Source organism: Leptolinea tardivitalis, from assembly GCF_001050275.1.
GTDB classification, from domain to species: domain Bacteria; phylum Chloroflexota; class Anaerolineae; order Anaerolineales; family Anaerolineaceae; genus Leptolinea; species Leptolinea tardivitalis.
Genome location: NZ_BBYA01000012.1, coordinates 173,015 through 216,541, shown reverse-complemented (window position 1 = coordinate 216,541; position 43,527 = coordinate 173,015). Strand labels below are relative to the sequence as shown.

The 43,527-nt window shown below is 44.3% G+C and carries 38 protein-coding genes and 1 tRNA gene; 15 read left to right on the top strand and 24 right to left on the bottom strand.

Annotation, left to right across the window (positions count from 1 at the left end; genetic code table 11):
- Positions 1-313 precede the first annotated feature (313 nt).
- The 10 genes from LTAR_RS15170 to LTAR_RS15125 all read left to right on the top strand — a co-directional run bounded on the left by LTAR_RS15170 (position 314) and on the right by LTAR_RS15125 (position 10,691).
- On the top strand, positions 314-2,002 hold the full coding sequence (locus LTAR_RS15170; protein WP_062423118.1) for an ABC transporter substrate-binding protein: 1,689 nt from the start codon (positions 314-316) through the stop codon (positions 2,000-2,002).
- 105 nt (positions 2,003-2,107) lie between these two features.
- On the top strand, positions 2,108-3,184 hold the full coding sequence (locus LTAR_RS15165; protein ID WP_062423117.1) for an ABC transporter permease: 1,077 nt from the start codon (positions 2,108-2,110) through the stop codon (positions 3,182-3,184).
- A gap of 8 nt (positions 3,185-3,192) precedes the next feature.
- A complete protein-coding gene (locus tag LTAR_RS15160) occupies positions 3,193-4,119 on the top strand; it encodes an ABC transporter permease (protein WP_062423116.1) in 927 nt (308 codons plus the stop codon).
- 8 nt (positions 4,120-4,127) lie between these two features.
- Entirely contained in the window at positions 4,128-4,643 is a 516-nt protein-coding gene (locus tag LTAR_RS15155; protein ID WP_062423115.1) for a peptidylprolyl isomerase, read from the top strand.
- 164 nt (positions 4,644-4,807) lie between these two features.
- A complete protein-coding gene (locus LTAR_RS15150; RefSeq protein WP_062423114.1) occupies positions 4,808-5,788 on the top strand; it encodes a sugar-binding transcriptional regulator in 981 nt (326 codons plus the stop codon).
- A gap of 47 nt (positions 5,789-5,835) precedes the next feature.
- Entirely contained in the window at positions 5,836-6,867 is a 1,032-nt protein-coding gene (locus LTAR_RS15145; protein ID WP_062423113.1) for a thiamine pyrophosphate-dependent dehydrogenase E1 component subunit alpha, read from the top strand.
- Positions 6,864-7,868 (top strand): alpha-ketoacid dehydrogenase subunit beta, encoded by a 1,005-nt coding sequence (locus tag LTAR_RS15140; RefSeq protein WP_062423112.1) that lies wholly within the window; start codon positions 6,864-6,866, stop codon positions 7,866-7,868. Before LTAR_RS15145 ends, LTAR_RS15140 begins: the two co-directional genes overlap by 4 nt.
- Before the next feature lie 3 nt (positions 7,869-7,871).
- The gene (locus tag LTAR_RS15135; protein ID WP_062423111.1) at positions 7,872-9,146 is read left to right on the top strand and encodes a dihydrolipoamide acetyltransferase family protein; all 1,275 of its coding nucleotides are present in this window, start codon (positions 7,872-7,874) and stop codon (positions 9,144-9,146) included.
- A gap of 93 nt (positions 9,147-9,239) precedes the next feature.
- Positions 9,240-9,794: an MOSC domain-containing protein gene (locus LTAR_RS15130; protein WP_062423110.1), complete on the top strand. Its 555-nt coding sequence runs from the start codon at positions 9,240-9,242 to the stop codon at positions 9,792-9,794.
- Positions 9,795-9,800: 6 nt separating this feature from the next.
- Complete coding sequence (locus LTAR_RS15125) at positions 9,801-10,691, top strand: DMT family transporter (RefSeq protein ID WP_062423109.1); 891 nt, start codon at positions 9,801-9,803, stop codon at positions 10,689-10,691.
- 8 nt (positions 10,692-10,699) lie between these two features.
- On the opposite strand, the gene LTAR_RS15120 is transcribed toward LTAR_RS15125, so the two are convergent.
- Together LTAR_RS15120 and LTAR_RS15115 are read right to left on the bottom strand one after the other, a co-directional pair.
- Entirely contained in the window at positions 10,700-11,734 is a 1,035-nt protein-coding gene (locus tag LTAR_RS15120) for a formylglycine-generating enzyme family protein (RefSeq protein ID WP_062423108.1), read from the bottom strand.
- A 32-nt stretch (positions 11,735-11,766) separates the two neighbouring features.
- Positions 11,767-11,839, bottom strand: a tRNA-Arg gene (locus tag LTAR_RS15115).
- 350 nt (positions 11,840-12,189) lie between these two features.
- Between LTAR_RS15115 and LTAR_RS15110 the strand changes: the two genes are divergently transcribed.
- Genes LTAR_RS15110 through LTAR_RS15100 form a run of 3 tightly spaced genes read left to right on the top strand, consistent with a single transcriptional unit; the run spans position 12,190 to position 16,604 of the window.
- On the top strand, positions 12,190-13,623 hold the full coding sequence (locus tag LTAR_RS15110) for a sugar ABC transporter ATP-binding protein (RefSeq protein WP_062531936.1): 1,434 nt from the start codon (positions 12,190-12,192) through the stop codon (positions 13,621-13,623).
- On the top strand, positions 13,620-15,518 hold the full coding sequence (locus LTAR_RS15105; protein WP_062423106.1) for an ABC transporter permease subunit: 1,899 nt from the start codon (positions 13,620-13,622) through the stop codon (positions 15,516-15,518). The genes LTAR_RS15110 and LTAR_RS15105 overlap by 4 nt, the downstream gene beginning before the upstream one ends.
- 45 nt (positions 15,519-15,563) lie before the next feature.
- On the top strand, positions 15,564-16,604 hold the full coding sequence (locus tag LTAR_RS15100; protein WP_062423105.1) for a sugar ABC transporter substrate-binding protein: 1,041 nt from the start codon (positions 15,564-15,566) through the stop codon (positions 16,602-16,604).
- Between the two features lie 62 nt (positions 16,605-16,666).
- Here the strand turns inward: LTAR_RS15100 and LTAR_RS15095 are convergent, their stop codons facing one another.
- From LTAR_RS15095 to LTAR_RS14990, 22 genes are all read right to left on the bottom strand, one after another.
- Complete coding sequence (locus LTAR_RS15095; RefSeq protein ID WP_062423104.1) at positions 16,667-17,668, bottom strand: sugar ABC transporter substrate-binding protein; 1,002 nt, start codon at positions 17,666-17,668, stop codon at positions 16,667-16,669.
- A gap of 104 nt (positions 17,669-17,772) precedes the next feature.
- Positions 17,773-18,831 (bottom strand): ABC transporter permease, encoded by a 1,059-nt coding sequence (locus LTAR_RS15090; protein ID WP_081420020.1) that lies wholly within the window; start codon positions 18,829-18,831, stop codon positions 17,773-17,775.
- Between the two features lie 2 nt (positions 18,832-18,833).
- Positions 18,834-19,616, bottom strand: coding sequence for an ATP-binding cassette domain-containing protein (locus LTAR_RS15085; protein ID WP_062423103.1), 783 nt, complete (start codon positions 19,614-19,616; stop codon positions 18,834-18,836).
- Positions 19,617-19,854: 238 nt separating this feature from the next.
- Entirely contained in the window at positions 19,855-21,990 is a 2,136-nt protein-coding gene (locus tag LTAR_RS15080) for a Tex family protein (protein ID WP_062423102.1), read from the bottom strand.
- A gap of 138 nt (positions 21,991-22,128) precedes the next feature.
- Positions 22,129-23,484, bottom strand: coding sequence for an aminotransferase family protein (locus tag LTAR_RS15075; protein ID WP_062423101.1), 1,356 nt, complete (start codon positions 23,482-23,484; stop codon positions 22,129-22,131).
- 89 nt (positions 23,485-23,573) lie between these two features.
- A complete protein-coding gene (gene lysX, locus LTAR_RS15070) occupies positions 23,574-24,464 on the bottom strand; it encodes a lysine biosynthesis protein LysX (protein WP_062423100.1) in 891 nt (296 codons plus the stop codon).
- A gap of 20 nt (positions 24,465-24,484) precedes the next feature.
- Positions 24,485-25,504: an isocitrate/isopropylmalate dehydrogenase family protein gene (locus tag LTAR_RS15065; RefSeq protein WP_062423099.1), complete on the bottom strand. Its 1,020-nt coding sequence runs from the start codon at positions 25,502-25,504 to the stop codon at positions 24,485-24,487.
- Positions 25,501-25,998: a LeuD/DmdB family oxidoreductase small subunit gene (locus LTAR_RS15060; RefSeq protein ID WP_062423098.1), complete on the bottom strand. Its 498-nt coding sequence runs from the start codon at positions 25,996-25,998 to the stop codon at positions 25,501-25,503. The genes LTAR_RS15065 and LTAR_RS15060 overlap by 4 nt, the downstream gene beginning before the upstream one ends.
- Positions 25,999-26,009: 11 nt before the next feature.
- Entirely contained in the window at positions 26,010-27,239 is a 1,230-nt protein-coding gene (locus tag LTAR_RS15055) for a 3-isopropylmalate dehydratase large subunit (RefSeq protein ID WP_062423097.1), read from the bottom strand.
- 28 nt (positions 27,240-27,267) lie between these two features.
- On the bottom strand, positions 27,268-28,440 hold the full coding sequence (gene lysS, locus LTAR_RS15050; RefSeq protein WP_062423096.1) for a homocitrate synthase: 1,173 nt from the start codon (positions 28,438-28,440) through the stop codon (positions 27,268-27,270).
- Between the two features lie 95 nt (positions 28,441-28,535).
- Positions 28,536-29,684, bottom strand: a complete 1,149-nt coding sequence (locus LTAR_RS15045) for a [LysW]-lysine hydrolase (RefSeq protein ID WP_081420019.1) — start codon at positions 29,682-29,684, stop codon at positions 28,536-28,538.
- 4 nt (positions 29,685-29,688) lie between these two features.
- Positions 29,689-30,912: an aspartate aminotransferase family protein gene (locus LTAR_RS15040; RefSeq protein ID WP_081420018.1), complete on the bottom strand. Its 1,224-nt coding sequence runs from the start codon at positions 30,910-30,912 to the stop codon at positions 29,689-29,691.
- 19 nt (positions 30,913-30,931) lie between these two features.
- The gene (locus LTAR_RS15035) at positions 30,932-31,735 is read right to left on the bottom strand and encodes a [LysW]-aminoadipate kinase (RefSeq protein WP_062423095.1); all 804 of its coding nucleotides are present in this window, start codon (positions 31,733-31,735) and stop codon (positions 30,932-30,934) included.
- Positions 31,736-31,759: 24 nt separating this feature from the next.
- Positions 31,760-32,791, bottom strand: a complete 1,032-nt coding sequence (argC, locus tag LTAR_RS15030; RefSeq protein WP_062423094.1) for an N-acetyl-gamma-glutamyl-phosphate reductase — start codon at positions 32,789-32,791, stop codon at positions 31,760-31,762.
- A gap of 1 nt (position 32,792) precedes the next feature.
- Positions 32,793-33,728 carry a lysine biosynthesis protein LysX gene (lysX, locus tag LTAR_RS15025; protein ID WP_062423123.1) on the bottom strand — a complete coding sequence of 312 codons (936 nt, stop codon included), beginning with the start codon at positions 33,726-33,728 and terminating at the stop codon, positions 32,793-32,795.
- Between the two features lie 29 nt (positions 33,729-33,757).
- Positions 33,758-33,934, bottom strand: a complete 177-nt coding sequence (lysW, locus tag LTAR_RS15020; protein WP_139044592.1) for a lysine biosynthesis protein LysW — start codon at positions 33,932-33,934, stop codon at positions 33,758-33,760.
- 333 nt (positions 33,935-34,267) lie between these two features.
- Positions 34,268-34,774, bottom strand: a complete 507-nt coding sequence (locus LTAR_RS15015) for a biotin/lipoyl-containing protein (RefSeq protein ID WP_062423093.1) — start codon at positions 34,772-34,774, stop codon at positions 34,268-34,270.
- Between the two features lie 27 nt (positions 34,775-34,801).
- On the bottom strand, positions 34,802-36,286 hold the full coding sequence (locus LTAR_RS15010) for an acetyl-CoA carboxylase biotin carboxylase subunit (protein WP_081420017.1): 1,485 nt from the start codon (positions 36,284-36,286) through the stop codon (positions 34,802-34,804).
- Positions 36,287-36,298: 12 nt separating this feature from the next.
- Positions 36,299-37,846: an acyl-CoA carboxylase subunit beta gene (locus LTAR_RS15005; RefSeq protein WP_062423092.1), complete on the bottom strand. Its 1,548-nt coding sequence runs from the start codon at positions 37,844-37,846 to the stop codon at positions 36,299-36,301.
- Between the two features lie 114 nt (positions 37,847-37,960).
- Complete coding sequence (locus LTAR_RS15000) at positions 37,961-38,947, bottom strand: polyprenyl synthetase family protein (RefSeq protein WP_062423091.1); 987 nt, start codon at positions 38,945-38,947, stop codon at positions 37,961-37,963.
- Positions 38,932-39,729 carry a TatD family hydrolase gene (locus LTAR_RS14995; protein ID WP_062423090.1) on the bottom strand — a complete coding sequence of 266 codons (798 nt, stop codon included), beginning with the start codon at positions 39,727-39,729 and terminating at the stop codon, positions 38,932-38,934. The genes LTAR_RS15000 and LTAR_RS14995 overlap by 16 nt, the downstream gene beginning before the upstream one ends.
- A 6-nt stretch (positions 39,730-39,735) precedes the next feature.
- The gene (locus LTAR_RS14990; protein ID WP_062423089.1) at positions 39,736-41,157 is read right to left on the bottom strand and encodes a phosphoglucomutase/phosphomannomutase family protein; all 1,422 of its coding nucleotides are present in this window, start codon (positions 41,155-41,157) and stop codon (positions 39,736-39,738) included.
- A 110-nt stretch (positions 41,158-41,267) separates the two neighbouring features.
- On the opposite strand from LTAR_RS14990, the gene LTAR_RS14985 reads away from it, so the two are divergent.
- Together LTAR_RS14985 and mnmA are read left to right on the top strand one after the other, a co-directional pair.
- Complete coding sequence (locus tag LTAR_RS14985) at positions 41,268-42,419, top strand: cysteine desulfurase family protein (RefSeq protein ID WP_062423088.1); 1,152 nt, start codon at positions 41,268-41,270, stop codon at positions 42,417-42,419.
- Entirely contained in the window at positions 42,416-43,504 is a 1,089-nt protein-coding gene (gene mnmA / locus LTAR_RS14980) for a tRNA 2-thiouridine(34) synthase MnmA (protein WP_062423087.1), read from the top strand. The genes LTAR_RS14985 and mnmA overlap by 4 nt, the downstream gene beginning before the upstream one ends.
- Positions 43,505-43,527: the final 23 nt, after the last annotated feature.

Sequence of the window (43,527 nt, the reverse complement as noted above, 5' to 3'; positions counted from 1 at the left end):
TGCTTTTTCTGTTTTGTTCCCTTTTTGATAGCGGGGTCGGATGGTTTCTACTAATTCTCGCTTGCTTTGTTGACTCATCATAGCTCCCTCGGCAGCTCTCTATTCTCTGCCCAAGGTAACATCTATTGTGAGGCAACGTTTCTCCTAAAGTTACTTTTAATTTGAGGCAATGCGTGGAATTAAATCATTTGACAAATACATTTGCATGGTTATAATTTCTAGATTAATATGTGACTCATGGTGCAAAACCGCCAGGAGGAGATGCTCCATGAAAATCCCCGAGTTTTACCCCAAATCTTATAGGAGGAGAAAAATGAACAAGAAGATATTGTCATCTGGTTTAATTGCACTGGTTGTTTTCAGCCTTGCATTAGCTGCCTGCGCACCTGCCGCCGCGCCTGCCGCCGAACCAACCAAAGCTCCCGAAGCTGCTGCCGCATTTGCACCTATGAAGGTTGAAGCGCCGAACTGCGACTATGGCGGTGAATTTAAATCCATCGAAGCCGTAGATGAAAACACAGTGAAATTTACACTGTGCTATTCTGATCCTGGATTTCCCTCCAAGGTAGCCTTTTCTGCATTCGGCATCCAGGATAAGGACTATATGGATGCCAATGCCGGTGATTCAGTTGCCATGAGTGAAAAACCGAATGGTACTGGACCGTACAGATTGGTCGAATGGAAAAAAGGCGACAGCATTATCTTTGAAGCCAATCCTGACTACTGGGGTGAAAAAGCCAAAGTGAAGAACCTGGTCTTCCGCTGGTCTGATCAATCTGCTCAACGTTATCTCGAATTGAATTCCGGCACGGTTGATGGCATTGATAATCCTGCCCCTGAAGATATTGTAAAACTCAAAGAAGACAAGAACTTCACCGTTTATGATCGGTCTCCTATGAATATCTTCTATATTGGGTTTAACAATAAGATCGCTCCGTTTGATAATGAGAAGGTTCGCCAGGCTTTTGCCCAGGCCATCGACCGCAAGCGTATTGTTGAACAATACTATCCCGAAGGTTCAACTGTTGCTGAAAACTTTGTTCCCGATCTTTTCAATCCTGGCTTTAGCAAGGATATCAAATGGTATTCTTACGACAAGGATGCCGCCAAGAAGCTCCTGGAAGATGCCGGTTTTGATTTCAATCAGGAAATTAAGCTTTCATTCCGCAACGTAGTTCGCGGTTACCTGCCTTCACCTGATAAAGTGGCCCAGGAACTGCAGGGCCAGCTGGCTGAAATTGGCGTAAAAGTTAAATTGAATGAGATGGAATCAGCTACATTCATCGATGCAACTGCCGCTGGACAGGAAGGTTTCTATCTGCTCGGTTGGAGTGCTGATTATCCGGATTCCACCAACTTCTATGATTATCATTTCGCCAATGAAAACAACAAGCAATTTGGCGCACTGTTCCCCGATATCGCCGAACCCATCAAAGCCGCTGGAAAGATATCTGATACCGCTGAACGCCAGAAACTGTATGACAAAGTCAATGAATTACTGAAGACCCATGTTCCCATGATCCCAGTAGCTCATGGTGGTTCTGCCACAGTTTTCAAAGCTAAAGTGGAAGGTGCCCATGCCAGCCCGTTGACCAATGAAATCTTTGCTGTTATGAATAATGGCGCTGATCAATTGGTCTGGATGCAGAATGGTGAGCCGGCTTCTCTGTGGTGCTCTGACGAGACCGATGGCGAAACTCTGCGCGGATGCGAAGCCATGTATGATTCTCTGCTGGCATACAAAGTGGGCGGTGTTGAAGTCGAACCCAGCCTGGCTGAGAAATATACATCCAACGCTGATGCCACAGAATATGTGTTCAATTTACGCAAAGGTGTGAAATTTACCAATGGCGCTGCCCTGGACGCGAATGATGTTGTTAGCAGCTTTGCTGCCCAATGGGATGCCAAGAGCCCGAATCATAAAGGCCGCACTGGTACATTTGAATACTTTGGTTCCTTCTTCGGAAGCTTCTTGAATGCTCCCGAAAAATCGGCCGAGTAATTCGTAATAAGGATTTTTCAAAAGTAGTAGATGTTTTAGCCGGTCAGTGGATCAAAAATTCACTGACCGGCATATCCCAGAACAAATAAGACAGGCTGAAGCCAGATGCTTCAATTTCTTTCCCGCCGATTATTATTATTAATCCCGGTTTTGATAGGGATTGTTTTTATAACCTTTGGCATCGTTCGATTGATACCAGGGGATCCTTGTGTCACAATGTTGGGTGAGCGGGCTACTCCACAGAAATGCCAGCAATTCCTTGAACGTTATGGTTTGAACGATAACTTCGCCGTTCAATTTGTCAGGTATCTCTCTAATATGGCCCAGGGTGATCTGGGGTTATCTATCAAGTTTTCACGCCCGGTAGCCGATATCATTGCTGAACGGCTGCCGCTAACCATTGAACTTACACTCTGTGCGATGCTTTTTTCCACAGTGTTTGGAGTACTTTTTGGCGTTATATCAGCACTGAAACGCAACTCATTCATTGACACGTTAACAATGATCGGTGCAAATATCGGTGTTTCCATGCCAGTTTTCTGGTTGGGTTTGATGTTGGCATATGTTTTTGCCTTAATGCTAAAGGGTACTCCGTTTTTTATCCCCCCATCTGGCCGGTTTAGTGCCGGCTTGACTTTGATGTCACTTTCAAGGTATTGGGGATTAAAAAATGTTACAGGTTTCGAGAAATTTGTCATCGATTTCATGTCGAATTCACTGCTTCTAAATGCCATTATTACCGGAAATTGGAAAGCTGTTAAAGATGGACTATGGCATTTAATCCTTCCGGCAATTGCAGTTGGAACCATCCCCATGGCCGTTATAGCCCGTATGACCCGTTCCAGCCTATTGGAAGTACTTGGTCTGGATTACATCCGTACTGCACGGGCAAAGGGTTTGATTGAACGGTTGGTCATCTCAAAACATGCCATGCGAAATGCCATGATACCGATTGTCACAATAATCGGTATTGAAACAGGTAGTCTGCTGTCTGGCGCTGTTTTGACCGAGACAGTTTTTGCGCTTCCAGGTGTTGGAACATCTTTGGTCAATGCCATATTGTCTCGCGATTATCCAGTTGTACAGGGTTTCACTTTAATCATTGCGATCATCTTTGTGCTGGTTAACTTGATCGTTGATATATCTTATGCATATCTTGATCCACGGATCAGAATAGAGTGACGGAGAACATGGCACCAAAAGAATCGAAAAAAAAAGGACAATACGAACGCCAATCTCCGGCAAGAGAATCTTTCCGTCGGTTTCTGCGACACCGATCTGCACAGGTTGGATTAGGAATTCTCCTGGTGTTGGTATTAATCGCGATATTCGCGCCTTTGCTTGCGCCGTACAATCCTACCCAGATTTTGAAGAATGAGAAACGACGAGACGTACCCTGCATTCATTTATTAGGGTGTCCGGCGGATAAAAACGAACATATTATGGGAGTTGATGGTAACAGTCGAGATCTTTTCTCCCGCGTGCTTTATGGTTCTCGATTATCCCTTCAAATTGGTTTGATCACCATTAGTTTTGCCATCCTTATCGGGGGGCTTATCGGAGCATTTGCCGGATATGTGGGTGGATGGGTGGATAACCTTCTCATGCGTCTTATGGATGTATTGATGGCTTTTCCGAGCCTGCTTCTTGCCATCGCCATTGTGACAGTTTTGGGAACAGGATTGATCAATGCACTTCTGGCGATTGGTATTGTCTCTATTCCCCGTTTTGCCCGCCTGGTTCGTGCATCGGTTCTTTCAACAAAAGAATTGGATTATGTGGCTGCTTCACGGGCTTTGGGTGCCTCTCCCATACGCCTTTTGTTCCAGAGGATTTTGCCTAATTCAATCACTCCATTAATTGTGCAGGGTACACTGGGTATAGCCACTGCCATTTTGGATGCGGCTGCCTTGTCCTTCCTTGGTTTAGGTGCAGAACCTCCCAGGCCCGAATGGGGTCTTATGCTGGGTGAAGAAAAGAACAGTGTTTTTAATGCGCCTCACCTTGTGTTTTTCCCGGGAATTGCCATCATGCTTACCGTTTTAAGCTTCAACCTGGTGGGTGATGGATTACGTGATGCCCTCGATCCGCGGTTACGCGGAAAACCTGTTGCTTAGGAGAAAAAATGGCTGAAAACAAGCGTTGGTCAAACCCTCCAGCGATGGAGATAGATGTAAAAAAGACTTATCAGGCTGTCATGAATACTGATAAGGGAAAAATCGTCATCGATCTCTTTGCCTCAAAAGTTCCCAAAACCGTGAACAATTTTGTATTCTTGGCCCGTCAGGGATTTTATGATGACACAATTTTTCATCGGGTGATCAGTGATTTTATGGCTCAGGGCGGGGATCCAACTGGAACTGGTATGGGTGGACCTGGTTATAAATTTGAGGATGAATTTGATTCTTCCCTTAAGCATGATAAACCAGGAATTTTATCCATGGCAAATGCCGGACCAAATACGAATGGTTCTCAATTCTTCATTACGCATGTGCCTACCCCCTGGTTAGATCGAAAGCATGCCATATTTGGTCAGGTAAAAGAGGGGATGGATGTCGTAATGTCAATCCCGCCAAGAAATCCGCAGGCTCCAGAATATGCTGGCGTGAAAATTCAATCCATTGAAATTCTTGAAAAGTAAACGAATAAAATTCAGCAGACAAAAGCACCAGAAATGGTGCTTTTTTGTTTATTTGAAAACTCATTGTAAGAAAAATCTATTGACAATTATTTCACCTGGAGATAATATTATCATAACCGTAAAAATATTTCAGATGTTTAAATCCCGGGGACCTGGCTGAGCTCATGAACATAATTCCAAGTGATTATGAATCATCCCGTTTGATAAGCAAAATATTGATGATGTATTACATGGAAGACAAATCTCAGGCTGAAATTGGTCAGGAGCTTGGACTTTCAACTGCAAAGATCAATAGACTATTGAAACAGGCAAGGAATCAGGGATATGTTGAAATCAACATTCATACTCCTTTTCAACATCTATTGACCCTTGAAAAAGAACTTGAAAGTGTCACAGGACTTAAACATGCTGTTGTCGTTCCTAAGCTCGGCGATAATCCTAAGGCTTTATTACAGAGTGTAGGAAAGGCTGCCGCCACATTCTTTCTCGAACACATCAGAGACGGTGATATTATTTGCATGGGCGGGGGCGTTACTTTAAGTGCCATGGTTGAATCCATTCCGGCAGACCAGAAGTATTCTGTTACAGTAGTACCGGCATCTGGTGGTGTACAGGGAAGGTATGATACTAATGTAAATAGTCTGGTGGCAGATTTGGCTATTAAATTAGGTGGCAGGAGTTTGTCTTTACATGCTCCTGCTGTAACTGATTCACCGAGAGAGCGTGAAAACTTATTGGCTTTGCGTCAGATAAAAGAGGTACTTGACCTGGCTGATCATGCCCAGGTTGCATTGGTGGGTATCGGCGCTGTACGACCCGCAACAGCCAGTATGTTTCAATTTGCTTCGTTATCTCAGGAAGATATTTCCGCCATCACAGAGAACAAACAGGCGGTTGGTGAAATGCTTGTGCATCTAATTGACCGGCAAGGACGGCCTGTCAATAGTGTGTTGAATCAGCGGATTGTTGGTCTGGAATTAGAGGATTTGAAAAAAATTCCATTAACCATCGGCATTGCCGCTTTGCAAAACAAAGTTACACCTATCATTGCTGCACTTAAAGGAGGTTATTTAAAGGTACTGATTACAGATGAAGAAACAGCCAAAGAAGTATTAGCAAGATTCCAAACCGGGATTCCGGACTGAAAACAATCATTATTGGATATCGGAAACCCTAAGAACTGGAGAAATCTATGCCTGTACATACGAAAGATGTCTCAAACGAATTACAGTTAGATCCAAAAATACGAAAGCAAATTGTCCAGCGGCTTTCTAAAGAAAAGCTGCAAAAGATGCTTGAGCAGATGTTCCTTACGCGGTTTTTTGAAGAGAATGCTGAAGCATTATATATGCGTGGTTTAGTTCATGGAACCATGCACCTCTCCATCGGGATGGAAGCCTCTCCTATCGGTTCAATAGCAGCTATCCGAGATGATGATTATATTCTTCACCACCATCGTGGTCATGGCCATACAATCGCCAAGGGAGCTGATATTACCCTGATGATGGGCGAATTCATTGGCAAGGAACCCGGTTACTGCCGCGGACGCGGTGGTTCGATGCACATTGCTGACATTGCCGGACGTAACCTGGGTGCCACCGGTATCGTTGGCGGCGGTTTACCGACTGCAGTAGGAATTGGCCTTGCGTTGCAGATGAAGAAAACAGACAATATTCTGCTTTGCTTCTTCGGTGATGGTGCCACAAATGAAGGTTCCTTCCACGAAGCATTGAATATGGCTGCCCTGTGGAAACTTCCGATTGTTTTCATTTGTGATAACAACCAGTATGGCATGTCAATGGCTGTTGAACGGGCCATGACTGTCCACCATATCAGTCAACGTGCTGCTGCCTACAACATTCCCGGTGTGACTGTAGATGGAAATGACGTACTTGCGGTATACGACAAAGTATCAGAAGCCGCCATGCGTGCCCGGTCAGGTGAAGGTCCGACCCTGGTCGAAAACCTGACATACCGTTGGCGTGGCCATTCAAAGAGTGACCGCAACCTGTACCGTACCCAGGAAGAAATCGAAGAGTGGAAACAGTTTGACCCGATCATCCGGTATACCGGATGGTTGCAGGAATATAAAGTGCTATCTGAAGATGAAATTGATTCAATTGAACAGAGTGCAAAAGAATCCATTAACAAGGCAACCGAGACCGCTTTAGCTTTCCCGGAACCTACACCTGAGAATCTGGAAGCGGAGGTATTTGCGCCATGACAAACCCAGAAACAAAACGAGAAATTACCATGTTGGAAGCAGTGCGCGAAGCACTGGTCCAAGAAATGCGCCGCGACGAGAATGTTTTTCTTATTGGTGAAGATATTGGTGTATATGGTGGTGCGTTCGGTGTAAGCAAGGGTATGCAAGAAGAATTTGGTATGGAGCGTGTGCGTGACACACCCATTTCAGAGGCTGGAATTGCCGGTGCCTGTGTTGGAGCCGCTCTGATGGGTATGCGCCCGGTTGGCGAAGTCATGTTCATGGATTTCCTGACGTTGATGATGGATCAATTGGTCAACCAGGCAGCTAAAATCCGTGTCATGTTTGGCGGAAAGGTCAGCATTCCGTTGGTGATGCGGGCACCTTATGGCTCCGGGACCGGTGCGGCCGCACAACATTGTCAATCATTGGAGAGCTGGTTCATATCCACTCCCGGTATAAAGGTCATTTGCCCTTCCACTCCGTATGACGCAAAAGGACTTTTAGTATCTGCTATTCGCGATAACAATCCGGTAGTTTTTATGGAGAATAAACTTCTCTATAAAGCCAAAGGTTTTGTACCGGAAGACCTTTACACATTACCGATCAGCAAAGGTGATGTAAAACGCGAAGGCAAAGACATGACGATTTTCTCCTATGGTGTCACAGCTCAGCGATCTCTCGAGGCTGCAGAAATACTGGCAAAAGAGGGTATTGACATTGAAGTCATCGATCCTCGGACACTCAAACCATTGGATAAAGATCTGGTAATTCAATCCGTTTCAAAGACCGGTCGGTTGCTGATTGTACATGAAGCAACCAAAACGGGTGGATTTGCCGGTGAAGTTACGTCTGTTGTTTGTGAAAGTGAAGCTTTTGACCGCCTGGATGCCCCCATAAAACGGTTGTGTGGTCTGGATATTCCGATCCCATATAACCGGACATTGGAAAAAGCAGCCACTCCTCAGGTTGAAGACATCGTCAAAGCTGCCCGTTCACTGGCTATTGAAGGGAGATAGTCCATGAAAGCAGAAGTAATTATGCCAAAAGTGGACATGGACCAGGAAACCGGTACGCTGGTGGAATGGTTAAAACAGGAAGGTGACACCGTTAAGAAAGGTGAACCCCTGTTTGTGATGCTGACAGCGAAAGCCTCGATTGAAGTTGAGGCACCCGAATCAGGTATATTGCGCGGGATTACAGCAAAGAAAGACGATGTCATTCCGGTAACACAGGTTATTGCCTATATTGTGTCACCTGATGAAAAGTTTGAAGCTCCTGTTGCTAAACCTGCTGAATCTGCCGCTGTTAAAGCTCCAGAGATGCCATCGGAAGCAAAAAAAGCTGAAAATGAAACATCTTCTGTTCCTACTATGGTGGCGGGTGATGCCAGCCAGGTGAGAGCAACCCCGTTAGCCCGGGCAATTGCACGTGAAAAGGGACTGGATTTGTCTGCAATTGCAGGCCGCGGTCCCCGCGGACGCATTTATAAAGCCGATGTGTTATCTGCATTGGATAAAGGAGTTGGTTCAATAGCAGCAAAACCTGCCATGGTTCAAGCCCCGGCGGGTGCAGCTCCTGCTATCAATATTCCTCTTCCAAATGCTCGCATACGTGAACGGATTCCTCAAAAGGGAGTACGGACTATTATTGCTCAACGTTTGGGCTATAGTTGGAATTCCATTCCACATATTTACGAATCTGTAAATGTGAATATGGAAGAGATTGTCCGGCTTCGTGAACGGGTAAACCAGGTTATACAGAATCATACAGGTTTGAAAGTCTCGTATACTGCGATTCTGGCCCTGGCTGTAGCCCGTCTCTTACCAAAACATCCTTTCCTGAATAGCTCTTTTACCGGTGATGAAGTTATTTTGTGGGAAGATGTCAATCTGGGTATTGCCACCAGCCTTGAAGATTATTTGATTGTTCCGGTTGTACGTACTGCCCAGGAATTGAGTCTTGAGAGTATTGTGAAGGAAATGAGCCGACTGTTGGAAGCAGCCCGTGGGAAGAAGTTGGAACCGGCTGATATGAGCGGATCCACCTTTACCATCAGCAACCTGGGCATGTTTGGTATTGAATCATTCACTGCGATCATTAATCCACCAGAGACTGCTATTCTGGCTGTTGGAAAAATGGTTGATACCCCTGTAGTGATCGATGGACAGGTCGTTGTACGTCCCATGATGAACCTCACCCTGGCAGTAGATCATCGCGTGAATGATGGTGCTCGCGCTGCCAAATTCCTGAGTGATTTGAAATCCACTCTTGAGAATCCATATCTATTAATCTAGATTCCGATTATTATTGGTAGAGAAGCAAATCGGAATAGATAAATTCCCCCGCTGCAAAGCGGGGGAATTTGTAAGAATACAAAGTGAGGAAGAATGGATGAAGAAATTGTAGGTAAAGTTTTAACTGTATTGGTAGCTAAAGACCCCAATTCCATGAAATCCACTCCAATTGAAACTGTGGAAGTTACCTTTGAAGGTTTTCAAGGCGACAAACATTCAGGATGGACAAAACCTTCGGATGGACGCACAAATTTTTATGCCCGGGGAACAACTATCCGAAACAACCGTCAAATTTCATTGATTTCAAAAGAAGAAACCGATTTAATTGCGTCTACACTCGGAATTGATCAAATACTGCCTGAATGGATGGGTGCAAATTTATTAATCTCGGATATCCCCGAATTTTCAAGTTTGGAGCCAAACAGTCGTCTCTTTTTCTCCAGCGGTGTTGTTTTATTGATTACCGCTGAAAACCATCCATGTATGACATTATCAAAAGAAATTGCATCGAACTTTCCAGATAGACCCGAATTGGTTGGAAAAATTGTTGCCGCTTCCAAGAATTTACGCGGATTAGTAGCTGTTGTTGAATTACCCGGATATATAAAGAAAGGTGATGATGTACGTGTAATGCACGCACATAAATAATTACGAATGGGTGAAATTGCTGCCTTAATCACTGCCGTCTGTTGGTCTTTCACATCCATCTTCTTTAATAATGCTTCACGGTTAATCGGTTCAGTACGTGTAAATCGATTGCGTCTGCTCGTCGCTTCTGCCATTCTTGTTGTGTCCCACTGGATTGTTCTTGGATCACCAATACCTGTAGGAGCATCCAATGAAAGATGGCTCTGGCTTGGTTTATCAGGAATTATCGGACTTGCGCTGGGGGATGCATTTTTATTTCAGGCATATGTTTTTATTGGTGCCCGATTAACAACTGTTATTATGGCGTTGGATCCGGTTTTTTCAGCTTTGATCGCCTGGTTGTGGCTTGGCGAAAAGTTGAGTCTGATTGAAATTGCCGGTATAGTCATAACTATTTTTGGCGTTGGCTGGGTGGTTATGGAACAGCGGAACGGCCAGGGCAGGCATTCACGAAAAGATCAAATTTTGGGGATACTTTGTGGAATCGGCTCTGTACTTGGACAGGCAGTTGGCTTTGTTCTTTCAAAGAAGGGGCTTGAAGGGAATTTCTCTCCACTTTCGGGAGTGTTAATTCGAATTCTGGTTGCGACCTTCGTCATGTGGGTTTTGGCCATGTTCAGTGGCAAAATCAAAGATACGTGGGACGGGTTTAAAGATCGTACAGCCATGAAGAATATTCTGGCTGGATCGATTGTTGGGCCTTCATTAGGGGTCTGGTTATCTATGGTGGCAGTCCAACTTATTCCGGTTGGAATTGCCTCTACTTTAATGGCAACGAGACCTGTTATGTTGCTTCCTCTGTCAAAGATTTTTTATAATGAAAAAATATCTCTCCGTGCCATAATTGGTACTATTATTGCCTTATTCGGAGTGACATTGATTTTTCTCTTTGGATAGACATCCTATCAATTGGAAGCGGCACAACGAAAGCCGCGATTTTCACCGGGTGAATTGGGCACATGGTGGAAACGCATGGCTAGATGGGTAAAATGCAGTGCATCTGTGTAACCGGCTCCTCTAAGTGAGCGGCTTTTATGATCGGCAGACAAATCTGGACCTTGAGGATTCCGTTCGGGTGATTCTCCGTAGTAATACTCACTGTAAACATCATTCACCCATTCTCTAACGTTACCAACCATATCCAATACACCATACGGAGATTTCCCTTCAGGGTAACTGCCTACCGGACGGGTGGTGTTATACGCATTTCCAAAATTGGCCAGATTACCATCAGGGGGTGTATTTCCCCAGGGGTATAAACGGCCGTCAGTTCCACGGGCAGCTTTTTCCCATTCGGCTTCTGTGGGAAGACGACGTCCGACTTTTTCGCAATAAATTCTGGCATCATCCCAGTTAACATATGTAACAGGGTGATTATCAAAGTCCGGATTGGTATAGTTTACATTTTGTTCGGAGTCATGGACAATATCTCGGCACAAACCTGAAGAAACACATTTCTTATACATAGCCTGTGTTACTTCTGTCTGATCAATCCAATAGCCATCGAGATAAACCATATGCTGGGGTTTTTCCTGTAATTCGGCTTCATTGTAATCATCTGAAGAGCCCATTAGAAATGAACCCGAAGGAACATAGACCTGTACCATTCCATCTACAGGAGATATCCTGGTCGTTCCCAACGGAGGTTCTTGTGTAGGGGTGGGCGCATTGGTTGGTGTAGGTGCATTGGCTGTTTTTGCAGCCTGTGTGGATGCCGCCGCCTGTAAAGCTTGCTGTGTTGCCACTACTTGAGCCGTAATTGTGGCATTCATTTCCATGACAACCTGGTTTACATCTTTTGTTGGAAGTGGAGTGGGCTCTGGACTGCTAAAAACACCCGTCCGAAATAGAATGATCCCTCCAAAAAAGACAAAGAGTAAAAAGAAGGCGCCGCCGAGAAAAAGGAGGGTCTCTTTATTGTGAGCTGATAGTTGATTCATGGAGATGGACTCGAAAGAAAATAAAAGAAAGGCGCCCTCGGGGAGATTCGAACTCCCAACCAACAGATTCGAAGTCTGGTGCTCTGTCCATTGAGCTACGAGGGCAGTAAGTGCTGAAAAATCAGCGTAGTTATTATAACCGGATTAGATTTATCTTGTCGATAGTAATCCTAAACCTTGTGATATTACATAAATCGATTTTCATCACTTTATTAAAATATAGGAAAATTGACGAAATTTTCATCTTTTACGTTCATGAAAGTGGAGCTTGTTCGATACACTTAACACTGCTAGAATCAATCAATAGAGGGAATTCATTTATAAATACAACCTGAACAACAAGCTTTTCTCTAAATCCTCATTGGGCGAGTAGCGACAGAATGAATCTTTCCGGAAATTTGCTCGAGGTTAGGAATTTAAGCAAGATATTTCCCGGCGTTCAAGCACTGGAGGGGGTGGATTTTAACGTAAATTGTGGAGAAGTACATGTTTTGTTGGGAGAAAATGGGGCTGGAAAATCCACACTTATAAAAATAATCAGTGGGGCATACCAGCCAGATTCTGGATCAATTTTCTTTAAAGGAAAAAAAGTTCATGAAAATGATCCTCGTAATTCTTTACAGATGGGTGTTAGTGTCTTATATCAAGAGCCTTCCCTTGTTCCGAATCTTAACCTGATTGAAAATATCCATCTGGGAATTGAACCTGAACTACCTTCATTATTAACCGCAATTGACGAAAAAAAACAATTACAAAATACGCTGGCTCTATTTGATGAACTAAACCTTGCGCTCGATCCTTACGCACAAGTTTCAGAACTAAACCTGGCCGAGCAGCAAATGGTAGCTATCGCCAGAGCACTTCATCTTTCCGCTAATCTGGTGATATTTGATGAACCGGCTGCGATGTTGGCGCAACGAGAAGTGACTCAACTTTTCAGCGTTATTCGTCAGTTGCGGGCACGGGGATTGGGGATAATTTATGTAACTCACCGTCTTGAAGAAGCCATGCAAATTGGAGATCGGGCTTCTATCATGCGAGATGGCCATATGGTGGCAACTGTTGCCATTGATGGAACAACAAAGAAAGACCTGGTACGGATGATAGTTGGGCATGGTGTGGAAGATTCTATAACCCGTATCTCCAGATCTTCGAAAGAAGAAATTTTACGACTTGAAAAGGTGTCATCCAAAGAAGGTATAACTGATGTCAGTATTAACCTTCATGCCGGTGAAATACTGGGAATTACAGGTCTGATAGGGTCCGGGGGTACTGATTTATTGCAAACGATTTTCGGAGTAAATCCTGTGATTTCCGGAAAGATATTCATGCGGGGAAAAGAGGTAAAAATTCTATCTCCGCAGGATGCTATTTCTCTTGGGATTGGATTTATTACTGAAGATCGACAAAACCAAGGGTTAATTCTTGAGATGAATGCCCAGGAGAATATGACAATCGCTTCACTGGATGACATCAGCATGGGGCAGATCATTGACTTGCAGGCAGAAAACCAAATTGTGGAACATTATGCAAGCCGTTTGAATATAAATCCGCTGATTCTTTCTGGAAAATCGAAATTTCTCTCGGGAGGCACCCAACAGAAGGTTGTTTTATCACGATGGTTGGCGAGAAATTGTCAGGTTCTTTTGTTAGATGAACCGTCACGAGGTGTTGATGTTGGATCCAGGGCAGAGCTTTACCGTTTACTAAATGAGTTGACAAAACGCGGGACCAGCATGATTCTGGTCAGTTCAAATATTCCAGAGATTTTGACAATGGCCGATCGAATAGTAGTATTACGTCAGGGTCGCATAGTCAAATTATTAAATCGATATGAAGCCACTCATTCGGCAATCATGAATTTGGTTGAGGAAGGAGCTGTTTTATGAATTCTTCCCGAAGGGTGCTTACTTTATCTATTCACTCCAGATTGACTTCCAGTTTTCATCGATATCTTCCTGTAATTCCTAAAATTGAAAATCTGGGGGCTATCATCGGGTTAAGTCTATTGGTCATTGTGTTTTCATTTTTCTCTGAGTCATTCCGGCAAATCAGCAATATTATCCTCTTATTAAAAAATGCAGCAATTACCATTGGCATAGTAGCCGTTGGACAGACAGTTGTCATGATTTCAGGAGGTATTGATCTTTCGGTTGGATCAGTTGTGGCTATCACGGGACTGGTGACTGCATATCTAATGAAATTTGGCTTCGGAATGATTCCGCCATTAGAAGGAAATTTGTGTTATCTGGCCATCGCTATCGGTTGGATTACAGGGATGTTGATTGGTGGCTTTCAGGGTATGTTAATCACCTGTTTCAAGATGCCTGCATTTATCGTTACACTCGGTACGATGGTGGGATTGCGCGGACTTTCTGTTGCTATTTCAAATAGTGCACCCATTAACGCCCTACCGGATCAATTCAAATGGTTTTCCGATGGGAAAGTTGGAATCATTCCATCACCGGTTATCATCCTTCTTGTCACCTATTTATTCACTGCCATGATGTTGAGATTCACAAAAATGGGGAGGTATTGTCATGCTATCGGTGGAAATGAAACGGCCGCCCGGTTGGCAGGTATTAATGTTGATCTATATCGGATAATTTTCTATACCTACAGCGGTCTGTTAGCTGCCTTGACCGGAACTATTCTTATTTCCTATATTGATGCGGCAGTCTACACTAATGGTGATGGGTTTCAGTTTAATTCTGTTGCAGCCGTAATCATCGGAGGAACAAGTCTGACAGGTGGAATAGGCGGTATCTGGGGCTCATTAATTGGTTCATTAATTCTGGCGACAGTCCCCAGCGGCATGGTCATGTTGAATGTTCCTTCCTGGTGGAGAGATTCTGTTACAGGTGCTGTGATTCTTCTCGCTGTTTTTATCGACGTAAATCGTCAATTTGCCAGAAAGAATGCCATTCGCCTGGATACAGTTCAACCAACTACGGGTGGGCGTTATTTATCTGAATTATTGAACGATTTGTCTCACTCAATAAAAAAACATACCGGTACGTCTCTCTTCAGATTCTATTTGATTGACAGAGAAACAGGTGATATTGTGCCGCAAGAAATCATGTTGTCGGATTCAGTTTCTGCACGGAATACCTCATTTCCTGGAAAAAGTCGAATTGTGTATGAAGCGAAAGAACAAGGGAGTGCCGTACTTATTCATGACCTCGTTCGTGCTGGCTATCAAAGTGTTGTACCAATCCAGCAAGACGTCCAGTGTGCTTTGGCTTATCCTTTGATAAACCACGAACGATGTTTCGGAATTATTGAATTGCAGAGTCCGGGTATTGCAATTTTCAAAGATTCGACTATTGATTTATTGAAAGACATTACCACTTCGATATTGACTCCTCTGGAGGATGCCTGGCTATTTGAGAGTGGTTGGTTGATCAGGCAGGTTAGAGAAGCACTTCGCCATCTCTGGGATGATTTATACCTTGGACGGATGCCCATTGCTGAGTGGGCATTATCTGAAAAGGACAGTCATCACGAAAAAACGGCAGGCGCTCGGGGAGAGACGTTACGAAATGTCATAATCAAGATCATTGAAAGTATGAAAACAAGTGAAAGCAGTGGGGAACGTAGTAACCGGTGTTACCAAATCTTATATATGACGTATATTCAAGAACAGGCTGTTGAACAAATTGTTCGAAGCTCACATATAAGCAGGCGCCAATACTTCTATGAATTAAAAAATTGTATTGAAGTATTAACTGACCTTTTAATCCGGAATCACAGAAAAGAACTTACTTCTGAAAATCAAAAATAGAAAAAATCCTGAAATAGTTTTCTGATTTACAAGGATGAAATAGATATGCGACGAATCATGGTATCCATACTTTTTCTTATTCTATGTATATTCGGAAATGGATGTGTTTCGGAAAAGGAACTATCGCAGCATGGACTATTTCAAAAACCTGAAAAGGGATCCACACGGGTGGCGATTGTGCCGCCAGGATTTACAAGCCCATTCCATATTGCCATAAAAAAAGGTGCAGTGGAAGCCGGTAAAAGCTATGGTTGGCAAGTCGATACTGTTGCAGCCGATAATGAAGGCGATTTTGCCGGGCAGGTGAGTGTTGTAGAACAGGAATTACAGAAGCAAATATCTGCCATATCGATAAACCCTATTGATTCAAAAGCCATTGTTACAGCCGTCCGAGAAGCGAATATTGCCCAAATTCCGGTTTTTATGCACAACCTAATTACTCCGGTGGATGAAGGAAAAGTTGTTGAATATATCGGTTATGACCAATGGAATGGCGCAGTTAAACTGGCAAACTATACCTGCAGTGTTTTGAAGAATGCAGGTAATGTTTATATATTGACCGGTATACCGGGTTTTCATGCCAATCGTCGCACTCAAGGATACAGGTGGGGATTGGAGAAATCCTGTCCAAAGGTCAGAATTATTGGTGAACAAACAGCCGAATGGGATCGAACGAAAGCAATTGAAGTGGCAACTGTTGCATTACAACAACATCCTGAAATTGATGTTTTTTATGGAAATTCAGATGAGATGGGTATTGGTGCCTGCATTGCAGCTGCCAAGATCGGCCGTAAGGTAAATCAGAATATTTGGTGCCTTGGAATCGATGGGAACGAGGTCACACTTGACCTGATTAAAAATAATAAAATGACAGCCACACTGGGGGTTTATCCAGATCGCATTGGAACGACCATTATCACCCAGATGTCCAAACTGCTTAATGGAGAAAACATCCCCTATATTTTGGAGACTCCTTCCATTGTGGTTGATGAAAAAAACGTTACTGAATATGAGAATGGAACCACATGGAATGAACCTGTATCTGGCACTCCTGAGTTTGATAATGGAAAACCGACCGGTCAATAAAGAAACCGGCAGTTCGTTGTTCTGATCTGCCGGTCTGAAAAAGGAGAAGAATTCAGGATGAACTACCGAATTCCCTTCTCAATAAGTGGAGCAATCTCTTTGATATTATCAGGAGTGACTGTTCCCACACCGGTGTTTATATGTAGACCGGGGATCAAATAGTTCTTTGTCAGCCAGATCTGCTGAACTGGATAGTATCCCTGCAGGTAGAGTACCTGATCAAAGCTGACACTGATAAAGCCTTTTTCAATTCCAGCGATGGTGGCGGGGGAGAGGTCAATACCACCAACAATGATCTCTCCTGGTTTCTTCGCGGCTGATTCCAGTACTTTTGGAAGGGTGGCTGTGATATTGCCATGTTGTGTGCCTATGGCTTTCAGATTCGGATGTTTCTGAATATAGGCAGTAAGAATGGGGATGGCCAGAGATGCATCTTTGTCTACATCATCTGTAACATCGAGCTTGTCAACCTTGATCCCACCTTCAGTGAGTGCGTCAACAACACCCTGTGAGCTGACACTTCGTCCTTCCTGATGCCAGATATCATAGACCAGTGCTTCGTCACCAGATTTCAGGCCGGCTGCAATCATAGCTTTACCAGTTAGATACCCACCATCGTGAAGGTCAGCACCGGCATAGCCAAAACCTTTTGTCTGGAATTTAGCTTCAATTTTAGGAAGAGGATTATTTCCGCTTGTAACAACGATTCCCATTCCAACAGCCTGTTCCACCAACGGTCCCATGGCATCTTCCCCTGGGTGTCCCATGATAACAATGCCATCGGGTTTGGCTGCAATGGCTTCTTTGAATTGGTCAATCATTTTCTGGGAATCCCAACCTGAGTATTGTTCGATCAGCTTAATATTCAAGGCGGCAGCCGCTGCTTTTGCTCCGTTGGTACGGGCAAGAGTGGAAGGATCTCCCTGATTACCTCCCATTTGCATATAGACAACCAACTGCTTATCTGCTTTTGGTGCAGCTGATGACGGTGCAAATGGTGCAAAAGCTGACAGAACCAGTGTCAGAACCATCAAAACTGTCAGAAGGCTAAAAAAACGTTTCATTTCTTTATCTCCTTTTGTTGATGAACGACAAATTTGGGTATGGAACAACGATGCAAGTGAATTCTTCCTTTTTCCCTCCTTTCAATTGCGTTACTGGCATGTTCCTATTGCCTTTGTGGTGGTACTTCGGGTGGTTTATTACGGTTTATGTTTGCCCATTGGGGCAACCTGAAAGATATATCCCCCATCCGCCCTTCACCTATGACAACATTGATTACAACGGCGACAACCATAATGAGTCCCATAACAGATTGAACCCAATAACTGGTTACACCGGTTGCCACTACGCCAGCCTGCAACGAGCCTATGATATAGGCACCAAAAAGGGTTCCAACAATACTTCCCTGACCACCTGAAATCAGTGTGCCACCAATAAAAACAGCCGCCATTACACCAAGCATAAAACCGGATCCCTGGGTCGGGAAAAATACATTAATTTCTATCGTCAGTAGAAGACCTGCAAAAGCAGCAATCACCCCCATTAATGTAAACAACTTGATTTTTGTAGCTTCTACATCAATACCCATGACTCTGGCGACATTAGGATTATCACCAATGAACATGATGGCTTCTCCAAATTTGTGACGGTTTAGTATGAACCAGAGAAGTACAGCCAGTCCTAAAGACCAGATAGCCTGTGCAGGAACAATATCGAATAATCGCCCTGTAAAAATGTCATGAACAGAGGTAGATTCCACTCGTCCAATATCTACCTGCAATCCACCAGCAAGTAAGATCGTAATTCCATACCAGAAGAATTGTGCTGCCAGAGTTGCCATAATGGATGGAACACCCAATTTGGCAATCAACAATCCATTCGTGTAGCCAACAAGTGCCCCCGCTGCGAGTGCCAGAAAGAATCCAATCCAAACGGCATAGGGTGAATCAAAATTTTTGAAAAAGTAAGAGAATACAAAACCAGATAACGCTACAATGGCAGGAAAACTCATGTCAATTTCACCTGCCGTGATAATCAAAGTCAACCCCAAACCAAGAACAAGTTGAGGGGGAACTGTTTGTAAAAATGACATGTATATCAACGGGTGAGTAAATACATCCGGCGCTGTGATCAGGAAAGCCAATAAAAGCAGTAATAAGACCCCAAAGACCGGCAATCCTTCTACGCGAGTTATTATTCTTATGAGGCTATTTTGAGTTTTCATGGTTACTCCCCGTCCTTCAACCCATGTGCATATTCAAGGAGAAAATCATCCAATGCAATCAGAGTAATATCTTTCTTTTGAATACTGGATATGATTTCGCCTCTGTCAATGACAATGAAACGATCTGATATCTCATAAACATCTTGAATATCGTGTGAAATATAGATACACGCTTTACCAGCCTCTTTTATCTTATGGACAAAGTTCAATACCTTCCTTACTTCTTTTAAGGAGAGGGCTACCGTCGGTTCATCAAGAATGATCAATTCTGCATCAAAATACATGGCCCGTCCGATAGCCACACCCTGACGTTCTCCTCCGGATAATTTGCTGACTTTGGAGTTAACTGTGATACCCTTACTTCGAAATCCGATCGTGTTGAGCATGATCTCTTTGGCAATTTCTTTTTCTTTCTTTACGTTGATGAAACCAAACGGATACGTAATTTCCCGGCCAACAAAAAAATTCCGCCAGAGAACCTGTTTTTCGCCTAGAGACTTATCTTGATACACGGTCTCAATACCCATTGCATGTGCCTGTTGGACACTGTATTTTGTAAAATCAACCTGGTTCCCGGAAATAAACATCTGTCCGGAACTGGGGGGGAAAACTCCGGTCAATATTTTTACCAGGGTTGATTTACCGGCGCCATTATCTCCAATGAGGCCTACTATTTCATTTTTCTCTACATTAAAATTGATGTTCTTGAGGGCACAAACTGAACCAAAGTACTTTTCGATGTTAATCAACTGCACAGCATATGGCTGAACAGGATCATTCGTCATGATGACCTCCTCCATTATCTTTGTTGCTTTGGGTTTATTAGATGGTAGGATTCTGGAAAGAGGAGGACAAGACACTTAATGCAATCTTTGTGCATCCCAAATGCAAATTCAGTGCATGGTTGTGCAAAGGTAGTGCAAATGTTAATAAATTATGTAATTATTTTTATGAAACAGTATTTATATTGTTATTCCGATTAAAAAGGTTCCTGTTACGAAAAAACAGGAACCTTTTTATTACTTACTCTTTTTTCCAACCAAGACTGATACGACCGCGTTCAGCTTCTATTCCCAGGATTTCCACATGGATAATATCGCCGACTTTAAGAAGGGTTCCAAATGGAATCTGAGATTTATGAAGAAGTCCATCTTGTTTTACACCGATATCTACGAATGCACCGAAATCAACAACATTACGGACTGTACCCATGAGGTCCATACCGGCCAGAAGGTCTTCCATTTTTAAAACATCTGTCCGAAGAATGGGAGCCGGTGCATCTGTACGTGGATCGCGGCCTGGACGTACTAGCTGCTCGAGAATATCCTTCAATGTTGGCACACCACACCCCAATTCAGATGCCAGTTGCTCAACAGTCGTTGATTGCATCAGTGAATCCAGAACTGACTTGCGTTCATCCAATGACGCAGATGTTGTGAGCCCGGCACGTTTGAGAACAGCCTCGGCAATGGTATAAGATTCTGGATGAATGGCAGAACTATCCAGAGGGTTTTTCCCGTTCCTGATGCGCAGGAAACCTGCGGATTGTTCAAATGCTTTTGGTCCAAGTCCGCTGACCTTCCGAAATTCTTCGCGAGATTGAAATGGGCCATTTGAGTCACGGTAGCTAACAATGCTGGAAGCCAGTTTGGGACCAACTCCGGCGACATGGGTTAAGAGAGCGGCCGAGGCTGTATTGACATCCACTCCGACATTATTCACTACGGATTCGACCACACCATCCAGCGTATGCGAAAGAGCAGTCTGGTCTACATCATGCTGATAAAGACCAACGCCGATGGATTTTGGGTCAATTTTTACTAATTCAGCCAATGGATCCTGTGCACGGCGGGCGATCGAGACAGCTCCGCGAATGGACACATCCAGATCGGGGAATTCTTGACGAGCCAAAGAAGATGCTGAATAAACCGAAGCCCCGGCTTCGTTGACAATAAGGTATTTTACGCTGGGTTTTCCACGGGTCAGGTCAGCTACCAGTTTTTCTGTCTCTCTGGATGCAGTTCCATTACCAATGGTGACCAGGGTTACGTGATGGCGGTTGATCATTTCTTCCAGCGTGGCAAGTGAACCTTCCCAATCATTTTTCGGTTGGTGAGGATAAATGGTACCGGTATCTAATAATTTACCCGTAGGATCAACGACAGCCACTTTGCAGCCGGTGCGAATGCCAGGATCGATCCCCAGAACAGTTTGTCCGGCGAGCGGGGGAAGGGAAAGAAGAGCTCGCAAGTTGGTGGCAAACACATTGATGGCGTGAGAATCAGCTTTTTCACTCAATTCACGCCGGACATCACGTTCAATGGATGGAAGCAGCAGCCGCTCGGCTGCATCCATAATAGCCAGGGTCAATTGATCAGAGAATGGTGAGAATAAATCTTCCTGAAATTCATCATAAATAGAGGAACGCCAATCACGTTCATCTATGACTACTTTGACTTTAAGTACACCTTCTTTTTCGCCGCGATTTAGGGCAAGTATCTGGTGAGGCTGGAGGCGGTCAACGCGACCTTCAAAGTTGTAATAGGATTCATACACTCGTTTTTCATCAGTTGCATCTTCCACTTTTTCAGATGTGACTCGTCCAAACTTTAATGCTTTTTCACGAGTACTCTGGCGGACATTGGCATTATCACTGATGGATTCCGCTACGATATCACGCGCTCCCTGAAGAGCTTCCTCCACAGAAGGAACCTGATCATTGAGGAATGATTCAGAAACAATATCTTCTATCGAACGATCTGTATTTAGCTGGCTCAGAATGATGTCTGCCAGTCCTTGTAATCCTTTTTCCCGGGCTACCATAGCGCGAGTACGGCGTTTTGGTTTATAGGGAGCATAAAGGTCTTCAAGGGCAGTCAGTGTCTCAGCCGCATCAATACTGGTCTTTAACTCGTCTGTCAGTTTGCCCTGTTCTTCAATAGATTTTAGAATGGCAGCGCGGCGTTCATCAATGGCACGGAGGCGGGCAACCTCATCAGCAATAATACGGACTTGCTCATCATCCAGTGTACCGGTCATTTCTTTACGGTAACGGGCGATGAAAGGAACTGTATTTCCTTCATCCAAAAGGCTGATGGTCGCTTCCACCTGAGAAGGCTTTACTTTCAACTGTGAGGCAATGATTTCTGAATAGGTCATAGGTTTATCGTCATTCTTTAAAAAATTTGATAGGCGCAGAATTTTACCATGCCGGTCAGAGCAGGTGTCAATGTGACTTAAATTGGGTTTCTTTCAGATAGATAAATTTATAGAAAGAGATACGGATTTATTCCCGTTTTATGATGGTAATAACTCTTCCAATTCTATTATGCAAAGATCAATACGGTTGATCAAGTCATCTATTTCAGATTCTGTAATGATCAAAGGGGGAGCCAGAAGGACCATATCTCCCATTACGCCATCAATCGAACCGGTGCAGGGATATGTAACAAGACCGTTTTTTAAGGCTAGTTTCTCAAAGAGAGTGGATAACTTGAGTTGTGGTGGAAACACGGTTTTTGTTTGTTTGTCTTTCACAAATTCAAATCCTACCATCAGACCTTTTCCACGCACATCACCAATGATTTGATGTTTTTCTTTCAGGGTATTCAAGCCTTTAATTAACTGAAGGCCGCGATTTTGCGCATTTTCAACAAGGCCGTGATCCATTATGTAATGAATAACCGCCAGAGCAGCAGAACACGATACAGCATTGGCATTTAATGTGTGACCAGCTTTGAACGCCGAATGGTTTTGTTGCAATACTGACCAGATTGAATCTCTGGCAATAATGGCGGAAAATGGCGCATAACCACCGCTAATGCCTTTAGCTGTAGTGATGATATCAGGAGTTGCCTGCCAGTGTTCAATACCCCACAGCTTTCCGGTTCGCCCCCAACCAGTCATTACCTCATCCGCAATGAAAAGTACATCATATTTTGAACAAATCTCTCGTATTTTTTCAAAATATCCATCCGGTGCCGGAACACCGCCTAATGCCGCACCAACTACCGGTTCTGCAATGAATGCTGCCACAGTTTCAGGGTCCTGTTGACGGATGATACTTTCAAGAGTACGAGCACACAAGAGGCTACAGGAAGGATAGGTTTGTTCAAAACTGCACCGGTAACAGAAGGCGGGAGGAATGTGTGGGGAATCAACATACATTGGCTGAAAGATACTGCGTCTGCCGGCAATCCCTGACATGCCGGCGGCCGAGATGGTGTTCCCGTGAAAACCCCGCCAACGACCGATAACCTGGTATTTAGAAGGTTTCCCAATTTCTACAAAATACTGGCGCGCCAATCGGACGGCATCATCATTGGCATCTGAGCCAGTACAGGCGAACCATACACGGCAATTACCTTTTAATTCACCGGGGGCAAGACTTACTAACAGATCGCCAAGATCAAGCTGTGGTTGATTCGTAAAGGCATGAGCTGGAATCAGTGAGAATTTATCCATCTGGGAAGCCATTGCATGAATGACTTCCCTGTTGCCATGACCGATGGATGTAACCACAGAGGAGCCGCCAGAACCATCAATATATTGTTTACCGGTAGTATCGTAGAGATATATGCCCTCAGCCCGTTCAATGATAGGAAAATCTTTATCCCAACTTCGGTGTACAACATGGATATTGGGTCTGGTCATTTCCACTCCCGGTTATTTCAAAATCATCAAGTCAATTTTCCTCCAATTATTATATAAACAAATGATCCGTATGATGGCATTGGGAACCATCAAGAAAGAAAAACAGGATGGGGAACTTTGGCCATTTCGTGATATTTCTCTGCTTCCTGAATGGCAAATTCCACAATCATGCCGGGGATATCCACCCCGGTGAGAGGAACGGTGGAGTGGAATTCCATTGTGTGGTTAACTTCATTGACTAAAAATCCACGATCTGGATCTTCCAATAAATCAATGGCTATAGCTCCTCCACCTACGGCACGGGCGGCAGCCCGACTGATGTGATCAATTTCTGGGGTTACCGGACATATTTCCGCCTGGCCACCGCGAGCCGTATTGGTGATCCAATGGTCTGAATGACGATAAATGGCACATACGGTTTCATCTCCGATCACAAATGACCGGATATCACGGCCGGGCTTTTTGATAAACTCTTGCATGTAAAAAACTGAATGCTGGAAAGAACCTAACTGTTCCTTGTGTTCAAGAATGGCCTCTGCGGCATCACGGTCGTTGATTTTTGCCAATAGTCGTCCCCATGAGCCCACTACCGGTTTCATCACCACGGGATAACCAACCTGTTCCATGGTTTCAAGAGCTGCCTCAGGTGTAAAGGCAATCCAGACTTTAGGCTGCGGGATGCCAGCATTATTCAATACGACAGACGTAGTCAATTTATCGCCGCATGTGGCCGCCACTTTGTACATATTTACTGTTGGTATGCCCCATGAATTCAATACCTGGGTTAAATACAATCCGTTTTTATAGGAAAGGCAGCGTTCAATCACAACATCATATTCTGTCCATTGACTGGGATCAGAAAGCTGCAATACAGCCTGTCGGTCATCAATTTTTGTATAGGGAATACCCCGTTTTTCCAGGGCTTCAAAGATCCAACGTTCTTCAACTCGAACTCGTGAATATAAAACAGCTACTTTCATAAGAGCTACTCCTAAAAATCTCAATTCAGGTGGTTTAAGACAGCCTGGGTAATCATTTCTGTGGATGTACCAGGAACTATTTGCTTATCTTTCACAGGAATTTCTGCGATTAAAGCCTGCTGAACAGCTTTTTCAATCTGGTCCGCTTCAGAAGTGCATTTCCAGCAATAGCGAACCAGTAATGCTGCGCTAAGGATGGCAGCAATCGGGTTGGCAATCCCTTTGCCGGCAATATCGGGAGCAGAACCATGAACGGGCTCGGCAACGGCTATTTCATCGCCCAGATTGATAGATGGGGCGAGACCCATGCCTCCTGCCCAGAAGGCCGCTTCATCAGAAAGTATGTCGCCAAAAAGATTTGTGGTAACCAACACATCCAATTTTTCTGGTTCGTTGATGATTTTCATAGCAGCCGTATCAACCAGAATTTCATCCACGCTCCAGGTTTCTTCAGGATTCTTCAAATCATCGATGACAGAGCGAACAGAATCCCGGAAGAGGCCGTCAGACATCGGCAGAATATTCGCTTTATGAACGATGGATAATCTGGACCGATTGCCACTTTTTACTAGGTCAACGGCGCTTTTACCGATACGGGTGGAGGCTTTTCGGGTAATCACCCGTTCAGCAATGGCAGTATCACCATCTACGTGTTCACGTCCGGAATAAAGACCTTCCGTGTTTTCACGAACAATGATCATATCAATATCTGGACGCGGAGAAAGACCTGGAAGGCTTTTTATCGGCCGAATATTGGCATAGAGATCAAGTGATTGCCGCATGGTGATGATGGCGCTGCGATAGCCTTCAACCTTATGGGCAGGAGATTGTACCGCCCCAAACAGGGCTGTACGACAATCCCGAATGGTATCAAGCGTTGACTGCGGAACCGAAATACCCCGTTTTTGAAAACATTCCCAGCCAGCTTCGGCCGAAATTGTTTGCACATCAGGAATGACTGTCTGTACTACGCGAACAGCTGCGGGAATTACTTCTTTCCCAATGCCATCGCCTTCAATAACACATAAGCGATGAGTCATACCTGTTCTCCGGGGAACCGTCCATTTTGACGGACATAAGCTACTACACCACCTGCATTTACGATTTCTCGGGCAAACCCGGGCATTGCCGGCATCTCGAAGACACGACCATCTGCCGTAAATTCTCCGGTAGCTAGATTAATCGAAGCTGTATCTCCATCCTTAACTGAATCAATGACTTCAGGTGCTTCAAAGAGAGGAATCCCGAGATTAATAGCATTTCGGTAAAAGATGCGGGCAAAACTTTTTGCCACGATTGCTCCCACCTTTCGCCGACGAAGAGCTTCAACCGCATATTCGCGCGAAGAGCCGCATCCGAAATTCTCCAATGCGACGATTATGTCACCTGGTTGGGCATATTTGGCAAAATCAGGACGAGCCTCAATAAATGCGGCATCGGCTACATCGGCATCCGGACGCATATAGGGGGCGTATCGCCCGGGGACAATTTGATCTGTATCAACGTCTGCTCCAAATTTCCAAATTCTTGCCATGATGATCTCTCCTATAATTCCCGTGGATCAGAAATAACACCGCGCAGGGCGGTAGCTGCGGCAACACCGGGTGATGCCAGATAAATTTGAGATGTAGGGGCTCCCATGCGCCCTTTGAAATTGCGGTTAGCTGTGGAAAGGCAAACGTCACCATCACCTAGTGTGCCGTTATGTCTGCCCATGCACATGCCGCATCCAGGTGAAGTGATCAAAGCACCAGCTTCAATTAGCGTTGACAATGTACCGTCTGAAGCTGCTTTTGACATTTCACGGCTGGATGCCGGGGTGATAATCATACGAATACCCGGAGCAATCCGTTTGCCCTTTAAAAGCGAGGCGGCTTCAGCAAGGTCTTCATGTCGGCCGTTGGTACATGTTCCCAGAAAAACTACATCAACATGAGTTCCGGTAACATCTTGAATATCAGACACATGATCAACAGAATGTGGGATGGACACCTGAGGACAGAGGTCTTCAAGTTCGACATTCACAACCTGACGATAGTGGGCATTTGAATCAATGTATAACCAATCCGGTTTTTGTAGATGTTCGGGTAAATTTCCTGTAGGAGGGATGATACCCACTTTGGCGCCCATCTCGACGGCCATACTAGCCAGTGTTTGCCTTCCTGGAAGGGGCATCCAATCGATACCGTGGTATTCCACAGCCATATAATTTGCACCTGAAATACTGAGAATTCGTCCAATCTTAAGTGCCATGTCTTTCACATCAACATGAGCGGGTAATTGACCGTTGAAATTGACACGGATGGTCTCTGGAACCCTCAGCCAGGTTTTACCTGTTGCCCAGATAAGCGCCACATCAGTGGATCCCATACCAGTACCAAATGCCCCAACGGCACCGTAACTTGTTGAATGTGAATCAGCACCCACTGCCACAGCGCCAGGAAAGGCGATTGCCTCTTCAACGAGAACCTGGTGGCAGATACCCCGTCCAACATCAAACAGACGGATGTTTTGCTCTCGGGCGAACCTCCGAACCAGGTTTTGCAAATCAGCTGTACCTACTGTGGAGGCTGGCGATACATGGTCAAAAACAAAGACCAGCCTCTCTGGATATTTAATAGAAGCTGCCAATTCTTCTTTCAAAATCTTGATAATGGAAGGCGTCAGTGAATCATGGCTCATGACGACATCGGGTTCAATGACGACAAATTCGCCCGGTTTTACGTTTTGACCGGCTTTATGTGAAAGGATTTGTTCAGAGATGGTTTGTCCCATGGGGGTCTCCTTGTATTTTTGATGCATATCAGGCAGGTTCAAAAGTTGTATCGGTTGCCGCTTCTGTTTCTGGTTGAGAATTGCGCATAGCATGCAGCAGACTATCTACTTCATCCAATGTGAGGGGGTGTAAATCGGCCAGAGTTTTTACCTCTTCAGTAATGTGTTTGATCTCTTCATCGGTCAATTCAAGACCAAGTTGGTCAGCACGATATCGGATGGCATTCCAACCAGTCAATCGATGGGCGATGTGGATATAACGGGTCAATCCGAAATCTTCTGGTTTCAGGACTTCATATGTGGAGGGATTATTTAATACAGCTTTTGTGTGAATTCCTGCTTTATGAGTGAAGGCAGAAAATCCAGTGATGTAATTATTGAAAGGAATATCCACATTTACCAGTCGGGCTATTACCTGATCCAGGTGCATCAGCAGGGGAAGCTGATATTTAGCAACATATTCAGGATTCACAGAATAAATGCGGGCAACAAGACCACCCAGCGAGGTGATACCATTCCGCTCACCGATTCCCAATATGGTTGTATCAATATGGGTGGCTCCAGCCTCGAGAGCTGCAAAAGCGTTGGCAATGGCACAACCAGTGTCATTGTGTCCATGAAATTCTATGTCTGCTTTTACCCGTTTACGTAACTGCGATACAAGATCGTAAATCTGCCGAGGATTTCCAATTCCAACAGTATCGGCTATACCCACACGATGTACCCCAATTTTGTCTACAGCTTCATATACCTGAAAGAGGTCTTCCGGATCTGACCGCAGAGTATCTTCCGTGCTAAAGCGCATCTCTACGTTTTGTTTTCTCAAGTATTCAAAAACTTCCTGTGCCAGATCAATAATCTGATTTATGCTGCGACCGTGACTGAAATCACGCAGTTTGGAGGATGTTCCAATAACAACATCCACTCCATTGACGCCCGTTTCCACCGCCAGTTTGACATCTTCAAGATTGCAGCGGGTATGGGTGAGGGTTTTCGTTTTTAACCCGAGTTTGGCAATGGCTGCACAATCTCGTTCGCTCTGCGGCGACGCACAGGGGGTGGTCATTTCAATATATTCCACCCCAAATGCATCCAGGAGTGAAGCAATACGGATCTTTTGCTCGGTGGTGAAAAATGCATTGACAAATTGTTCTCCTTCGCGCAGTGTAGATTCGATGATAGAAAATTTTTCCAGGCTCATTTCCTTCTCCTTCTTTGATTCGGAATAAAAAAAGCGGATTTTCCTTTTCTGGTAAATCCGCTTTTCATTCAACAAAATGTGAAAGAATACGCGAACTACCAGATAGTATCTGGCTTCTTATCCTTGGCGAGCTGCTTAGCATTGGCCAACATGTTTTGCTGGTCTGATTTTGTGTTACTGTTGTTGTCTTGAATTCCCTGAATTCTTTCGAGGGAATCCTTGAGAACCTGAATACCCAGCAAGTATTCAGGTAACTCAATATGTTCATTGGCTGTGTGATCCAGGTTTGAATCACCTGCACCGTATGCAATGGCCGGACAATTCCAGGCAGGACCCACCAGGTTCATGTCTGCTGTTCCTGTTTTCAATTTGAAGCCGGGTGTACCGCCATTTTTGCGAATTCCGGAAAGAAATGCACGAACGAGGGAAGTATTCTTTTCTGCAAGATATGGTGGCATGTAATCAAGAATAGATATTTCAGGTGTAATTTGAGTTGTTTCAATGCAGGCAGTGAATAATGCTTGAAGAGCATCGAAGTCCGTTCCCTGAGGAAGGCGAATATTGATTTTCAAAGATGCATAATCTTCAAACCCATTCGAGTTAAATTTCATCGAACGTATGGAAGGGGAAAAGCGGTCAAAAGCGCGGTTTTTCCCATCATTCAATAATTGCAAATCTTTGGCTAATTGATTCCAAAAAATTACAGCACAATCACACGCACTGATTTGTCCAGAAGCTGTATGGGAAGCAGGTTGCCGAAAGCCTAGTTCCACCCATAGACTTCCTTTGTAACCCAGGGTAATTGCTTCCCAACCGCTGGGTTCACCAATGACCACCATTTCTGGAGCTGGATAATTCTGACATAAGAATTTAGCTCCACGAGAATCGCCTTCTTCTCCGACGGCACCTATAACCGTGATATGCCAATCGGAAGATTTGCGACAGGCAGATGCCGCGGCAACAAAAGAGGCGAGCGGACCTTTTGCATCCACTGCGCCTCTGCCAAATAAAATATTATCTTCCTGTCGAACAGATATTTCCCCTGGAACCGTATCAATGTGACCAAGAAGCACTATTTCACGGCTGCCCTGGCCAATTTTGCCCACGGCATTTCCCATTGAATCAACATAGGATTGAAAACCCATCAGCTGCATAGCGCCAACCAGATAATTCACAGCCTCACTTTCAGCACCTGTCGGGCTGAAATGCTGCAGTAGTCCGGTCAGCAGCGAAACGGAATCCATCAGATTACCCGGCTCCTTCAATATTGGAGGTAAGCACCTGTGCGACTTTATCCACTACAATTTCAAGATCTGATTTCTCGATAACAAGCGGTGGAAGAAAGCGCATAACAGTAAGCCCGGCAGGCAAAGCCATGACACCCAAGTCCATCAATTTTTGAAGATAAGGAGTCACTTTCTGTTTTAATTCAATACCGACCATTAATCCTTTACCACGAACCTCACGAATCAATGGCGATTGGATGGTAGATAATTGGCTTTTAAACCATTCTCCCAGTTCAGCTGCGCGCTCGGGCAGGTGGTTGTTTTGCAGATAATCTATGGCTGCGATGGATGCTGCGCAAGCCAGAGGATTGCCGCCAAAAGTTGAACCATGCACCTGTGGTTGTAAATCCTTCATGGTTGAGGATAAAAGTGCTGCTCCCATGGGGATACCGCCACCAATAGATTTGGCAACACAGAGAATATCGGGGTCAAGGTTATCGTGCTGGAAGGCGAACATTTTGCCTGTCCTGCCGAATCCAGTCTGCACTTCATCCAACACCAGCAAGGCGCCAGTTTGACGGCAAATTTCACGGGCACCCAGCATGAATTCTGTTTTACCCGGATTAACACCGCCCTCTCCCTGAACAACTTCCAGAAGTACGGCGGCTGTTTGATCGGTAACTGCCTGTTTCAGGGCATCAAGATCGTTATATGGAATATGTTTGTACCCGGGAACCAGCGGTTCAAAGGGAGCACGGTATTTCTTTTCCCAGGTAGCTGAAAGGGCTCCAAACGTGCGACCATGAAAACCACGCATAGCAGCTACAATTTCTGTGCGGCCAGTCAATAGACGGGCAAACTTGATCCCTGCTTCTACGGCTTCTGTACCTGAATTGCACAGGAACACACGGGACATATTGGCAGTTGTACACAATTTTTCGATCAATAAGGCGCGTTGATCGTTGTAAAACATTTCAGGGCAACTTATTAGGTTTTGTGCCTGTTTATAAATTGCTTCAGCAATGACGGGATTGGCATGTCCAATATTGGCGGCACCCTGTCCACCAACACAATCAATATAATCTTTCCCATCGGCATCCCATAGGTGAGCACCTTTTCCACGAATGATGACAACCGGCCGTTTACTATACACACCTGATGTAAAAGATGTTTCCTTCTCCTGAATCTGGCTCGAAGAAAGTTTTATATCGCTGTTAAAAATTTGGGTTGATAATACCTGATCCATGAGATAGTTCCTCTACATCCTAAGAGATGACTGTTCCGGTACCTGAAAGAGCTTTTTTTAATGGGTGTTCAACACGGCCATCAGCAAAGATGACTTTGGGAACACCGAGATTAAGCGCTTCACTGGCTCCCAGTACTTTCTTTTTCATGCGGCCTTCTGCCAGTGAAAGAGCCTGTTCAAGCCCGTTGCGTGGAATATGCGGAATGACCGTACTTTCATCTGGAAAATTACGCATCAGGCCGGGAACATTGGTCAGAATGATCAATTCTGAGGCTTTCACAGCACCGGCCACCATTGCAGCTGCCCGGTCGGCGTCCACATTAAGAGCAATTCCATCGGTTGACATGGCCAGAGGAGAAATTACGGGGGTTAGCCCGGAATTAACCAGCATTTCGAGGAAATCACCGTTGACGGTCTCAATCTTCCCTGTGTAATCATCGCGCAGCATGCGCTGTCGGCCATTTTCAATGATACGGATAGCTTCTTTGCGTTTTGCCACCATAAGGCGGGCATCAAGACCTGAAAGGCCAATGGCATTGACATTGTTTTTCTGAAGACGTTCAACAAGCAGGGTATTAATCCGCCCGTTGGTTACCATGGCAAAGATTTCAAGGGTGTTGCGATCGGTATACCGGCTGGTAAAGCCGGATTGGTTGGTAACAAACCTGGGAGGAAAACCAAGTTTTTCGGAGATTTCATTGGTTTCTGCCGAACCACCATGAACAACAACCACTGGTTGACCTTCGGAAACAAGATTTGCAATATCGGTGCAAACGCCATCCAACTCTACACCCTGGGAACCACCAATTTTTACGACGAGCATAATGTTTACAAATTCTCCATTGACTTAGATGGGGTGTAATCCGCAGAAGCCAAGACCGGAAGTTTCTTCGAATCCACAGATAAGGTTCATAGCTTGAACGGCTGTCCCGGAAGCGCCTTTCATGAGGTTATCAATGGCTGCCATACCGATGAAATGACCGGTATCCGGGTCAAGATCAAATCCGACATCGGCATAATTGGTTCCAGCCAGAATCTTCGGTTCTGGTACGCGGTAGATGCCGCGGCGATCTTTCACCAGGCGTATGAAGGGCTCTGATTCTGACCATTCCCGATAAGCCTTCCAGATATCTTTTTCTGTAACACCCGGTTTGACAAAACCGTGGGCGGCAGCAAGAGCACCTCTAACCAGATCCACAGATGTCATGGTCAGGTGAACATTGCTTAAACCAAGTTCCTGCATAACCTCAGCAGTATGGCGGTGGCCATAGGGAGCAAAGGTGCGGATGACATTGCTTCTTTCAGGGTGATGAGACCCGGGGTTGGCAGATGCTCCACCTTCTGAGGAACCGACTTTTATTTCAACGAATATCGGTTGGGTTGTATCGAGAAAACCATATTTGATCCCTACGTAAAGAGAGAGAATACTGGCCGTAGCATTACAACCGACACCGCTGATATAAGAAGCTGTGTTCATTTCTGAGCGGTGTAGTTCAGGAAGTCCGTATACAAATTTTTCAACCCAGGCTGGAGCAAGGTGATCGCTCTCATAGTATTTTTTATACAAGGTTTGATCGTGCAGACGAAAATCTGCAGAGAGATCGACAATTTTTGGAGCCAATCCAGCATATTGGTCAATGTTTTTCTGGGCTTCTCCGTGGGGTAAGGCAAGGAACAAGACATCACACGGTTCAAGAACCTGGCGGGAAGTGAATTTTAATTTGGTCTGTTTGCGTAAGTTGGGATGTTGCTGGTAAACATATTCTCCAAGGTGACTTTCCGAAGTTGCCTGGAATACCTCAACATCCGGATGGTTGAGAAGTAAGCGGAGAAGCTCACCGCCGGCGTAACCAGAACCGCCAATAATAGAAACTTTCATTTCAGGCACCTACTGTATAAAGGGGATATGCGGCTAAATTAATGGGCAGATGACTTTCTGCCGGTTTGATCTTTATTGGGGATTGGGCCAGCCCGCGGGCTGTATTGAGCGTATAGTCGATGATCACACCCGCAATGTCAATACCGGTGACGGGTGCCAGAGTGTGAAATTCCATAGTATGGTTCACTTCATTTACCAGCAAACCGTTGTTTTCATCTTCCAGAACATCAACAGCCAGTACACCACCGCCGACAGCGTTTGCTGCTGCCTGACAAATGGAATGTAATTCTGGTGTGACCGGGCATACTTCTCCCTGACCGCCGCGGGCGGTATTGGTGATCCAATGGGATGATGTGCGATAAATGGCACAAATCGTCTGATCGCCTACAACCATCGCACGGATATCGCGGCCAGGTTTTTTGATGTATTCCTGAATATAGAAAACAGAATGTTGGAAAGAACCCAGAGTATCTTTATGTTCGAGAATTGCTTCTGCTGCATCACGATCATTGATTTTGGATAGAAGACGGCCCCATGAGCCAACCACAGGTTTCATCACTACAGGGTAACCCATTTCCTCAATGGCTTCGAGTGCTGCCTCTGGCGTGAAGGCCACTTTGACTTTTGGTTGAGGTACACCTGCTTTCGCCAGTACACTGGTGGTGGCCAGTTTGTCACCGCATACCTGAGCGACGGAAGCCATATTGACAGTAGGAATTCCCCAGGAATTCAGAATGGATGTGGCATAGAGACCGCGCGTGAATGATAATGAACGTTCCAGTACAGCGTCATATTTCATCCAGTTATCGGGATTGGTGATATCCATCTGGATGTTGCCATCTTCGATTCGATCAAAGTCAACTCCTCGTTTTTCCAGATTTGTCAGAAGCCATTTTTCTTCCACCCGGATACGAGAAAGTAAAACCCCAATTTTCATTGACTTTGATGTTTTCACGGCTGACATGATTATTCTCCCCAGTCTTCCTGTTCCATAGGTGCGAGTTCCAGAGTAAGTGGCTCAAGACTGACAAGTTCCAGGTCAACACCACAATCGGAACAAACAATGATTTCACCTTCCATTACATCAATGAGGGTGAGTTCGGCATCACATTCAGGGCAATTCGCAATAATTTCTGTAGACATTTTCAATCTCCTTTTATGACGAAAAAAGAATAAAAAAATCCCTCCGGGTTCGGAGGGATTTTGATTGGTGTACTTGCAGATATTACTGTCTCACCTTAAGTCAAAATGACCTCTCTCCCGAGGGGTTGATCTTTGAGCTTCGCTTCTTGAGCGGGGTGAAAACAAATGATTTCGTGAACATATTGAAAACTAGTATACACCAACAATGCTATATGTCAATAGAATTTAAGGATTTCATCAAAAAATTACCAGATCCAATATCATCTGGTTTGTTCTACTGAAAAAGGACAATGAGACTGGAGATCGAAAAAGACAAAACAGTCTGCCGATTTATTACATGATTTGCTGCTTTGTTTCTTTCAACCTGATTAATGTTTCTCCTTTTTTCACCTGGGAACCTGGTTTAACATCAACAGAAAGTACAGATCCTGTGCAGGGTGATTTGATCATCATTTGCATTTTCATTGATTCCAGGATCAGAAGAGTTTCTCCTTCTGACACTTTATCGCCAACCCGTATGTTAACAGCTACAACAATGCCTGAAATTGGTGCCGATATGGACCCTGAGGATGCCGGAATTGCTTTTCTCGTGGAAAAATCATTCTTTTTTTCCACTCTTGCTACTGCAAAACGACCATTTGTGTTTATGGCGTATTGATTCTTACCTTCAGAATGCACATAGACTTCACGATGACGAACTCCGTTTTGAAGAATAAAGAAACCTTTTTCGCGTAATTCTCGAAGACCAGCTTGAATAGTTTTTCCATTCACTTTTGATTGATTATCAGATATTTCAACCTGATATTCTTTTGAGCCAATGTAAACATTATAAAGTGCCATTTTTTCCTCTACACTCTGACCAAAAGGTCATCGCATTTGTTCTTTCCACGCTTGAAATTTCCAATAACTAAAACCATCAGAATTCTCTTCGGATTTATTTCTATTGTGAATTTTATTATGTTCGATCATGGCTACGGTTAATGCCAGATCCATTTCAAAGGTTTCATCATTAATTGACGGAATCGGTTGGAAGGTATCTACATATGTAGTTGTTGCACGACCTTGAAGAAAAGGTTCAGAATCGATGATTTGGATAAGAAAATCAATATCTGTGGATAATCCACCGACTTCGAATTCTTTTAGGGCTCTGCGTAATCGACGGATAGCCAGGTTCCTATCTTCTGCATATGCAGCGACTTTGGCAAGCAAAGAATCATATTCTGGGGTAATAACCAGACCTGGATAAAGAGCAGAATCGATTCTGATCCCTGGACCGCCGGATTCACGAATGTAAGATATCTCGCCAGTAACCGGTAGGAAACCATTATCCGGATCTTCAGCGATTATTCGAGCTTCAATCGCTGAACCCCGGGTGATAATATCCTCCTGAGAAAATTGTAGCGGTTCTCCTTTCGCGAGCTGAAGCTGAGCTCTTACCAGATCAAGACCGGTTACCATTTCAGTAATCGGATGTTCCACCTGAATACGAGGATTGATCTCAATGAAATAAAAATCGTTCCTATCATCAACCAGGAATTCCACTGTTCCAAGGCTGCGATAATTTAGGGCTTTCCCCATTTGTAAAGCAGATTCGTACAGATGATTGCGTAGCGCCGGGCTTAAATCTGGCGCAGGAGCTTCTTCAATCAATTTTTGACGACGGCGTTGAATGGAACACTCACGATCACCCAGGCAGAGTATATTTCCATTTCCATCACCAATAATCTGTACTTCGATATGGCGTGCTTTTTGAACCAATGGTTCAAGATAAACTGTATCATCTCCAAACGATTTCAAAGCTTCCTGACGGGCAGACGAGAGCATTTCTTCTAGTTCAGCTTCATCATTGGCTAAACGGATACCTTTTCCTCCACCTCCAGCCACTGCTTTAATCAAAACCGGGAATGTGATATTTTGTCTAAGAGTGGAGGGAATCTCATCTTGAATCGGTTGGTCTGGACCTGGCAACACGGGTAAACCTGCCTGTCGGGCAATCCGGCGGGCGGCTAATTTATCACCCGTAAGTTCAATTGTTTGTGATCTTGGACCAATAAAAATCAGGCCAGCTTCTTCTACCATACGGGCAAACATTGAATTTTCAGAGAGAAATCCATAACCGGGATGTATTGCGTTTGCTCCAGTATCTTTGGCTGCCTGTAAAATTTTATGAATATTCAAATAACTTTCAGCCGATGGCGACTTACCTATATAGATGGCTTCGTCTGCATATCGGACGGGGAGTGATTCCCTATCTGCATCTGAAAATACGGCGATTCCAGTCAGACCCATTTCTCGGCAAGTCCGCAGAATGCGTAAAGCGATTTCACCCCGATTGGCCACCAAGACTCTCATAGATAAATCTACCTAAAGCGGAATATTTCCGTGCTTTCTTGCCGGGGTTTCCTGGCGTTTTTCGTGAAGTGATTCGAGCACTTCAATTATTCGCTGACGAGTTTGTTCAGGAAGGATGACATCATCTACAGATCCACGAGAGGCTGCTTGATACGGATTGGCGAATTCCTCTCGAAAAAGCCGCGTTTTTTCTTCAGCAGACTTTTTGGGGTTTGGAGATTCTTGAATATCCTTCCGAAAAATTATTTTGACGGCACCTTCAGGACCCATTACGGCAATTTCAGCCTGTGGCCATGCAAGGTTATAGTCACATTTCAATTGTTTGGAAGACATGACAATATATGCTCCGCCATACGCCTTCCGTAAAATGAGGGCGATTTTTGGAACAGTAGCTTCAGCATAGGCATAAATCAACTTTGCTCCATGCCGAATGATGCCATTGTGTTCCTGATCACTCCCTGGGAGGAATCCCGGGGTATCGACAAGCGTTATCAAAGGTATATGGAAGGCATCACAGAAACGGATAAACCTGGCTGCCTTATCAGAGGCATTAATATCCAAAACGCCGGCCAGATGATTGGGTTGATTGGCAACAAACCCAACGGACTTACCGTTCAATCGAGAAAAACCGATGACGATATTTTGCGCATAGTCACTTTGGACTTCGAAAAAATTACCATCATCTGCAATTAAACTTATAACATCCCGAATTTCATAAGGAATTTGCGGATCATCGGGAATCAGATTATTGATTTCTGGAAGCTGTCGTTTAGGATCATCTGAGGAATGAATTATTGGTGGTGAGGAGAGGTTATTCTGTGGTAAATAAGATAATAATTCACGAACCTGCAAAAAAGCAACTTCTTCATTGTCTGCGGAAAAGTGAGCTACTCCACTCTTTTCGCTATGGACAGACGAACCACCAAGTGATTCAAAATCAATTTCTTCATGAGTTACCGCTTTAATCACTTCTGGACCGGTAATAAACATGTTCGAGGTTTTTTCTACCATGAAAATGAAGTCATTTATTCCTGGTGAATATACAGAACCACCGGCGGTCGGCCCAAGAATTATGGATATCTGGGGAATGACTCCGGACGCTCTTGTATTTCTAAAAAAAATCTCTCCATAAGCATCCAGAGACGCCACGCCTTCTTGAATTCGAGCTCCACCAGAATCATTCAGTCCGATTATTGGTGCTCCATTCTGGTATGCGAGATCCATTAAATAGGCAATTTTCCTGCCATGCGCTTCTCCCAGAGAACCGCCTAAAATTGTGAAATCCTGGGCAAAAATGTATACCAGCCGGTTATCAATTTTTCCCCATCCGGTGACTACTCCATCTGTGTAGGGATGTTGATTTTCCATTCCAAAACCCGTGGCATGATGGGTTACATACATTCCAGTCTCAACAAAGGAGCCCGGATCGAGAAGTTTCTCAATCCGCTCGCGAGCTGTAAGCTTTCCACGAGAATGTTGTTTTTCAATTTGTGATAATCCGCCGCCGTTTAAAGCAGAAGATCTTCTCTCATTGAATGAATGTATTTTCTTATTTTCCATAAAAAACCATCATCAACCTTGTTGTCAAAGGTAAATAATGATGGTCTTTTTCTATCAAACTCTCGCAAGTTTTATCAAAGACTATAAAAAGCAATCAAATGATGTTTAAAAACGCTAAAAATTCCGACGAGCCTGTGATTGAACAAGACTAATAAGCATTTGTTTTTCAATGGTATTTGGAAGTATCTCAAGAGCATTAATACCGCGTTCTATGAATTCATCGGCAATAGAGTAGGATTTCTCGATTGTATTACGATCAATGATTTCTTGGATAAATCCTTTGATATCCTCAGATTCAGATATGCAACCTGATGTTGTAATTTTTTCAACCACTGGATGATGCGGATTATCTTCAATGAATATTTGTGTTGGCAGGGTGATTAATCCCTGACGAAGATCGCTGCCTTTGGGTTTTCCCATGACAGATTCGTCGCCTGTGAAATCGAGAATATCATCAGCAATCTGAAAAGCCATGCCAATTTCGCGGCCAAAAGTTGACAGCGCCTGTACTGTCTCTTTCCCGGCTTCGCTTATTATGCCGGCAACAGCGGCAGAGGTCTCAAAGAGAGATGCTGTTTTCGCATAGATACGTTTGTAGTACTCTTCTCTTCCAGGAAGGCATCGGGGTGAGAACATTTGGCGTACTTCCCCATTTACGATTGTTTGAAGAGTTTGCGAAAATAGTTTTAATGCTTCAATCGAAGCGGTTTCAGAAGATAGTCTGGCTGCTGTGGCAAAAAGATAATCACCAGTTAAAACTGTTGCGCCGGCAGACCATTTTGAATTCAATGTAGGGGAACCTCGTCTGAGAAGTGATCCATCGATCAAATCATCATGTACAAGAGTAGCAGTATGTAACAATTCGATTGATCCAGCCATCGTAATGATGCGATGATAATCAGCTTTCAGACACTTACCCACCAGAATTGTGATTGTTGGCCGGACTCGTTTTCCACCTGAAGAAAGTAGTAGTTCGAGAGCATTTGTCAGGTCAACATAGCTTTCCTTCATTTGTTGCCGGATAAGGTCCTCCATCTTAAGAAGGTCAGGTCGGACATAGTCAAATATGGTGGATGTGTTAATTATTACAGATTGGTCCATTGAAAAATCCTGGCGGCATTTTTTGTTGTAATTTCTTGAACTTTTTCAACCGAAATATCCCAGATTGCAGCCATTTCGTTAGCAATAAATTGAGTAAAAGCTGGTTCGTTCCTTCTCCCTCTTTTCGGATTGGGTGCCAGAAATGGTGAATCAGTCTCTAGGACTACCTTATTCCTGTCTATTGAACGGAAGATATTCCGTTTATCATCGGCATTTTTATACGTAATCGGGCCGGCAGCACCGAAATAAAATCCCAGATCTGATGCTGATCTGGCAAAGGCCATAGAGGAACTGAATGCATGCAGAATACCTGGTATTTCCGTATTCTTCCCATTCTTGATTCTCATAAGTATCCAATTCTCAAGAATGGGGAGAATGGCGTCATCTGCATCACGATTATGAATTAATACAGGTAGGTCTAATTCCATGGCAATATCTAGCTGTGCCTGAAAAACTGTTATCTGTTGACCCAGTTCCACATCTTTATGAAAAGTATCGAGACCTATCTCGCCTATGGCTACTACTTTAGGATCACCTGCTAATGTACGAAGTTCTTCAATATCTGAAGGAGCGAAACTCTGGCAATCATTCGGGTGGATGCCAACGGCCGCAAATACTTCCGGTATCCTGTGGCTAAGCGAAATCGCTTCATAGCTGGTTGCCAGATCAGTGGCCGGGACAACTATCCGTCCAACACCCACCGATCTGGCTCTGTCCAGTACTTCGGAAAGATCGTCTTCGAATAAGTTAAAGTTCAGATGGCAATGTGTATCAATAATCACAACAACCTACGATAATCCAGCAATTTTCAACCCATCCTGCAAAATAGCCTGGACTTTATCTTTATGGGTGGTCTCAGTGTAGACACGCATGATAGGTTCTGTGCCGGAGAAGCGAATAAGCATCCAGCCACCATCATCCAGCACAAATTTGTATCCATCTGTAGTATCCAATCTGACGACACCAAGCCCGCCGATGGATTTTGGTTTGGCATCCAGTATCTTTGCTTCGCGGGTTTTGCGGTCTCCCGAGAAGCTGCGGTCAACACGATCGTAGTAATGTGGACCGACAATGGAATATAATTCATCAATCAATTCAGTCGGTTTTTTGCCAGTTTTAACCATTAGATCAAGAAAATACAAACCGGCCAGAATGCCATCGCGTTCGGGAACATTTCCCCTGAAAGCGAATCCACCGGATTCTTCACCGCCAATCATGGCATCGGTTTCGGTCATTTTTGGGGCAACATATTTGAACCCAACACCTGTTTCATAGACCGGAACGTTATAAATTTCTCCGAGTTTATCAAGCATACATGTGGTGGACAATGTGCGAACAATGGCACCGCGTTCACCTCGGATTTTTAATAAGTAATAAGCCAGAAGAGCATAAACCTGCAATTGGTTGACAAAGTTACCGTTTTCATCACCAATCCCGACTCGATCTGCATCCCCATCTGTGATAATCAATACATCAGAATGGGTATCTACTGTGGTTTTCAAACCAACGTTAATATTGGGTGGAATTGGCTCCGGCCGTTTCATTTCAGGGAAAGATGGATTTCGGGTGTTGTGGATTTCGGTCACTTGAGTTTTTCCACCCGACAAAATTTCAGTAAACCAGCCAGCCCCATTTCCCCACATTGTATCGACGATAATTTTCAAACCGGCTTTCTTTATCGGTTCGACATCAATCAGGTCCTTGAGATGAGTCAAATAATCCGGTTTGGGATCAAAAATAACGATAAATCCCTTTTCCAGAGCTTCATTAGCTGGCATCCGTTTGACATCATTCATAGAATCAGGAATGCCTTTTTCAATTTGAATTAAACCTTGCGGATCAATGGCACCACCGGTGAAGTTTCGAACTTTAAAACCATTGTCAGTAGGTGGATTATGCGAAGCGGTAATGTTGATAGCTCCAGCCGCCTTTCGATGAACTACGGAAAACGCAATTACAGGAGTTGGAGTGGCACCATCAGTAAGGTAGACTTTCAGACCATTTCCAGCCAGGACTTCGGCAGCTGCCATGGCGAAGTTCTCTGATCCAAATCGTTTATCATGACCTACCACAAACCACTTCCCACTGTTACCTGTAGAAACCATGTAATTTGCGTAGCCCTGGGCGCATCTTCTCACGTTATCAAAGGTATAGTCTTCCGCAATTACTCCGCGCCAACCATCTGTTCCAAAATGAATTTGAAAAGTCATTTTGTCCTCTTGGATTAGAAAATATTTAGATTCATTATATCAGTCAGACGGATTGAACGAAAGCTGATGATACAGGCTCCCATGCTATAATCCACTTAAATTGGTATATTATGACAAATTCTGTCTACTTTGATTACGCTGCAACCACACCAGTCAGTCCGGATGTTCTGAAAGTGATGATTCCATATTTTTCAGAAATATTCGGTAATCCATCATCCATTCATCAATGGGGGCAATCGGCCGAAGCTGTTCTGGAAAAGGCACGAAGCCGTTGTGGTAAAGTGCTCAATATCCCATCTGAAAATGTCATATTCACATCGGGTGGAACCGAAAGTGACAACTTTGCGATGCGAGGATGTGCGTTTTCGCGTAGAAAATTATACGGAGCCGATGAAATAGTCATTTCTCCTGTAGAACATGATGCTGTTTCCAAAACAGCCATCCAATTAAGGGATGAATTCGGTTTTGTTTTGAAAATTCTACCGGTTGATCAGTTTGGTATGGTTGACCCTGACACAGTTCGCAATCTATTAACCAAAAAAACAGCCATAGTCTCTGTCATATATGGGAATAATGAAATCGGGACAATCAATCCAATCGCAGAGATTGGAAGAATATGTCAGGAGCAAAACATTCCATTTCACAGCGATGCCGTCCAGGCGGCTGCCCATCTGCCAATGGATATGGTAAGAGACCATCTGAACCTAATTTCAATTGGGGCTCATAAGATGTATGGTCCTAAGGGAGTAGGTCTTTTGGGGTTGAACTCGATATCAGATCTATTGCCTGTGCAGACAGGTGGAGGACAGGAAAATCATAAAAGGGCTGGCACACAGAATATTCCACTTATTATCGGTTTAGCAGAAGCTTTTTACCTGGCTCAAAATAATATTGAGGAAAGAAATGCCAGATTTTCCTACTTGAGGGACCGTTTGATCTGTAAAATATTGCATGAAATTTCTGGTTCTCAACTTACTGGTCATCCGACCCGGCGCCTGCCAAACCATGCGAGTTTTGTTTTTGATGGGATTGATGGAAACCGTCTGCTTATGTATCTTGATGCTCGCGGATTTGCGTGTTCATCGGGTTCTGCCTGCAAAGTGGGTTCACCTTCTCCTTCTGGCGTTTTGCTGGCTTTAGGAATTCAGCCTGAACTGGCTCTTGGATCTTTGAGAATAACTCTGGGAGATAAGTCAACCGAAATGCAGGTGGATGCTCTGGTCCAAGCTCTTGCAGAATCCATACAGAGAATGCGGAAATGAAAGCGGGCTTGAAAGAAAAAGTTGTTGTAGGGATGAGCGGAGGAGTGGATAGTTCCGTTGCTGCTTTGTTATTAAAACAGCAAGGATATGACGTGACAGGGATTATGTTACGTTTATGGACGGAACCCGGAAAGGAATGTGAAAACTCCTGCTGTACTCCTGAAGCAATGACAGCTGCTCGCCGAGTAGCGTCTATGCTTGAAATTCCTTTCTATGTAATTGATGCGCGCGATTTATTCCGAAAAGAGATTGTAGAATTCTTTTTTGATGGTTATAGAAGTGGCATTACGCCAAACCCATGTGTGCGTTGCAATCAGGTAATCCGTTGGGGATTCTTTCTTCAGGAGACTCAAAATTTGGGTGCTTCATATCTGGCGACCGGACACTATGCCCGGTTGGAACAGGGAAGAGATGGACGTATTATTCTGAAAAAAGGGTTGGATGAAGGAAAAGACCAATCTTATGTTCTTTCCGGGCTAACCCAGGAACAGTTGCGAGCCACGATCCTGCCAATTGGAGATTTAGAGAAACGTGTGGTGCGCGATATAGCCAGAAATTTTAACCTCCCAACGGCTGAAAAAAAGGACAGCCAGGATCTATGTTTTCTGGCTGGAGATGACTACCGCCATTTTCTTAGGAGGATGGTTCCAGAAATTCTGGAACCAGGTCCAATCGTTGATGTGAATGGAAAGAAGCTGGGTGAACATACCGGACTGCCAGAATACACAATTGGACAACGCAAAGGCTTAGGCGCGATACAGGAACCGTATTACGTCTTGCGAAAAGAAATTGAAACGAATTCTTTGGTTATCGGGAAAAAGGAAGAATTGGGTTCTGATACCTTCTTCATTGAAACCATGAATTGGATTTCGGATATATCGACGTCTTTTCCAGAAAAAGCTGAAGTGAAAATTCGATATAAAGCACCGGCTGTTCCAGCTTCAATTTCCCTTCGCGGGAATGGTGCAATTTGTGTAAAATTTGATAATAAAATCCGAGATATTACACCCGGGCAACAAGCTGTGCTCTATGACGGTGATGTATGCCTCGGAGGTGGGATAATTTCACAGGTAGCATATAAATGACACTTCCGGCGTTCCTTTTCGGC

Excerpts from the sequence above, each read along its gene's own strand:
- LTAR_RS15170 (WP_062423118.1), top strand. The coding sequence starts at position 314 with ATGAACAAGAAGATATTGTCATCTGGTTTAATTGCACTGGTTGTTTTC.
- LTAR_RS15165 (WP_062423117.1), top strand. The coding sequence starts at position 2,108 with ATGCTTCAATTTCTTTCCCGCCGATTATTATTATTAATCCCGGTTTTG.
- LTAR_RS15160 (WP_062423116.1), top strand. The coding sequence starts at position 3,193 with ATGGCACCAAAAGAATCGAAAAAAAAAGGACAATACGAACGCCAATCT.
- LTAR_RS15155 (WP_062423115.1), top strand. The coding sequence starts at position 4,128 with ATGGCTGAAAACAAGCGTTGGTCAAACCCTCCAGCGATGGAGATAGAT.
- LTAR_RS15150 (WP_062423114.1), top strand. The coding sequence starts at position 4,808 with ATGAACATAATTCCAAGTGATTATGAATCATCCCGTTTGATAAGCAAA.
- LTAR_RS15145 (WP_062423113.1), top strand. The coding sequence starts at position 5,836 with ATGCCTGTACATACGAAAGATGTCTCAAACGAATTACAGTTAGATCCA.
- LTAR_RS15140 (WP_062423112.1), top strand. The coding sequence starts at position 6,864 with ATGACAAACCCAGAAACAAAACGAGAAATTACCATGTTGGAAGCAGTG.
- LTAR_RS15135 (WP_062423111.1), top strand. The coding sequence starts at position 7,872 with ATGAAAGCAGAAGTAATTATGCCAAAAGTGGACATGGACCAGGAAACC.
- LTAR_RS15130 (WP_062423110.1), top strand. The coding sequence starts at position 9,240 with ATGGATGAAGAAATTGTAGGTAAAGTTTTAACTGTATTGGTAGCTAAA.
- LTAR_RS15125 (WP_062423109.1), top strand. The coding sequence starts at position 9,801 with ATGGGTGAAATTGCTGCCTTAATCACTGCCGTCTGTTGGTCTTTCACA.
- LTAR_RS15120 (WP_062423108.1), bottom strand. The coding sequence starts at position 11,734 with ATGAATCAACTATCAGCTCACAATAAAGAGACCCTCCTTTTTCTCGGC.
- LTAR_RS15105 (WP_062423106.1), top strand. The coding sequence starts at position 13,620 with ATGAATTCTTCCCGAAGGGTGCTTACTTTATCTATTCACTCCAGATTG.
- LTAR_RS15100 (WP_062423105.1), top strand. The coding sequence starts at position 15,564 with ATGCGACGAATCATGGTATCCATACTTTTTCTTATTCTATGTATATTC.
- LTAR_RS15095 (WP_062423104.1), bottom strand. The coding sequence starts at position 17,668 with ATGAAACGTTTTTTTAGCCTTCTGACAGTTTTGATGGTTCTGACACTG.
- LTAR_RS15090 (WP_081420020.1), bottom strand. The coding sequence starts at position 18,831 with ATGAAAACTCAAAATAGCCTCATAAGAATAATAACTCGCGTAGAAGGA.
- LTAR_RS15085 (WP_062423103.1), bottom strand. The coding sequence starts at position 19,616 with ATGACGAATGATCCTGTTCAGCCATATGCTGTGCAGTTGATTAACATC.
- LTAR_RS15080 (WP_062423102.1), bottom strand. The coding sequence starts at position 21,990 with ATGACCTATTCAGAAATCATTGCCTCACAGTTGAAAGTAAAGCCTTCT.
- LTAR_RS15075 (WP_062423101.1), bottom strand. The coding sequence starts at position 23,484 with ATGACCAGACCCAATATCCATGTTGTACACCGAAGTTGGGATAAAGAT.
- lysX (WP_062423100.1), bottom strand. The coding sequence starts at position 24,464 with ATGAAAGTAGCTGTTTTATATTCACGAGTTCGAGTTGAAGAACGTTGG.
- LTAR_RS15065 (WP_062423099.1), bottom strand. The coding sequence starts at position 25,504 with ATGACTCATCGCTTATGTGTTATTGAAGGCGATGGCATTGGGAAAGAA.
- LTAR_RS15060 (WP_062423098.1), bottom strand. The coding sequence starts at position 25,998 with ATGGCAAGAATTTGGAAATTTGGAGCAGACGTTGATACAGATCAAATT.
- LTAR_RS15055 (WP_062423097.1), bottom strand. The coding sequence starts at position 27,239 with ATGGGACAAACCATCTCTGAACAAATCCTTTCACATAAAGCCGGTCAA.
- lysS (WP_062423096.1), bottom strand. The coding sequence starts at position 28,440 with ATGAGCCTGGAAAAATTTTCTATCATCGAATCTACACTGCGCGAAGGA.
- LTAR_RS15045 (WP_081420019.1), bottom strand. The coding sequence starts at position 29,684 with ATGGATTCCGTTTCGCTGCTGACCGGACTACTGCAGCATTTCAGCCCG.
- LTAR_RS15040 (WP_081420018.1), bottom strand. The coding sequence starts at position 30,912 with ATGGATCAGGTATTATCAACCCAAATTTTTAACAGCGATATAAAACTT.
- LTAR_RS15035 (WP_062423095.1), bottom strand. The coding sequence starts at position 31,735 with ATGCTCGTCGTAAAAATTGGTGGTTCCCAGGGTGTAGAGTTGGATGGC.
- argC (WP_062423094.1), bottom strand. The coding sequence starts at position 32,791 with ATGAAAGTTTCTATTATTGGCGGTTCTGGTTACGCCGGCGGTGAGCTT.
- lysX (WP_062423123.1), bottom strand. The coding sequence starts at position 33,728 with ATGAAAATTGGGGTTTTACTTTCTCGTATCCGGGTGGAAGAAAAATGG.
- lysW (WP_139044592.1), bottom strand. The coding sequence starts at position 33,934 with ATGTCTACAGAAATTATTGCGAATTGCCCTGAATGTGATGCCGAACTC.
- LTAR_RS15015 (WP_062423093.1), bottom strand. The coding sequence starts at position 34,774 with ATGGCACTTTATAATGTTTACATTGGCTCAAAAGAATATCAGGTTGAA.
- LTAR_RS15010 (WP_081420017.1), bottom strand. The coding sequence starts at position 36,286 with ATGAGAGTCTTGGTGGCCAATCGGGGTGAAATCGCTTTACGCATTCTG.
- LTAR_RS15005 (WP_062423092.1), bottom strand. The coding sequence starts at position 37,846 with ATGGAAAATAAGAAAATACATTCATTCAATGAGAGAAGATCTTCTGCT.
- LTAR_RS15000 (WP_062423091.1), bottom strand. The coding sequence starts at position 38,947 with ATGGACCAATCTGTAATAATTAACACATCCACCATATTTGACTATGTC.
- LTAR_RS14990 (WP_062423089.1), bottom strand. The coding sequence starts at position 41,157 with ATGACTTTTCAAATTCATTTTGGAACAGATGGTTGGCGCGGAGTAATT.
- LTAR_RS14985 (WP_062423088.1), top strand. The coding sequence starts at position 41,268 with ATGACAAATTCTGTCTACTTTGATTACGCTGCAACCACACCAGTCAGT.
- mnmA (WP_062423087.1), top strand. The coding sequence starts at position 42,416 with ATGAAAGCGGGCTTGAAAGAAAAAGTTGTTGTAGGGATGAGCGGAGGA.